At 40.7% G+C, this 57671-nt stretch carries 44 protein-coding genes (1 of these 44 only partly in view); 8 read left to right on the top strand and 36 right to left on the bottom strand.

Going from position 1 to position 57671, the window contains the following annotated elements; translation table 11 throughout:
- The first annotated feature begins 82 nt into the window (after positions 1–82).
- The gene (locus DW640_RS03525; protein WP_008760542.1) at positions 83–841 is read left to right on the top strand and encodes a 1-acyl-sn-glycerol-3-phosphate acyltransferase; all 759 of its coding nucleotides are present in this window, start codon (positions 83–85) and stop codon (positions 839–841) included.
- Positions 842–919: 78 nt separating this feature from the next.
- On the opposite strand, the gene DW640_RS03530 is transcribed toward DW640_RS03525, so the two are convergent.
- From DW640_RS03530 to DW640_RS03545, 4 genes are all read right to left on the bottom strand, one after another.
- Positions 920–1396 carry a polysaccharide deacetylase gene (locus tag DW640_RS03530; RefSeq protein WP_008766207.1) on the bottom strand — a complete coding sequence of 159 codons (477 nt, stop codon included), beginning with the start codon at positions 1394–1396 and terminating at the stop codon, positions 920–922.
- Between the two features lie 29 nt (positions 1397–1425).
- Positions 1426–1809: a DUF3244 domain-containing protein gene (locus DW640_RS03535; protein WP_117577371.1), complete on the bottom strand. Its 384-nt coding sequence runs from the start codon at positions 1807–1809 to the stop codon at positions 1426–1428.
- Positions 1810–1974: 165 nt separating this feature from the next.
- Entirely contained in the window at positions 1975–3726 is a 1752-nt protein-coding gene (locus DW640_RS03540; RefSeq protein WP_117577406.1) for a tetratricopeptide repeat protein, read from the bottom strand.
- A 43-nt stretch (positions 3727–3769) separates the two neighbouring features.
- Positions 3770–4504, bottom strand: coding sequence for a DUF4369 domain-containing protein (locus tag DW640_RS03545; RefSeq protein WP_016267953.1), 735 nt, complete (start codon positions 4502–4504; stop codon positions 3770–3772).
- A 157-nt stretch (positions 4505–4661) separates the two neighbouring features.
- Here DW640_RS03545 and DW640_RS03550 point away from each other — a divergent pair, with 157 nt between their 5' ends.
- The 3 genes from DW640_RS03550 to DW640_RS03560 are packed head-to-tail and all read left to right on the top strand — an operon-like array spanning position 4662 to position 10254.
- Positions 4662–5906: an anaerobic sulfatase-maturation protein gene (locus tag DW640_RS03550; protein ID WP_016267954.1), complete on the top strand. Its 1245-nt coding sequence runs from the start codon at positions 4662–4664 to the stop codon at positions 5904–5906.
- 31 nt (positions 5907–5937) lie between these two features.
- Complete coding sequence (locus tag DW640_RS03555; RefSeq protein WP_199610210.1) at positions 5938–8097, top strand: S46 family peptidase; 2160 nt, start codon at positions 5938–5940, stop codon at positions 8095–8097.
- Positions 8098–10254, top strand: a complete 2157-nt coding sequence (locus tag DW640_RS03560) for a S46 family peptidase (protein WP_117577375.1) — start codon at positions 8098–8100, stop codon at positions 10252–10254.
- A gap of 67 nt (positions 10255–10321) precedes the next feature.
- Here the strand turns inward: DW640_RS03560 and DW640_RS03565 are convergent, their stop codons facing one another.
- Together DW640_RS03565 and DW640_RS03570 are read right to left on the bottom strand one after the other, a co-directional pair.
- On the bottom strand, positions 10322–10504 hold the full coding sequence (locus DW640_RS03565; RefSeq protein ID WP_008760535.1) for a type II toxin-antitoxin system HicB family antitoxin: 183 nt from the start codon (positions 10502–10504) through the stop codon (positions 10322–10324).
- Positions 10501–11628: a glycosyltransferase family protein gene (locus DW640_RS03570; protein WP_016267958.1), complete on the bottom strand. Its 1128-nt coding sequence runs from the start codon at positions 11626–11628 to the stop codon at positions 10501–10503. Before DW640_RS03570 ends, DW640_RS03565 begins: the two co-directional genes overlap by 4 nt.
- A gap of 195 nt (positions 11629–11823) precedes the next feature.
- Between DW640_RS03570 and trxA the strand changes: the two genes are divergently transcribed.
- Together trxA and DW640_RS03580 are read left to right on the top strand one after the other, a co-directional pair.
- On the top strand, positions 11824–12123 hold the full coding sequence (gene trxA / locus DW640_RS03575) for a thioredoxin (protein WP_074858643.1): 300 nt from the start codon (positions 11824–11826) through the stop codon (positions 12121–12123).
- Positions 12124–12137: 14 nt separating this feature from the next.
- A complete protein-coding gene (locus DW640_RS03580; RefSeq protein ID WP_008766216.1) occupies positions 12138–12602 on the top strand; it encodes a co-chaperone YbbN in 465 nt (154 codons plus the stop codon).
- A 111-nt stretch (positions 12603–12713) separates the two neighbouring features.
- On the opposite strand, the gene DW640_RS03585 is transcribed toward DW640_RS03580, so the two are convergent.
- The 12 genes from DW640_RS03585 to DW640_RS03640 all read right to left on the bottom strand — a co-directional run bounded on the left by DW640_RS03585 (position 12714) and on the right by DW640_RS03640 (position 29873).
- Positions 12714–13349 (bottom strand): SagB/ThcOx family dehydrogenase, encoded by a 636-nt coding sequence (locus DW640_RS03585; RefSeq protein WP_008760532.1) that lies wholly within the window; start codon positions 13347–13349, stop codon positions 12714–12716.
- A 98-nt stretch (positions 13350–13447) separates the two neighbouring features.
- On the bottom strand, positions 13448–14008 hold the full coding sequence (locus DW640_RS03590) for an NADH peroxidase (RefSeq protein ID WP_008760531.1): 561 nt from the start codon (positions 14006–14008) through the stop codon (positions 13448–13450).
- Between the two features lie 22 nt (positions 14009–14030).
- Positions 14031–14459, bottom strand: coding sequence for a Fur family transcriptional regulator (locus tag DW640_RS03595; RefSeq protein ID WP_008760530.1), 429 nt, complete (start codon positions 14457–14459; stop codon positions 14031–14033).
- Between the two features lie 186 nt (positions 14460–14645).
- Positions 14646–15122 carry a lipocalin family protein gene (locus DW640_RS03600; protein WP_074858645.1) on the bottom strand — a complete coding sequence of 159 codons (477 nt, stop codon included), beginning with the start codon at positions 15120–15122 and terminating at the stop codon, positions 14646–14648.
- A 21-nt stretch (positions 15123–15143) separates the two neighbouring features.
- Positions 15144–15959 (bottom strand): DUF1573 domain-containing protein, encoded by an 816-nt coding sequence (locus DW640_RS03605; RefSeq protein ID WP_074858648.1) that lies wholly within the window; start codon positions 15957–15959, stop codon positions 15144–15146.
- A gap of 12 nt (positions 15960–15971) precedes the next feature.
- Positions 15972–18059: a subtilase family N-terminal domain-containing protein gene (locus tag DW640_RS03610; protein ID WP_074858651.1), complete on the bottom strand. Its 2088-nt coding sequence runs from the start codon at positions 18057–18059 to the stop codon at positions 15972–15974.
- 52 nt (positions 18060–18111) lie between these two features.
- Positions 18112–20094: a BACON domain-containing protein gene (locus DW640_RS03615; protein WP_048697163.1), complete on the bottom strand. Its 1983-nt coding sequence runs from the start codon at positions 20092–20094 to the stop codon at positions 18112–18114.
- 17 nt (positions 20095–20111) lie between these two features.
- Positions 20112–22826 carry a DUF4458 domain-containing protein gene (locus DW640_RS03620; protein WP_074858655.1) on the bottom strand — a complete coding sequence of 905 codons (2715 nt, stop codon included), beginning with the start codon at positions 22824–22826 and terminating at the stop codon, positions 20112–20114.
- Positions 22827–22847: 21 nt separating this feature from the next.
- The gene (locus DW640_RS03625; RefSeq protein ID WP_016267965.1) at positions 22848–24437 is read right to left on the bottom strand and encodes a DUF5003 domain-containing protein; all 1590 of its coding nucleotides are present in this window, start codon (positions 24435–24437) and stop codon (positions 22848–22850) included.
- Between the two features lie 15 nt (positions 24438–24452).
- Positions 24453–25358, bottom strand: coding sequence for a DUF4984 domain-containing protein (locus DW640_RS03630; RefSeq protein WP_048692568.1), 906 nt, complete (start codon positions 25356–25358; stop codon positions 24453–24455).
- An 18-nt stretch (positions 25359–25376) separates the two neighbouring features.
- On the bottom strand, positions 25377–26912 hold the full coding sequence (locus DW640_RS03635; protein WP_074858658.1) for a RagB/SusD family nutrient uptake outer membrane protein: 1536 nt from the start codon (positions 26910–26912) through the stop codon (positions 25377–25379).
- Positions 26913–26930: 18 nt separating this feature from the next.
- On the bottom strand, positions 26931–29873 hold the full coding sequence (locus tag DW640_RS03640; protein WP_055228975.1) for a TonB-dependent receptor: 2943 nt from the start codon (positions 29871–29873) through the stop codon (positions 26931–26933).
- Between the two features lie 658 nt (positions 29874–30531).
- On the opposite strand from DW640_RS03640, the gene DW640_RS03645 reads away from it, so the two are divergent.
- Entirely contained in the window at positions 30532–32457 is a 1926-nt protein-coding gene (locus tag DW640_RS03645; protein WP_008766228.1) for an NAD(+) synthase, read from the top strand.
- Between the two features lie 428 nt (positions 32458–32885).
- On the opposite strand, the gene DW640_RS03650 is transcribed toward DW640_RS03645, so the two are convergent.
- From DW640_RS03650 to DW640_RS03730, 17 genes are all read right to left on the bottom strand, one after another.
- Positions 32886–33446, bottom strand: a complete 561-nt coding sequence (locus DW640_RS03650; RefSeq protein ID WP_165360476.1) for a dual specificity protein phosphatase family protein — start codon at positions 33444–33446, stop codon at positions 32886–32888.
- A 39-nt stretch (positions 33447–33485) separates the two neighbouring features.
- Positions 33486–34610 (bottom strand): bifunctional histidinol-phosphatase/imidazoleglycerol-phosphate dehydratase HisB, encoded by a 1125-nt coding sequence (gene hisB, locus DW640_RS03655; RefSeq protein WP_074858665.1) that lies wholly within the window; start codon positions 34608–34610, stop codon positions 33486–33488.
- Between the two features lie 3 nt (positions 34611–34613).
- Positions 34614–35654 (bottom strand): histidinol-phosphate transaminase, encoded by a 1041-nt coding sequence (hisC, locus tag DW640_RS03660; protein ID WP_008760517.1) that lies wholly within the window; start codon positions 35652–35654, stop codon positions 34614–34616.
- A complete protein-coding gene (hisD, locus tag DW640_RS03665; RefSeq protein ID WP_165360478.1) occupies positions 35651–36934 on the bottom strand; it encodes a histidinol dehydrogenase in 1284 nt (427 codons plus the stop codon). Before hisD ends, hisC begins: the two co-directional genes overlap by 4 nt.
- 12 nt (positions 36935–36946) lie before the next feature.
- The gene (gene hisG, locus DW640_RS03670) at positions 36947–37798 is read right to left on the bottom strand and encodes an ATP phosphoribosyltransferase (protein WP_008760516.1); all 852 of its coding nucleotides are present in this window, start codon (positions 37796–37798) and stop codon (positions 36947–36949) included.
- A gap of 253 nt (positions 37799–38051) precedes the next feature.
- Positions 38052–38543, bottom strand: coding sequence for a PaaI family thioesterase (locus tag DW640_RS03675; RefSeq protein ID WP_008766233.1), 492 nt, complete (start codon positions 38541–38543; stop codon positions 38052–38054).
- A gap of 75 nt (positions 38544–38618) precedes the next feature.
- Positions 38619–40523: a fimbrillin family protein gene (locus DW640_RS03680; protein WP_008760514.1), complete on the bottom strand. Its 1905-nt coding sequence runs from the start codon at positions 40521–40523 to the stop codon at positions 38619–38621.
- Between the two features lie 309 nt (positions 40524–40832).
- Positions 40833–41486, bottom strand: a complete 654-nt coding sequence (locus DW640_RS03685) for a DUF2490 domain-containing protein (RefSeq protein WP_185981490.1) — start codon at positions 41484–41486, stop codon at positions 40833–40835.
- A gap of 204 nt (positions 41487–41690) precedes the next feature.
- On the bottom strand, positions 41691–43037 hold the full coding sequence (locus DW640_RS03690) for an MFS transporter (protein ID WP_117577378.1): 1347 nt from the start codon (positions 43035–43037) through the stop codon (positions 41691–41693).
- 12 nt (positions 43038–43049) lie between these two features.
- Positions 43050–43949 carry a glycerophosphodiester phosphodiesterase family protein gene (locus DW640_RS03695; RefSeq protein ID WP_117577380.1) on the bottom strand — a complete coding sequence of 300 codons (900 nt, stop codon included), beginning with the start codon at positions 43947–43949 and terminating at the stop codon, positions 43050–43052.
- A 20-nt stretch (positions 43950–43969) separates the two neighbouring features.
- On the bottom strand, positions 43970–45028 hold the full coding sequence (locus tag DW640_RS03700) for an MBL fold metallo-hydrolase (protein ID WP_008766236.1): 1059 nt from the start codon (positions 45026–45028) through the stop codon (positions 43970–43972).
- A gap of 1 nt (position 45029) precedes the next feature.
- Positions 45030–45911, bottom strand: coding sequence for a sugar phosphate isomerase/epimerase (locus DW640_RS03705; RefSeq protein ID WP_008766237.1), 882 nt, complete (start codon positions 45909–45911; stop codon positions 45030–45032).
- A gap of 6 nt (positions 45912–45917) precedes the next feature.
- On the bottom strand, positions 45918–47885 hold the full coding sequence (locus DW640_RS03710) for a PQQ-binding-like beta-propeller repeat protein (RefSeq protein ID WP_008766238.1): 1968 nt from the start codon (positions 47883–47885) through the stop codon (positions 45918–45920).
- 27 nt (positions 47886–47912) lie between these two features.
- Positions 47913–49304, bottom strand: coding sequence for a RagB/SusD family nutrient uptake outer membrane protein (locus tag DW640_RS03715; protein WP_008760507.1), 1392 nt, complete (start codon positions 49302–49304; stop codon positions 47913–47915).
- A gap of 23 nt (positions 49305–49327) precedes the next feature.
- Positions 49328–52768 carry a TonB-dependent receptor gene (locus DW640_RS03720; RefSeq protein ID WP_117577381.1) on the bottom strand — a complete coding sequence of 1147 codons (3441 nt, stop codon included), beginning with the start codon at positions 52766–52768 and terminating at the stop codon, positions 49328–49330.
- Between the two features lie 212 nt (positions 52769–52980).
- Positions 52981–53967: a FecR family protein gene (locus DW640_RS03725; RefSeq protein WP_008760505.1), complete on the bottom strand. Its 987-nt coding sequence runs from the start codon at positions 53965–53967 to the stop codon at positions 52981–52983.
- A gap of 84 nt (positions 53968–54051) precedes the next feature.
- Positions 54052–54654, bottom strand: a complete 603-nt coding sequence (locus tag DW640_RS03730; protein WP_008766239.1) for an RNA polymerase sigma-70 factor — start codon at positions 54652–54654, stop codon at positions 54052–54054.
- A 192-nt stretch (positions 54655–54846) separates the two neighbouring features.
- On the opposite strand from DW640_RS03730, the gene DW640_RS03735 reads away from it, so the two are divergent.
- A complete protein-coding gene (locus DW640_RS03735) occupies positions 54847–55551 on the top strand; it encodes a pirin family protein (RefSeq protein WP_055299588.1) in 705 nt (234 codons plus the stop codon).
- A gap of 95 nt (positions 55552–55646) precedes the next feature.
- On the opposite strand, the gene DW640_RS03740 is transcribed toward DW640_RS03735, so the two are convergent.
- Positions 55647–57671, bottom strand: partial view of a cytochrome c biogenesis protein CcdA gene (locus tag DW640_RS03740; RefSeq protein ID WP_016267980.1) — the 3' portion only. 30 nt of this gene lie beyond the right edge of the window; 2025 of the gene's 2055 nt are visible here — the last part of the coding sequence; its start codon lies off the right edge, out of view; its stop codon occupies positions 55647–55649.

The raw sequence follows: 57671 nt of genomic DNA on the forward strand, positions 1-57671 counted from the left end.
AATCGCAAAGATTATGTTGTATCCTACTGCTTTTTTTACCAATAATCATGTATCTTTGCATATATATAAAAATAAACTCCCCATGAAGATACTATATTATATTTATCAAATTTGTATTGCTTTACCTATCCTATTGGTATTGACTATTCTTACAGCGATTGTCACCATTGTAGGCTCTTTACTAGGAGGAGCTCATTTCTGGGGATACTATCCGGGCAAAATATGGTCACAACTCATCTGTCTTTTTCTGTTGATTCCTGTAAAGATTCACGGTCGTGAAAAATTACACGGGAAGACCTCTTATATCTTTGTGCCGAATCATCAGGGATCCTTCGATATTTTTCTTATTTATGGATTCATCGGAAGAAATTTCAAGTGGATGATGAAAAAAAGCCTGCGTAAGATACCATTTGTAGGAAAAGCATGTGAAAGTGCAGGACACATTTTTGTAGACCGGTCCGGTCCCAAAAAAGTACTGGAGACCATTCGGCAAGCAAAAGATTCGCTGAAAGACGGGGTATCCTTAGTCGTTTTTCCCGAAGGAGCACGTACTTTCACCGGACACATGGGATATTTCAAAAAAGGGGCGTTTCAATTGGCAGATGACTTGCAGCTGGCAGTTGTTCCCGTTACAATCGACGGTTCTTTTGAAATCCTGCCACGTACAGGCAAATGGATACATCGCCATCGCATGATTCTGACCATTCATGACCCTATTCCTCCTAAAGGAAAAGGTATGGAAAACATAAAAGCTACTATGGCAGAGGCTTATGCTGCTGTTGAGAGTGCACTTCCTGAAAAGCATAAAGGAATGATCACAAACGAAGACCAGGATCGGTAAGAAACGAAATGCGGGGATACTCACGCACCCCCGCATACCTAACCAGTCTTTATGCATTAATCTATTAAATCAAAAAGTCTATATATTATGTAGAAATCTTATTGTCTGGTTAGACATCATTTGCAATTCCTGGAATGTCAAAGCAAATCCTCTTCTTATTTCTTCTTCTAATCGCTCTAAAGAGAAGTACTCTGCTTTTATTCCATTGATTTTGCCTCTAAAATAATTATTGTATTGTTCATGCAATGTATCTGGAGTAACTAAACCTCCAAAACCATATTCCCCCACTACAATAACCGGTTTTCGTTGTAATACCCCTTCATAGGCTATACCCCTTGCGCCAATGATAAGCCCAGCCTCATTTACAGCTTCACTTATCTCCTCGTCAGAAAAGATATATCTCACCTGATACTCTTGTATTGTATCTAATAGAATACTTACTCTCAATTTTGCACGGGGACAATCAATCCCGACTGCAATAGAAGAATTATATTCAATAGATTGCTGTTTGTCACCTTCCCAAGTGCCAATAGCAACTGTATGATGACTATTCATTATATAAAAGTTAAGGTCTAGTTCCTTATTTACTCTATTACTAGTTCTCCGTATACGTATCCGCCTCCGGCGACTTTAAATTCTAGTTTATAAACGCCCGGAGCCCATCCTTCTATAGAGAAAGAAGTTGTTTGTCCAGGAGCCGTTACCTGACAGACTTCCTGTACTTGTCCATCCACTAGTATTTTCACTTCGCCCAAAGGAACTGTGAAAATGATTTCTACAATATTATCATCTGTAGAAACAGACGCACTAATAGGTATTACAGGAATAGAACGATGAGTAGTAGTTGGGACTTCTCCCTTTAACACAACAGGCAATTTTCTCTCTACCCGATCCGTACTCTCAATAGCAATCATATTTCCTGCAATAAATAATGCAGCTAAAAAAGATAAAATAAAACGTACTTTCATAACTATATTGCTTTTTTGTTTCGCCAAAAGTACGGTATGTATTCGAAAAAACAAAAAAATCAACCCGGACAAATTACGAGAGAGAATAATCAAATAACCACCTATTAATCAAATTATTAAGAAGATATCATTTAACATTTACCCGGACAATCCATTTTTTATTTCTCAGAATTCTTTCAAAAAAGTGTCTAAATCATCTTGTGGAGAAACACCTAATCGACCTTTTAACCGACCTTTTGCCCTAGTTACAGAATCAGAAGTAGTATGAAAAATGCAACTCAACTCTTCATGAGTCAAACCGAATTTAAGAAAACAGCAAATCTCAAGATCATGTTTTGTTAAAGTTGGAGCTCTTTCCAATAACCTAGTAACATAATTCCAATACATCAGATCAAATAGGCTGAATAGTTTTTGCCTCTCTTCATTTGATAGTTTACCTCTTAATGTACCTTCTTTTATAGCTAATAAAAGCCGAAAAGCATGGATAAATGAGCTAGAAGATGTTCCAACATTTAATTCACCTCCCAATTCTTTCAAATGTTCCGACAATGTTTTATTCTGCATTGTCAATAGTATAATCTTCCCATTAAGTTCTCCTACTTTTGTGCGGTTTTCTTCTAACATCAAATTCTCCTTTAATACTTGATCTTTTGATATTTGAATATCTTCAATTTCCTGTTGATATCGTTCTATTTCTTCTTCATTCTCTCGAATCTGCGATTCAATCTCAGCTATTTTCTTTTTATTATTCCGATTTTTATAATAATAATAGCACATACAAGCAACAACAATCAAGAAAGCAATCATCCCCCATAACATAAAATTCGTATATCGTACCTTCATTTGTAAATTGTCATTCTGTAGTTTTTCATTCTCATATTTCTTCTGTAGACTTGCTATTAAATCTCGAGAATTAAGTTCTTCCATAGCATTAGTTATAGAATCGGCTAATTCATGGTAGACTATTGCCTCTTCAAAATTATCAATATCTTTTTCTAGAAAATACAAACAATCAAATGCACTAATTTGCGTATATGCCTTAGAAGATTTAGCACTCATCTTTAAATATTTTCTAGCATCTTCGGTCTGTCCCATTTGCATATACAAATATCCCAAAGACAAGCATTCCATATATTTTTTCTCTTCATCAGTTTCTTTTTCATAAGCAGCTAAAAAATAACGTTCCGCTTCCGATAATTCTTGCATAGAACGATATAAAATACCCAATTCATGCAAAATTGAAATTTCAGACAAATTCTTTTTTACGGCTATTTCCAAAGCATTATTGTAATAATAAGAACAGCTATCCCACTGAGATTTAAACAAATAAACTCTAGCAATATTTTGACTAACACTAATAATCCCAAGAGAATCCTTCAGCCGTATATGGGTATCCAATGCTCCTCGAAAATTGGATAAAGCATCATCAAATAGCTCCTGCCTTCGGTTAATCATGCCTATTTCTTCAAGAATCAATGCCAACATCTTATGATCCTTAGTTCTCTCATAAACATCTTTAGCCGCAAGAAAAGATTTCAAGGCTTCTTCCTCCTTATCCAATTCAAGCATAACTCTTCCATGATAAAATAGAGCCTTTGCATACATTACTGGGGAGGTCTGAGTTTTTGTATAGTAATTCAAAGCTAATGCAATCAACGAATCCGAACTAAACTTCATATAATTCTTATCCATTGCCTGCGTCATCAGAAGAGCATAAGTCGCCTGTGACTCGCCCCACAATTTTTCAGGTTCAGGAATACCTTTTAATAGATTTAGAGCACTATCCGGACAGAGATCCATACACTTTTCCACTTTTGAAAAAGTCATGTTGAGAGCGTCCATATCTCTATGACAGGAAACTATCAAAAAAGAAAGAATAAAGAAAAAAGCAATACGAATAGAAAAGGACGTTTTCATCTTATCTTGAGTTTTATGCAAAAATACGCAAAAAACTCAAGATTTATTTCTTCGGACCTACATTTTGTTGCATCCGTTGATGTTCTTCTATCAACTGCATGTTCTCTTTGGCCTTCGTCAAGAACTCTCGCACCATCTTATTACTCTTAAAAGAATAGGGAGCATCCTTTATTATATCATCTATTTGTGGAGTCATAATAGGATATGGCAAAGAGCTGCAAAGCATTATAAAGACATTAGGTCCTAATACATTTTCATAATTATCCGAGATGAAAGTCTTGACATATTGATTCATCGCTTTCATCAGTGAATCTCCTTCTGCAAGTAACTGTTCATGAACTTCTTCCAGATCAGCACCATCCATCACCATACGGGTTTCTTTTCTTTCCAGTTCACCGATACTTTCTTCCATTGCATTCTTCTTTGCAATAAAGTCATACAATGCTGTGTTCAAAGGAGTTCCAACCGCTTTGAGATCGGTATTGCTAATAGTAATAACGATCTTGCCACTTTCCAACACAACCGGCATGACACTTTCGTCATCCATATAAAGTGTTGTCATTTGTACAGAATCGATTTTCCCTTTCATTGAAAATGATCCATGTACTACCTCAGCCGAGTCCAGTTTTGTCCATTCTCCATCCCTCAAAGTCTTCAGATATAACATTTTTCCATCCAGACCATTTACTGAAGATGTTCCTTCTATCTTATACTTATGAGTACACGAAGCTAGAAAGGGAAGCAAAAGCACAAAAGGCAAAATCTTATTCACGTTCATTGTTTCATTAAATTCTGGGTACAAAGGTACAACTGATTCGGACTTAAAAGAAACATTTTATCAATATTTAAAACTTGTAAGACTCTTTTCTTTAATAATCCTTATAAACAGAGGTGGGAGATCATTTTTTTCATTTAGTTTATCTAAATTTGCAGTCATGAAAGCAACAACTTATGCACCTTTTGCCAAACCGCTTTATGTCATGGTAAAGCCCGTGGGAGCCGTATGTAATCTCGCATGCGAATACTGCTATTATTTGGAAAAGGCGAACCTATACAAAGAAAACCCCAAACATGTAATGAGCGATGAACTACTGGAAAAGTTTATCGACGAGTATATCAGTTCTCAAACAATGCCTCAAGTGCTTTTTACCTGGCACGGTGGAGAAACGCTGATGCGTCCGCTTTCTTTTTATAAAAAGGCGATGGAACTGCAAAAGAAATACGCCCGCGGACGTACGATTGACAATTGTATCCAGACGAATGGGACCTTACTCACAGACGAATGGTGCGAGTTCTTCCGTGAAAACAACTGGCTGGTAGGGGTTTCTATTGATGGCCCGCAAGAGTTTCATGACGAATACCGCAAGAACAAAATGGGCAAACCTTCTTTCGTCAAAGTGATGCAAGGGATTAATCTCCTGAAAAAACATGGAGTAGAATGGAACGCTATGGCTGTTGTGAACGATTTCAATGCCGAATATCCATTAGACTTTTATAATTTCTTCAAAGAAATAGATTGCCATTATATCCAGTTCGCCCCGATTGTTGAACGCATTGTTTCACATCAGGACGGTCGTCATCTTGCCTCTCTGGCAGAAGGTAAAGAAGGAGCATTGGCTGATTTCTCCATAAGTCCGGAACAATGGGGCAACTTTCTCTGTACAATTTTTGATGAATGGGTAAAAGAAGATGTGGGCAAATTCTTCATACAGATATTCGATTCTACATTGGCTAACTGGATGGGTGAGCAACCGGGCGTATGTACAATGGCGAAGCATTGCGGACATGCCGGCGTTATGGAATTCAACGGAGACGTATACTCTTGTGACCACTTCGTATTCCCGGAATATAAATTGGGAAATATCTATAGCCAGACTTTGGTGGAAATGATGCATAGTGAACGACAGCATAACTTCGGGACAATGAAATACCAATCACTCCCAACACAATGCAAGGAGTGCGACTTTCTATTTGCCTGCAACGGAGAATGTCCAAAGAACCGCTTCAGTCGGACAGCGGACGGCGAACCCGGTCTGAACTATTTGTGCAAAGGATATTACCAATACTTTCAGCATGTAGCTCCCTATATGGATTTCATGAAAAAAGAATTAATGAATCAACAGGCTCCTGCCAACATCATGAAAGCACTAAAAGACGGAAGTTTAAAAATAGAATATTAACATCATAATTTATAATTGTTATCATAAAGTAATGAACAGACTAAGACTTTATTTATTAGCGCTGACAGCGCTGCTGGTATGTACCGTAAAAGCGGACGAAGGTATGTGGTTATTGCAACTAATGCAACAGCAACATTCCATAGATATGATGAAGAAGCAAGGATTAAAACTGGAAGCCCAGGATTTATATAATCCCAATGGTGTCTCTTTGAAAGATGCAGTCGGTATATTCGGAGGAGGATGTACGGGAGAAATCATTTCACCGGAAGGCTTGATCCTAACTAACCATCACTGCGGTTATTCTTCTATCCAGCAACACAGTAGTGTAGAACACGATTATCTGACAGATGGTTTTTGGGCTACATCCAGAGATCAGGAACTTCCTACTCCGGGATTAAAGTTCACCTTCATCGAACGTATCGAAGATATAACAGATGTTGTGAATGCTAAAATCGCTGCCAAAGAGATTACAGAATCTCAGTCATTCACCGGTGCTTTCCTTGAAGGACTGGCTAAAGAACTCTATGAGAAAAGTGACCTGAAAGATAAGAAAGGAATTGTACCGCAAGCCCTTCCTTTCTACGCAGGAAACAAATTCTACCTGTTCTACAAGAAAATATATCCGGATGTACGTATGGTTGCCGCTCCTCCTTCTTCTGTAGGTAAATTCGGTGGCGAAACAGACAACTGGATGTGGCCCCGTCATACCGGTGACTTCTCCATGTTCCGTATCTATGCAGATGCCAACGGAGAGCCGGCTGAATACAGCGCAAGCAATACTCCGCTGAAAACGAAGAAACATCTGTCAATCTCCATCAAAGGTTTAAAAGAAGGAGACTATGCAATGATCATGGGATTCCCCGGAAGAACCAGCCGTTATCTGACTGTGTCAGAAGTAAAAGAACGAATGGAATCAACCAATGAACCGCGTATCCGCATTCGTGGTGCACGCCTGGCTGTTTTGAAAGAAGTGATGAACGCCAGCGATAAAATCCGTATTCAGTATGCAAACAAATATGCAGGCTCCAGTAACTACTGGAAAAACTCTATCGGAATGAACAAAGCGATCATTGACAATGACGTATTGGGCACTAAAGCAGAACAGGAAGCTAAATTTGCTGAATTTGCAAAGGCACAAAACAATACCGAATATGCCAATGTTGTGAAAAAGATCGATGATCTGGTAGCACAAACAGCCCCTCTCAATTATCAACTGACTTGCCTGACTGAAGTTTTCTTCGGAGCTATCGAATTTGGTAACTCAATGTTAACTAAAACACGGGAAGCTTTGGTTGATAAAAACGACTCTCTGATCAAAGTTCGTCTGGAAGGTCTGAAAGAAAACTTCAAAAGCATCCATAACAAAGACTATGATCATGAAGTAGACCGCAAAGTAGCTAAAGTACTGCTTCCTCTCTATGCAGAAATGATTCCGGCAAACCAACGCCCTGCTATCTATAAAGTGATTGAACAGAAATATAAAGGAGACTACAATAAGTTCGTAGACGACATGTACGACAAGTCTATTTTTGCTAATCAGACTAACTTTGATAAATTCCTCAAAAAGCCGACAGTAAAAGCTATTGATGAGGATCTGGCTTTGCAATATGCCCAATCCAAATACGATCAATACGGTAATCTCCTTGATCAGCTAAAAGAGCTGGACAAAGAACTTGCTCTGCTCCACAAAACTTACATCCGCGGTTTAGGCGAAATGAAATTACCTGTTCCTTCATATCCGGACGCAAACTTCACCATTCGCCTAACCTATGGTAACGTAAAACCATATGATCCGAAAGATGGTGTACACTATAACTATTACACAACAACAAAAGGTATTCTTGAAAAAGAAAATCCGGAAGACCGCGAATTTGTGGTACCAGCCAAGTTGAAAGAACTTATAGAAAAGAAAGACTACGGTCGTTATGCATTACCTAACGGTGATATGCCTGTCTGCTTCCTGTCAACCAATGACATTACCGGTGGTAACTCCGGTAGTCCGGTATTGAACGAAAACGGAGAATTGATCGGCTGTGCATTCGATGGCAACTGGGAATCTCTGAGTGGTGATATTAACTTTGATAACAACCTGCAACGCTGTATCAATCTTGATATCCGCTACGTCCTGTTTATCCTTGAGAAATTAGGAAACTGCGGCCATCTGATTAATGAAATGACTATCGTAGAATAAATGAGAAAACAAATTATATTTGCTATTTTTTCACTGGCAACTCTTAGCATCCACGCCGATGAAGGTATGTGGATGCTAACTGACCTGAAAGCACAAAATGCAGTTGCCATGCGGGAACTCGGTCTGGAGATTCCTGTTGAAGAGGTATACAATGCCAATGGCCTCTCTCTGAAAGATGCTGTTGTACACTTCGGTGGCGGATGTACCGGAGAAGTCATTTCTTCTGAAGGACTGGTACTCACCAATCATCATTGTGGTTACGGAGCTATCCAACAACATAGTAACGTAGAGCATGATTACCTGACAGAAGGATTCTGGGCTATGAACCGTGATGCAGAACTTCCCACACCGGGATTGACCGTCACTTTTATTGACCGTATCCTTGATGTAACCAGTTACGTAACCGATCAGTTGAAGAAAGATGAAGATCCGAACGGTACTAATTATCTGTCGCCAAGCTACCTGAGCAAAGTAGCAGAACGCTTCGCCAAAGATGAAAATATAGAAGTCACTCCTGCAACCAAACTTGAACTTAAAGCTTTTTACGGAGGAAATAAATATTATATGTTTGTAAAGACCGTATACAGCGATATCCGCATGGTAGGTGCTCCTCCCTCTTCTATCGGTAAATTCGGAGCCGACACAGACAACTGGATGTGGCCCCGCCATACCGGAGATTTTTCCCTCTTCCGTATCTATGCTGATAAAAATGGGAAACCTGCCGCATATTCTAAAGACAATGTTCCTTTGCAGGTAAAAAAACATTTGAAAATCAGCATTGCCGGAGTACAGGAAGGTGACTTCACCTTTGTTATGGGATTCCCGGGACGCAACTGGCGATATATGATTTCTGACGAAGTGGAAGAGCGTATGCAGACTACCAACTTTATGCGTCAACATGTACGTGGGGCCCGTCAGAAAGTTCTGATGGAGCAGATGCTGAAAGATCCTGCCGTACGAATCCATTATGCAAGTAAGTATGCATCTTCAGCCAATTACTGGAAAAATGCAATTGGTATGAACGAAGGATTAGTACGTCTCAAAGTACTGGATACCAAGCGTAAGCAACAAGAAGAACTCTTGGCCCGTGGCCGCGAAAAAGGTGATGATTCTTATCAGAAGGCATTTGATGAAATACGTTCTATCGTTGCTCATCGACGGGATGCACTCTATCACCAGCAAGCCCTTAACGAAGCACTTGTCACAGCACTTGACTTTATGCGCCTCCCTTCTACAACAGAAATGGTCACTGCCCTTAAGTCAAAAAACAAAGAACAAATAAAAACAGCTACCGAAAATCTGAAACAAGCCGGTGAAAAATACTTTGCCTCCATTCCCTTCCCGGAAGTAGAGCGAATGGTTGCCAAAACCATGCTGCAAACTTATGCCAATTACATTCCGGAGGAACAACGAATCAATATTTTCGAGATCATAAACTCACGTTTCAAAGGAAATATAGATTCATTTGTAGATGCTTGTTTTGAATATTCGATTTTTGGTAATCCCAAAAACTTTGAAAAGTTTATTAAAAAGCCAAGCTTATATAAGATAGGTCATGACTGGATGGTACTTTTCAAATACTCCATCACAGATGGAATATTGAAAACTGCCATTGCCATGAAAGAGGCCAATCAGAACTACGACGCTGCTCATAAGGTATGGGTAAAAGGAATGATGGACATGAGACAGGAAAAAGGAATGCCTATCTATCCGGACGCCAACTCAACCTTACGACTGACTTACGGACAGGTACTTCCTTACGAACCTGCCGACGGAGTAGTTTATGATGCTCATACTACACTCAAAGGAGTTATGGAGAAAGAAGATCCAGGAAACTGGGAATTTGTAGTTCCGCAGAAGTTGAAGGAACTATATAAAGCCAGAGACTATGGACGCTATGGTAAAGACGGTGAAATGCCTGTCTGCTTTATTGTTAATACTGATAATACAGGAGGAAACTCCGGCAGTCCGGTATTCAATATCAAAGGACAACTAGTGGGCACAGCTTTCGACCGCAACTATGAAGGTCTGACCGGAGACATCGCTTTCCGCCCCTCCTCACAACGTGCCGCCTGTGTAGATATCCGCTATACCTTATTTATTATCGATAAATATGCAGGAGCCTCCCACATTATTGATGAACTGAGTATTGAATAAATGGATAATGAAAAATGGATAATGGAAAGTCCCTATGTAGGGTGACATTTCCATTATCCATTTTCCATTAAATAAACTCTTCTACCATATACATCTCATCTATCATTTCATTCATTGTTTCCTGCAAATTCAACACAGCTTCTTCAGGAGACTCTCCGTAAGCATTACATTGCATATTCACAGTCAACCAGGCATAATATCCGCCATCTGACGCCCGCTCAAGTACATAATCTGTTTTATTCAGTTTCATATCGGTAAATAATTAGTAAATGTTGGTATTGAAGTAATTGCTGATTGTGGAGCAGCCAGTTTTTCCAGTTCCAGAATAATACGTCGTTCACCACTACGTACCCAACGAACGAATGTACGATTAGGAGAATACGTTCCGGCAAAACGGAGTAAAGGCTTCAAATCAAAAGAATCACTGATAATCCCTGCTCCTGCCCTCATTGCATCATGGGCATTACAATCCTGCTCAATATGCGCCGGAACCATCAATACAGGTTTTCCCAGATACATTGCTTCACAGATAGATTCGAACCCGGCAGTGGTAGCATAAGCACGACAACCGGCCATCCCATTAAGAAACTTCACATCATCTATCTGATAGAAACTTAGTGTTTCGTCAATCCTGGTCACCTCATCTGCATCTGCTTTGTCCCAGAAAAACCTCAAAGGAACTTCCGGATATATCGTATGAAACTCCTCCACACTATCTGCAAAACCGGAATTTACCATATATCCATGAATATAATTTCCTTCTTCCGGTTGAATAGCAGTTACTTCCTGCCGAATTAAAGGAGGAACTACCACCACTTGTTCTACCCTGTCCGGTTCCATATCATTGAAAGATAAAGCAAGTTTCTTCGAAGATCTTACAGCTGTCATCTTGGTGAAGAAACGCAGCATCCGTAATTGAAAAGAGTTTTTATCCGGAAATTCAAAATTCTGATGTAAAAACAAGTATTGGTGTCCGACGCAGACATATGGAACGGAGGGACGAAAGAGTGTGTAGGTAAGTCCTGTCAAAAGCTCGTAGAAGTTGATCACTACTTCCGCCCCTGTATCCTTAATCCGCTGGTTAATATAGCACATACTGCGAAAATATTCCGGAATACGCAGTAAATTATAAATAAAACTTTTCTTTAGATTCGCTCGTTTATTATCTGCCGCAGGCAAGAAATTAGGGCTGATAAAACGTTTGACCGGTGCCTGTATATTCCGGTTAAAAAATCCGGGCAAGATACGTGATGAACTCTCACCGACTAATACTTCCACTACTTCATGTCCATTACGCAACAACATTTCTTCAAGGGTAATAGCTTGTGTCAAGTGTCCCCTACCCTCGCCTTGTACAATAAATAAAAATTTCATGAGGCTATCATTATTAGTTTATTTCTTATTTATTTGTTTTTCGTTATGCAAAGTTCCCTTTTCCAGATTACAATAAGATGACTCTACAATTACTATTTTATGAACAAAAACAGCTTTTTCCCGTTATATTAATAAAATAGAAATTATATTTGCAGTCTTCAAAGACTGATATTTAAATTTAAGAAAGGAAAGATTATGGAAAAGTTTGAAGATTTAATACAGTCACCGATACCCGTTTTAGTTGATTTCTTTGCAGAATGGTGTGGACCCTGCAAAGCAATGAAACCCGTTTTAGAAGAATTGAAAACAATGGTAGGAGATAAAGCCCGTATTGTGAAGATAGATGTTGACCAACATGAAGATTTGGCTACTAAATATCGCATACAGGCAGTGCCGACTTTTATTTTATTCAAAAATGGAGAAGCCGTATGGAGACATTCCGGAGTTATCCACAGTAGTGAATTAAAAGGAATCATCGAACAAAATTGCATATAAAAGGAAAATAGCGAATGAAGAAAGTATTAGCAATGGTAGCTTTTGTCATGCTGAGCGTTATCGTATACGCCTTCAATGACAAACCGGATGCCAATCAAGGTAAAAAAGAGGTAACAGGTAACGGTGAAGTCGTCGTAATGGACAAAGAAATGTTTCTGAAAGACGTCTTCGATTATGAAAAATCAAAAGAGTGGAAATACAAAGGTGACAAACCTGCCATCATCGACTTATATGCAGACTGGTGTGGTCCTTGTCGCCAGACAGCCCCAATCATGAAAGAATTGGCAAAGGAATATGCAGGGAAAATAACAATCTACAAAGTCAATGTAGACAAACAGAAAGAACTTGCTGCCTTGTTTAACGCAACAAGCATTCCATTGTTTGTATTCATTCCTATGAAAGGAGATCCGCAGCTTTTCCGTGGAGCGGCTGACAAAGCAACTTACAAGAAAGCTATCGATGAATTTCTACTGAAATAAAGAGCCCTAATTATAGTGACACTATCCGGTCAGGATAATGACATTATAATATAAAAATGGTGACACTATCCGGTGTGGATAGTGTCACCATTTTTATATGCAGAATAAAGATCATTTAAAGTATCCCACGGGATGATTCATCATAGGAATCTGACTATCTTTCAGTTTCAATACTTTCTTCAGCTGAGCGGCATCCATCGAAGCACGTGGCACTGTAGCCAGTTTAGCCGCAGAACAGAAAATAGAAATATTCTGAGAAACAATACCGGCATCCATGGCTCCCATTAGTTGATTCTGTATCTTCTGAGCATCACCAAAACGGGAAACATCACTGATTAATACTAAAGATACCGGAGCCGTTTTTACAAAAGCCTGGCCACCCGCTACCGCTCCACGGTAATCTCCTTCAGCAATCAGATTTAACTGATGATTCTTTGCGTCATACAAGTAACTTCCTTCCGATAATATCACATATACGTCTACATCCTGCTTATTCATAGCGGAAGGAGCCGTTCGTTTTCCAGCATCCGAACGATTGATTCCGTTGGCCGCCCATAATAAGTCTGACAAATCAGCAAGAGTTAACGCTTTCGAAGCATACTCACGCGTAGATTGACGTTCAGACAATGCCTTCATCACCGTACCAGTACGATTTAAATTAGGTTTTGGTAACTTAACAACCTTATCAGCAGCAAAAGCAGCCGCTGAAAGCATTAAACAAACGAACAATAGTTGTACCTTTCTCATAATTGTGGTATTTATAAAGTTGATAGGCAAATATAAACAAAAAAGGTCTGCATTCACTATAGAACACAGACCTTTTAAAAGTTATTTATAAGGCTTTATTATTTCTTATCTCCGAAATAACGGTTGTAAAGTCCTTCAAAACCTTTACCATGACGAGCTTCGTCCTTGCACATTTCGTGTACAGTATCGTGAATAGCGTCCAGATTCAAAGCTTTAGCACGAGTAGCGATACGTTTTTTGTCTTCGCATGCACCTTGTTCAGCATCTTTACGCTTTTGCAGGTTAGTTTTTGTATCCCAAACACAGTCACCCAGCAATTCTGCAAATTTAGAAGCATGTTCAGCTTCTTCCCAAGCATAGCGTTTGAAAGCTTCAGCTACTTCAGGATAACCTTCACGGTCAGCCTGACGGCTCATAGCCAAATACATACCTACTTCAGTACATTCACCCATAAAGTGATTATTCAGATCCTTGATCATTTCTTCGTCACAACCTTTTGCAACACCAATCACGTGTTCGTCAGCAAAAGACAATGCACCACCTTCTACTTCAACAACTTCTACGAATTTGCTGGCAGGAGCTTTACACAAAGGACATTTCTCAGGAGCTGCGTCACCTTCATAAACGTAACCGCATACAGTACATCTAAATTTTTTCATTTTCTTCTCAATTTTAAATTAATTAGTCAATACGTGTTTCTTTATCTTTTCTTAAGCAATTCTTGCATATACCTTTATAATAATAATGAACTTCCGTCACTTGATGCCCATCCATTTCCAGACTTTCAACTTTCTTCACGGCTTCCGGAGATTTTAAGTCGTAAATATGTCCGCAATACCTGCATAAGAAATGAGAGTGAACAGAAGTATCCGCATCAAAATTTGTATTCTTCTCATCAATCGTGAGCATCAATGCAGCTCCCTGTTCCGAAAACAATCTCAAAGTGTTGTATACCGTCGTTTTCGAAAGTGTCGGCATAGAAGGAGATAACGCTGTATAGATATCATCAGCCGAGGGATGAATGGGATGATTCATCAAATATTCCATGATCGCTATGCGCTGCATGGAAGGCTTTATATTATGCTCTAACAATCGTTCGTATGGTTTCATAAGTTCTCCCTCTTTTCAAAGTTGTATTCATTACAATTATAAATCTGATGCAAATATAGAAAGTCCCAATATCATTTCCAAATAAATTCAATCTTTTTTTGCAGAGAAGTATTACAAAATCCATTCAAACGAAAAGGCCACCTTTTGAAAGATGACCTTTTTGCGTTAATATACCTCGCTTCTGCCTTAGTCTTTGTCCACCTTGGCTTCTTCTATGATCGATGCAGGTACTTTTTCACAACGAACATATTTACTCACATCGTTGTCATCGTCTTTTGCAGTCCAGATCATGGAACCCGATTCCAACAAATCGGTTACGATATAATCATTATTCCAATCACCATTACCGAAATCATATTCTCCGCTGATAATATATCCTAAATAAGGATCATTTTCAAGGCTGAAATGACCAGTGATATGGCGCGCGTACATACTGTCGAACTTCTGGTACATTTCAAAAGTCAATTCTTTACGGTTAAAGGTTATGTAGCAATATGTACCTTCTGACATAGGCTGTCCATTCCATTCAGAAAGTTGCCATGTTCCGTTCAGGTTAGCAGCAGTAACCGGCAATGTAGGGATCTCTGCCTTCTCATCTTCATCACAAGATATGAAACAAAGCAGGAAGGCGAATAAAGCCATTAATTTAAGAATATTCTTCATGTCTTCTTTTTATTTTTATCGTTACTTAATACAGTTTACTTTAATACTCAATGTCCGGTCAGCCTGTTGTCCGCTTACTCCTTCTATTATAACAGGAAAGATAAACGAATCGCCCTTTTCCACAGGAATCAGGGAAGCATCTATCGTGATTATTATATCGGCTTCACTGCCCGGACTGATTACTTCCGGTTCTGTGCGAAAAGTAACAAAACAGGGAAGGTTCAGAACTGTCAAACGCAATGATTGCTCCCCGCTGTTACCGCAAAGTATTCGTTCCGAAGCACGCTTTCCTGACATCACCTCCCGAAATTCCATCCGGTTTTGTTTTAGCCTCAGTTTGCCCATCGCATAAGGATAGCGTCCCCATTCATCTGCTCCGGGCAATACATTACCCGTCAATGTGAGGCGTGCCACAGGCATCCGGTCCGACAGAGACAGATAAACGAAAGCATTCGTATCTATCGTCCCCGGGTGGTTTTTCGGATTATAGGTCAATGCAATAACACTCGCTTCACCGGGAGGTATTTCTCCGGTACGAACATCCGCCACTGCACATCCGCAGTTAGTCCTTACACGAGTCAGATTTATCGTTTTATTACTTATATTAGTACATGTGAAACGATAGGTCTTTGGAGCATCATCCTCCGTCATTGTTCCAACATTCAACACAGTACTGTCGAAGCGCAGAATTTGTTCCCCATGCTTCATTAGCGGCGGATTTATCAGCGTATCTGTTTTTTCCTGCGGAATGAAACGAATCCCCTTGGCTTCAACCGCCCGGAATGATCCGATGACCACACAGAGTAAAAATAACCGTATCCAAGTAATTGGTTTCATTGAATATTAAAATTACATCCAACCGTTATCATTAGCCTTTTTACGGACGGTAACGGCAATGGACTGTTCGCTTCCGTTGCTTACTTTCACTGTAATACGAGCTGTACCGGTTTTTATACCAGATACGGTCATAAGCGTATTACTTACGCTCACTGCAGCGGTAGCCGGGTCGCTCGATGTGCAAGTATAAGTCAGTGTTTCACCATTTACAAAGTAGTAAGCCAAATTAAGAGTCGATGTTGTACTTTCTGCCACATAGACATTTGGCACTACCATATCCGAACCACTCCCTTCAATACTGTTAAGCAAACTTCCGGCATTTACTAAGCCTGTACCCATCTTGCCGACATACTTCGACAGTTCTACTTTTGTAGGAGAAGCACCGGCAGAAAGATGATTGCGATAATAAGTTTTCACTTTTCCACCAGTATACCAGCCGTCCAATGGTTTTGCAGAATTCTTCAGCAGTTCAATGAACTCAGTTGCTTTAAAATGACGGCGTTGTTTTACAGCATAGGACAAGCCTAATGCCGCTACTCCCGATACATGCGGACAAGCCATAGATGTACCATCCATAAAACCATAAGTAGCAGTACCGTTCTGTATCCAAGTAGAAAGAATAGAACCGGAGTATATACCTTCTGCCCAAGCTTCAGGATCTTCTTTACCTACCGGATTATAGTACTCCGTATCACCACCCGGAGCAGAAACTGTCGCTTCCACACCGTAGTTAGTATAAGAAGCCGGGGTAAAATCGGCAGCCACCGCACTCACTGCTATACATTTGGAATAAGCAGCGGGGAATGCCGGCATTCCTGCATATTCGTTACCGGATGCAAAAATAGCCAAACCACCATCAATCACTCCATTGGGAGAACCGGCGTTATTGATAAAATAATCTAATGCTTCTTTTTCCAATGGATAAATACTCTCCCACTCTTTTTCCGTTCCCGGCCCTGGAGTATATCCTTCGATCATATTAGCTAAAGAAGAGTTGTATCCCCAGCTACACTGCAAAATAACAGCGCCATTATCGGCAGCATATTTGATGGCTCTGGCCTCAGCATCCAAGCTGACACCGTAGTCTCCGGAAAACACTTGGCATGACATAATCTTCACACCCGAATTTTTCGTCCCATCACCACCGGCAATACCACAAACACCGATACCATTATTATTCATAGCAGCAATAGTACCGGCGACGTGTGTTCCGTGTCCCGTATCGCTTGTTTCCATCCATGAGATAACACCTGTATTACTTACGAAATTGTAACCATATTTATCATCCTTATATCCGTTACCATCGGCATCGGCATCAGCATAAAGTTCTTCTCCTTCATTAATCCAGATATTACCAACCAGATCAGGATGTGTATTCATTACACCTTCATCCAGTACAGCGACTATAATAGACGGATCGCCCTTACATTTCTGCCAGGCTTCCGTACAACCGACATCACACCCTGCTTCCGAACCATTACCTAAATCATTTTGATTATCAAATTCATTCTCTCCAGTATTATTATAATGCCATTGATAAGACAATCCTGGATCGGAGAACGAGCTTCTTGCTGATACAGCACGTGTAGCAGCCTTTTGCCGCAAAGCGCTCTCGTTGATATAACTCCGATATCCTTCGGTTTTGTAAGCACGTTTAATACGGCTATTGCCTTGTACTTTTGATATTTCACCTAATTTACCAAGACGGCTGGCCGCTTCCTTCAGGTCCGTATTTTCATTAAACTTCACTCGATACCACAAATGTAGTCCGGCACTACGGGTGCGTTCTTCATTTTTAGCATCGACCGGAAATATACGTTCAAACTGGTATGCACCCAAAATAGCCAATACTTCATCAGTAGATGGAATCCCGGAACGGGTCATGGCTCCTCCACTTCTTGTCGCAACCTTGAGGGCTTGGTCAAGAATTTCGGTCATTGCAGGATCGAATTTAATCAGCAATTCACCGGAAGTGACATCAGTCGGAAACTGAACTTCCGTCCCCCCTGCAGGGGTAGACGGTTGTTCAATAAATTCTTGTTCCGAGCATGAAGCCAGCAGCAGGGCAAACAGTGCTGTATATAAGATTTTTTTCTTCATTGTTCCTTTTTAAAAAGTTATTCTTGTTAATGATATTTACTCCACAGTTATCTTAGTCTGTTGTCCCCGATAATACAAATTTTCTGTAATATAGCGGATAGGCTACACCTTTAACAACCTGACTTGCTTCCGGGTCTTTATCCCCATAGTAGTAAGAATAATCGTAATTCACAACATCCACATTGCTAAATCCAACTGCCTTTCCTTCTGAATTTATACCTCCTTCTTGCTGATTGAATACCATAGTTTCCGGATACCAATATACAAAGTAAGGATGGAACAGAAGCCAGTTCGGTATTGCACCAGTCAAGAAGTTCAAATTAATATGAACTGTACGGGCAAATGGTAGTACACGTGGAATATCCTGTCCTGTTACCGGAGACTGCTTCTGATAAGTAACCTGATTGTCACCCGTCAGCAACCATTGACAAGTATCCTTTGATATCTTATCAAGGAATAATGATGGTGTAGCAGTCAATTCCTCTTTAGTAAAGAAATCATCATGTTGATAAGTTAATGGTTTTCTGGCAGCAGCCAATGCACTTTTAACTTCTGCGTCAGTAGGTAATTCTCCCTCAAGGAAGTTATAAGACAGGAACAGTGCATTCAGTTTATCCCAAGTCAGCAATTTCAGGAATGCTGCTCTTTCCGGCTGTCCTTGTGAAATATTAACATGCAACCCAACATCCTTACCATTATATTGATTGTTTCCATCAATCTGAGTTAAGTCTTTCAGTGTTTCTGTAGCACGACATCCGGTCAATGATAATGATCTTAAATGTGGGAAATTTTCTTCGTTTACCACATCTGTAATCACAGATAACTTCTGGAAATTATTACTTGACAAGTCAAGACTTACCATCTTTTTACCCAGTTTAACAAAATTCTTAGGGAGATCATTCATACCGAAAGAGAACATCTTCAAATCTTTCAGATATTCCAATTCACAGATTTCTTCACCTAAATGGATCGTACGTATCTGTCTGTTGGCATTACTCATGACAGCAAATGATTCCAGATATTTCAGATGACGAATTTCCTTCGGCAATGTTTCACCGTCTTGCAGATCGATCATAGCAAAATGTACAGAACGTACACGCCCCACAGCTTCTTCCGGAAGTTCTCCATCTTTTATTTCCTTATCCGTAGCTTCCCAAAGTGTCACGAAATCCCAGTTCATCATACTTTCACTGGTATCAAAGCTCATCATACTCTGGAGTTTGTTATTAATGGTGATAATAGCTAATGAGTCACCTGCACGATTGTCTTCGATTCTCATGGCAGCTTCCTGTGTAACAGTCAGCACAACTGCATCTATTTTATTACCATTGTCGTCCACCAGTTGATCATCCGAATTTACCGGAATCAGATGAATCTTTGCCACACGAGTATATGGAGCCACGTTCATTCCCCATCGAAAATCAACTTTCAAAGTACGGGGACGTGCTCCTCTGTCTAAATTCACTTCCAGGTCTTTATCTTTCGGCAATGTCACCCAGTTGCTACGTTCTCCTTCCACTTCCTTTTTCTCTTCATCGGTCATGGTTGCTTCTTCTGCAAAAGAATAATCCACGCTTCCGATTTTGAAATTCACATTCGTGGAAATAGTAGACTCGAAATGACGATCTTTATAAACATCCGAACTAGGGATTTTCACTTCCGGTTCTCTCACTAAGATTTGCTTACCGAAACCAAACTGTGTAACTGTAACCAATCGAGGTTCCCGACCGTCCATAGTGAAACGTACCTGCGCCGTACGCGCAACATTTGTCAGTGTAGAGTCTATAGCAAGATCACATACTGCCGAGCCCAGCCCATTTGCCGGTGAAACGGCAATCCAAGGTTGTGACACACGTGCCACCCATTGATCATTGGACGAAACGGCAATCTTCTCAGTTCCTCCTTCGGCACCGATAGTAATTTCTTCCTTATCTATCGTAATGCCATCGATTCCCACTTCATCATCATCCTTGCACGAGGATACGAACCCCGCACAAAGAATCAGTCCTAATGTTATTTTACTAAAATATTTCATTAATAGAATCTTTTATATTATCGTTCAATACCTAAAGCATCACAACCACGAATATCCTGCGTAGTATCATAGAACAGCGCATACATACCTGCCTCAATATAAGGACATACTTTGGTCACATCAATAGAGATATTCGGATTGTCTGCGATATCCAATATATAAAGCTGCGGTGTCAGAGTTTCATCTACTTTACGGATGTCATTTGAACCGATTTGCAACTGGATCAAGCTCGGACAGGTAGTGATACCTGTCGGCCATTGGCGCAAGATACGGTTACCTTCCGCATCACGTTGGTGACGAATACCAAAAGCCTTCAATTGACTACTGTTCAACGGCTGTGTCGGGAACGTAGAGAAACAGTTGTAACTAACATCCATATTACTCAAATAAGGCAAGGTTGTCGCCCGGAAGTCATCAGACAAGCTTGTTAATTTATTGAAGCGCAAATCTATAATGGTCAGCATGTACGTATTCTTATAGTTTCCTTCTTTGGGTTTCAGCGAATTTTCCGGAATCGATGTCATCAGATTATTACTCAAGTCAATAGTCGATATCGGTGAACCTGATGCAAACAGTTCTGTAGGGAATTTCGTTATTTTATTATACGATAAAGTCACTGTACTGGCATTGATACCCTTGAATTGGGCCATCGGACAATCGATATTGCTTCCTTCCGAACCTATTTCATTATACGAGAAATCGACAGAACCCATAACATATACCGATTTAGCATTAAAAATATTCGGTATATATTTCAACTTATTATGAGAAAAGCCCAAGCCTTCTACCTGATCGGTAAATGCACAAAAGTTATCCGGGATTTCTTCAATCTGGTTATAATCCAGCTTAAGGTCTGTCAGTTTAACATTTGTACCGAAAGCTTCCAATTGTTTTACATTATTGTGTACACAATCTAATAAGCCAAGTTTTACCATTTTCTGTAAGGATGCAGATTCGGGGAATCTTTCCAGATTGTTATAACCCATATATAAGATTTGAATTTTTGGCCCTGTATCTTCATCGTCAGCCAGCCTTTGCCAGTCAGCAGTCAGTTGATCCCCACTGATACCTTTATTACAAGCTATATTTAATAACTGTAACTCCGGCAAATCATATATAAATTCCGGTATTTGTGTCAGATTTGGACAATTATATAATTCCAGATCCGTCAGTTTTGTCAGATTACTCCAACTTAACTCTTCATCCGCATACTGCTTAGCATATTCTGAATCGGCATCTTCCCAATCGGCAGCGATATTATCATAAGTAAACGGCGAATTGGCAAAATAGATTGTCTGTAAATTAGTCAATCGCTGAATAGCCTTTGAAATAAATGTTATTCGATTAGTAAGGATACCTATTTGAGTATCCTTTAATGAAATGCGGTTATTCTTCTTTATCGGTTGCAGGTCAGGATGTCTGTTAATACCGTCTTGCAAAAGTTCCGACATATTCAGACGCGGATCGCGATCAAGAAATGTTCTTTTGTAATGCATACGTATTCTTTGCTTCTGTTCCTCGCTCATATCTGGGGTCAGTTCATCTTCACCAAAGAGTCTGCCGCTCAATATTTCACTATGCGTACCAAAAGAAAGAGTTTTTAGTTCAGTTAACTGTCCGATAGCATCAGGCACTCTGCCTTTAGCACCAAAGCCAGCAAGTGAAAGCCCTATAACACGTCCATTGTTATCGAGATCAACTCCAGGCTGATCCCCCCACATATCCAGTTCTTTATTAAAGTTCCAGTTTGAACTGCTGACAGTATTATTCACAGTACCGCCATTGTACTTCCAGTTCTTTCCGTCCAAGGCTTCCCAAATAATTTTCAGCGCTTTGTAGTCCTTAATGTATTCTGCAGTCTCTTTCAATTGGATAGGCACATTAGCATCTTCTGTCAATTCATTGTCTTTCACTGTAAAAGGTTCTCCTCTTACGGACTGTGTTTCCAATACCGGTCGCGTACCACCACTTTGTGTATAGGTGGTATATGCCACTACTTGAAAAGTACCGGCAGGAAGCCATACGGCAGAATCACATGTTGCCACACCTATGTCCATATACTTGTCATTAGCATTATCAGGGTTCTGGTTTTCCTTAGAGCCTTCTTCATAAGTAACTTTCATCCCTTTCATCTCTGTTGTGACACGAGTAAAGGTGTTCATTACAGTAACATCGACATAGCGAATATTGCTAAATAAATATTCACCGACCGCACGTGTGCTAAGACCTTCTTTCGTTAGCTTAAAAGTAACAGTTCCACGTGCTACAGCATCTACAGCCAACGCTTTTTCCTGAAGTCCTTGACCGACAACGGTAAATTCGCTGTCATCTCCACCAGGTCCTGCCAACAGAACCTCATCAAGTTTATCATACAGGTAGTAACCGATAATCTTATAAGTACCGGCCAATAACTGCAATTTATCACTACGCAGACCATATTCCGCATTGTTCGCATTGTATGCGTTCAAGGGTACAGTCTGTGAAACGGTCGTTCCGTTGTGCGTCATCACAACCTTTATCTTCTGTGCACTAGACAACGTTTCCAGTTTGTCTGTTGCACGGGTGGTTGTTCCTTTCTCAAAAGAGGTGCTCTTATAGAGCTTGAACTGCACATAGCCGTATTGGCTTTGCAGTACCTCGTCACCGTCATCAGAGCAACCAGTTACCACCATCGTTAGTAAGCTGACGATGAGGGGTAAGAAGAATATTGAGTATAATTTATGTAGATTCATTTAATATACTATCTAAATTAATTAATTGGCAGGGGTAATCACCAAAGCCTTCTTAAAGAGCATATCTGTTCCCTTAAAAACAATGATTAAATCTTCCTTAAAAACGTCAGGTACAGTGACCCCCAAAATCATATTTCCAGTCTCATCCATTGATGCCTCAAGAGTTACAGTAACATCCTCATCATCAGCATTAATTGCATAAGCTTCACCTATCCATTCACTTTCGGATAATAACGGATTAACCGCATAATATTCGCCTGCATTAGCAGATATTGAATAAACATCATCAATAAAATAGTTTCCTTGGAGGAGTTCTAAAATAGAAGTATTTGTTGTTTTAGTAGGTGAAACTTCTTCCCATCCGGCTTTTTTTATAATGAAGCTCTGATTACCGGGTTCTTCTTTCACTTCTTTCTGAGTAAAGCCAATTAAAAGATTTCTCTGTTCATACTTATAAGCTATCTCTCCATTTTCAACAATAGTTTCTTCCAAATTATCTTTGATACTTTCATACTCAGCCTGTGAGAACGCAAGAACATAACCAGTTCTAGATTCAGGCTCTCCCCAACTAACATTAGGAGTATATTCATCAACTGTGAGATTTATTTTACCTTTTTCACCTTCACAATGCATCCATATCATATCAGGGTCTATTGTTGAAATATTCTTATTTCCCAGCATATCTTCCCATTCCTCCATATATACAAATACATATTTATCACTTAAAGTTTTAATAGTGAATGGCATTCTTTTGTGTAAAGTAATATCACCAGTACTACCACCCGTACTTTTTTGTGTAAATGTCTTTCCATCCATTGAAACAACCCAATTGGTAGGATAAGTTGACGGAAGCGTCAATTCCATAACCCCAGGTGTCATGCCATCATAAGAAACTTTAAAAGAATAGAATGCTTTACCTTCTTCGTCAGAGAATGTAATCACGTTTTTATCGCTTGCTTCAACCGGATATTTTTCACGATTCTCATCTTTTATTATCTTCAAGCCACCAGTCACTTCTTGATTAACTGCACCTACAAGAGAGCCGCCTTCCAGTTCTACCCAACCCGGCAGGTTTGTAGCGGCAAAACGGAAATTAGCTTTAACGCTAAATTTAGAGAAGTCCTGATAGCCCACTTTAAGTTCTTTGACCACCTCGCCTGCTTCATCATATACTTCCAATTCATATCCCTTAGCCGAACGAGTTACCTCTCCAATCACAATAGTCTGACCACCCATTGTCAATTCCAATTTAGCCACACTAATGTTATCCACTTTCTGATTGTCATCAGTAGCTAAGATTGTTACAGTTTGTGTACCGGCTGTTCCGGACACAACAAATTCTTCCATATCATTGGACTGAAACTTACACCAAATGGCGGAAGATGCCAAACTCCAATTCGTATTAGCCGTAAAAGTAAACTCTTTTGTCTCACCTGCATTGCAAACAATGTTCTGCTTTTCCGGAAATATCGGAGCCACTGCATCGTCATCATCGTCCGAACACGCTGCCAGACAGAAAGTCATGAGTAAGCCAATGAAGAACCAACTCTTGCACGACATCTTCATACAAGAATCTCCTAGTGGTTTTAAACTAAACTTTTTCATATCCATTTATATTCTTATTTTTTAATATCCTTGTTCTTTTAATTTTTCTGCTTCCGCTTCACTTATCCATTCTATGACATTGGCAAATGTTCCTACTACACCATATAATGAGCCATCTCTATTATTCACACTCATTGTGACATATTGGAAGACAAAGTTCTCATTAGTACTATAAAAAGAAGTATAAGCGGTAGGTTGATTAAGCCGCAATTTGTCGTCACCGTGAATGGTGTTGAAAGCCTCACCTGTCGTTCCACAAATTTGCTCTTCCATTTCGACGATCGGTTGCAGGATATCATCCCGATTGAAGGTGATTTCCATATCGTAGCCGTCAAAGTAGAGGTCATGTATAACAACTGTATTTTCTTTACCCTCTACCACATCAGAAGTTACCAAACGCAAGTCTACATTCTTCGGATAGTAATCCGATGATAAATAGGTAGAAGTCACCTTGCAATATCCTGTAAAGTTTTTGATATCAAACGGACAAACCTTCTGCATCACAACTTTTGCCTCAGTTCCATACATACTCCATTGCTCAGTTTCAGGAATTACGAGCCGCAAAGCAAAGCCCAGCGAGTCGCTAATACCAATATTCTTATAAATACCTTCCACCTCCACGTTAGTGCTCATTTCGCCCGCTTTAATGGTAACGGTATTCGACAAAATTCTGTAATGCTTACCTTCCACGGCATTGCTTTCTTTGTCTATCACTTCGACAGCCAGCGTGCGGTCGTAGTCAACAGACTTAGTAGCAGAGACAGGAACATTAAATATCTCATTCGTTTCTTGCACGGCATAAGTATAAAGCGTGTCAGAAAACATAAGATAACTGGATCCGTTGTATAACACCTTGTCCTGATCGCATCCGGAAAGAGCTATCAGAGCAGCAATGGCTGCCATACATCCTATTAATAATTTCTTCATTATCGTATGCTTTTAATCTTATTTGTTACTTTCATTCGGTTGGACTTGTGAGCCCGGAGCGTCCAATTCGTGCTGCGGTATAGGCCACACGAACAAAGGATCGTCAGCTTCTACTTTCAAGCTACTACCATTTGCCAATGACTGGTCTTGTGGTTTACGCTCGAAACCTTTGTGCCAGCGTTTCAAATCATGAAGACGGAAACCTTCCATATAAAGTTCTTTCACGCGTTCTGCCTCAATAACATCCATTGCATTGGAAGCCGTCAAAGAAGTAGAACCACCATAACTGGAATAACGTGCTGTACGAAGAGTAGTGATATCTTTTCCGGCACGACCATAATCAGGCTTCTCCTGTTGTACATAAGCCTCAGCACGTATCAGATACTGTTCCGACAAACGAAGTACTTTCGGCATACAGACGTGAAGTATCTTAGTTTCCAGGAATGCTTCGTTACCAAAATACTTTATCAGCAAAGGCCAAGAAAGATGGTGACTATAGCCAGTAGTATATGATTGGAAAAAAGTAGATACACGTAAGTCGTTATTATCATATGAGTTGAGAACCCATGTTGCCGGCACATAATCAGGACGATAATTACTGTAGTCGTAATTAAAGAAAATCTGTCCCAAGCGACCTCCATAAGAATTTACGGTAAAACCAACTTTCCAAATAATTTCAGTAGAGAGGTCATTCGTCCACATATACTTGTAATAACTCACTCCGGAAGAAATATTCTGAGTACAGCTAGACAAGACAAAGTAATCACTGTCTATTACTTTACTAGAATACTTAATAGCTTCATCCCACTTTCTCATATAGAGAGCTACGCGTGCACGCAAAGCATATACAGTGTATTCATTGAAATAAGTAGCGTTATTGAACAAAGCACCATCAGTAGCCGGATTGTAATCCTCATCCAATGCCAGCAATTCAGCTGCACGATCGAGATCACTAAGGATAAACTGATAAGAATCTTTCAGTGAAGCACGCTTCATTTCTTCGTCTCCTGCATAATGCTCGGTCAGGATAACACCCAACTGATTGGCTGCGTCTTCATCACTTTCATAAGCCTTACAGAAAAGTTTTACCAATTCCGAATAAGCAAGCGCACGGGCAAAATAGGCTTCACCACAACATTGGTCTATTTTATCCAAATCGTTATCATTAGTAGTTTTATTTCTTACTCCATCCACACGGTCGAGCAGAAAGTTACAACGATTGATTACATTATATAATGCAGCATAAACACCTTCAATATTTGTATTGGTTGCCAAAATGTCTTTCCAACGCCAAATATCTCCATAAGTATTCGTATTTCCGTTTACTCCATACACAAAGTCAGTCTGCAAATCGGGTAATAACGTAAGACTTCCGGAGTACAAGGCACTACTTTTAAAAGTATCATAAATACCTATAACTGCCAGATTTACATCATCTACCGTCTGGATAGACTTATCGAAAGGGATTGCATCCTCAGGCATCTTATCCAAACAGGAAGTGTAGGAAAATGCCACGGCAGCCAACAAGATATATAATTTAAATTTCTTAATCATCTTTCTTTAATATACTATTTAGAATGAAACTTCAACACCCAAAGTAAATTGGCGTGATGCCGGGTATTGTGCTCTATAAATATTGCTTGCAACTTCCGGGTCAAGTCCGGTAAAACCAGTCCAAGTCAGCAAATTCTGTCCTTGCAGGTAAACGCGTGCTGCTGTGAAGAAATTACTTTTCTTCAACAACGATTGCGGAAGTGAATAAGCCAATGTCAGATTCTTCAAACGAAGGAATGAAGTATTTTCAAGAAAGCGGTCGTCAAGTTGTGCCACCACATCGTAGCGGGGAATATCCGTAATATCACCGGGCTTTTTCCAACGATCATACAACAGTCGCTTAGACTGGTTATATGCGCTATACAGTCCGTTACTTTCTTCAAAGAAGCGGTCATTATTCATCACGTAGCGTTTCGCCATCCAGCTGAACTGCGCCGACAATGAAAGCCCTTTCCACACGAGGGTAGTTCCAAAACCACCTGCCCATGGAGAATCGAAAGTCTTGCCAGTCATAACTTTATCTTCCTGACGAAATTCAGTTGTTAACTCTCCGTCGGCTGTGTACCACAAAGCGTCCCCATTAGCGGGGTTCACACCTGCATAACGATTCAGGAAGAACTCAGTTGTAGGATGTCCGACCATATACTTTAAGCCAGTCGTAGAATTTACATACTCTTCTACCCCATTGTAAAGTTCCAACAACTTATTCTTATTATAAGAGAAATTAGCACTAAGATTCCAAGTGAAATCCTTTGTATGGATGACATTACCATCTACTGCCACTTCAACACCCCGGTTCATCATAGCACCGATATTCTCCCAACGATACCCCTCACCAGTTATGGCATAAGATGTGGGTACATACATCAATATATTAGTAGTCTTCTTATGATAAAAATCAACGTTTACATTAACACGATTAAAGAGCCCCAAAGTAAAACCAACATTGTTAGCCCAAGTCTGCTCCCAGCCTAATTTTTCATTTCCACTCTGTAAAGGAAAGATACCCGCTTCATCGTTATAGTTGGCATTCCCGGAAACAAGTGCAAGATGATCGTAGTCAGGGATACTCGAGTTACCCGAAGTACCGGTACTCAACTTTATCTGCGCATTAGTCAACCATTCCACATCTTTCAGGAAAGCCTCGTTCTTTATGTTCCACATAAAGCCCAATGACCAGAAAGCTCCCCAACGATGATCTTTACCAAAACGGGAAGAAGCATCCATACGCCCGGCAACTTCCGCATAATACAAATCCTTATAGTTGTACTCGCCACGGAAGAAAAGCGATAAATAAGAATAGCTACTATTGACATCTTGCCATGAAGAGGCCCGCGTACCGGAAGTTACATTTGTCAACCGGTCTATTGTCTGCCCTCTCGTAACAACCTGAAACCCAGTTGAACGATAATCTATACCTTCTTGTCCCAACAAGAAATTGAATGAATGTTCGTCATTCAATGCCCATCGGTAATTTGCCGTAAGAGTTTCACTCAGACTCAAAATATCCGCCGAACTACGTCCGGCACTTCCTGATTTATTATTAATTATATAACTAGGAAAAGATTGCATAAATGACGTAGAATGAGAATAATCAGCACCAAACTGAGCCCGGACAGTCAAGTTCTTAACAGGAGTAATATCTGCAAAAACAGTTGACAACAACTTATATTTTTTATGTTCTACAGGGTTATTTGCCATCCACTCAATAGGGTTCTGTCCTGTCCCTTTCCAAGTTCCGTCATTTTCAGAAGCCAAAGAGCCATCAGCATTATAAGGATTCCAGTAAGGCAACATAAAGCGTGAACCGGAAATAGGAGTATAAAGTGCCATATCCCCTTCTTCAGCCTGCGCTATTTCCTCATAAGCCATCATCGTATTGGTACCTATTTTCAACCAGTTGCTGGCTTTTACCTCCGCATTGGCACGCATGTTATAACGACGGAAAGTTGAACTTTGGGCAATACCGTCCTGATCGTAAAATCCTCCTGAGACATAGTAGTTCAAACGATCGGTAGCACGGTTAACAGACAGTTCATAACTCTGCAATGGAGCGCGATCATTAAATACTTTATCCAGCCAATTAATATCTGTACGAGAAAGCAAATTATAATCCTTACCTGTGTCCAAGCCAATTTCTTTTTCAAATTGGATACGCTCCGGTGTATTCATCATCATCCAGTTATCATCCGACGCCAATTGTGAGAATCCCCACTGTCCACGCAATGTTACTTTTGCTTTATCCATTGCCAACCCACGTTTGGAAGTGATTACAACCACACCATTCGCTGCACGGGCACCATAAATAGAGGTTGAAGAAGCGTCTTTCAACACAGAGATGGACTCTATATCTCCCGGACTGATCGTATTAAAGTCAGCACTGGAAATAGGCACACCATCCAAAATAAACAACGGTGCCGTACCCGAATTAATTGAATTCGTACCGCGAATCTGGAAAACAGCCGCCTTACTAGGTTCTCCCGAGTTAGAGATTACAGATAATCCCGGTGTCTGTCCCTGCAGTGACTGATCAAAACCTGCAGCAGGCACATTTTCTAATTTTTCCGCTTTAACAGTGGATACGGCACCAGCAATCGTCCCTTTTTTACGAGTTCCATACGCTACTACCACTACCTCATCTATTAAAGCAGCATCTGAAACCAGACGAACATTCAGTGTTCCGGTTTTGGCACTAACCGCATGTGCCTGTGATTGCATACCGATATAAGAGAACAGCAAAGTAGCACTTGCCGTACCCTTAATCTCAAGAGTGTAATTACCATCAATGTCGGTAATTACACCATTTGTAGTACCCTTCTCTAAAATAGACACACCAACCATCGGCTCATTATCTTCTGCCGAAACAACATGTCCTTTTACCTTATATCCACTCTGTGCAAAAAGCATAAGAGGAATATTCAGTAGAGCAAAGAGTACAAACAAGAGAATTGATTTTCTCATCTTTGATACTTGAATTTAAATTAATGAATTGATTTATTTTTTACAGATTTATCTACAAAACGAAAACTTAGCATATTACGCTTCACGCATGAAACAGCAATATACTTCTCCCCTTGGAGCGACTTTGAAAAGTATACTTTTATCATCGTTCCAGGACAGACTATTAAATAGTCTATACAATATATAGAATAGGGAAATTAGCTTGGCTGGTTTTTAATATTACGCCATATGTCTAAATAAATGTCTTGTGTCGCTGCAATACTAATAAAGTGTATGTCCATCTCTCTAAAATTATAGATATTAATAAGTGCTTATCGTTTGTTTAGGTGTAAATTGCCTATAAAATTCTTTAATTTGGCTACAAATATAATTATAATAGTTAAATAGAAAAAACAAAAAGTCTCATTTTTTATACCAAATTTCCTCAAATGTCTTTTTATTGCATAATTAACAAAATATTAATAAACAAATAGATATATCCCATATAAACCGTCAAAAATAAGACCATCTTACTTTCCATTTGACATTCTTATTAGTTGCTTATGCAATAGTCATTAAAACGACATAAGACACCTCATTTTGAGGATTCAGAGTCAAAAGGGCAAAAATCCAAAACTATTTCCTATTTTTGTACCCACTATATATAAAAAGGTACAAGATGAACTACGGATTCGTAAAAGTAGCTGCAGCCGTGCCACACGTTAAAGTGGCCGACTGTAAATTCAATGTAGAGAGAATAGAAAGCCAAATCGCAATAGCTGAAGGTAAGGGTGTGCAAATCATAGTATTCCCGGAAATGAGTATTACCGGATATACTTGCGGTGACTTATTCGGACAGCAGATTTTGCTGGAAGAAGCAGAGATGGGGCTAATGCAGATACTCAATAATACCCGCCAACTGGACATCATCTCTATTGTCGGCATGCCGGTAGTAGTCAATTCAACCGTGATCAATGCCGCCGTAGTGATTCAAAAAGGAAAAGTACTAGGTGTTGCTGCCAAAACTTACCTCCCCAATTATAAGGAGTTCTACGAACAGCGCTGGTTTACTTCTGCCCTTCAACTGACAGAAGATACCGTACGCCTATGCGGACAAATCGTTCCCATAGGTGCCAACCTGCTGTTTGAAACTTCCGATACGACTTTTGGGATCGAAATTTGCGAAGACCTTTGGGCTACCATACCTCCCAGTTCCTCATTGGCTTTACAAGGAGCAGAAATTATTTTCAATATGTCTGCCGATAATGAAGGAATCGGAAAGCATCATTATCTCTGTTCTCTTATCAGCCAACAATCAGCACGTTGCATTGCAGGATACGTATTTTCTTCCTGTGGTTTCGGGGAGTCTACTACGGATGTAGTATTTGCGGGAAACGGATTGATTTACGAAAACGGCTCATTACTGGCACGTAGCAAACGTTTCTGCATGGAGGAGCAACTGATCATTAGCGAAATCGATGTGGAACGCATACGGGCAGAACGTAGAATCAACACCACTTTTGCTGCCAGCCAGGGAAATCCAGGAGATAAAAAAGCAATCTCCGTCGCAACGGAGTTTATTAATAGCAAAGAGCTTACTTTGACCCGAGACTTCAATTCACATCCTTTTGTCCCCCAAGGAGCAGAACTGGATGAGCATTGTGAAGAAGTATTCTCTATCCAAATAGCCGGCTTGGCACAACGACTGGTTCATACCAAAGCTAAAACAGCTGTAGTCGGTATTTCCGGAGGATTGGATTCAACATTGGCATTATTAGTCTGCGTGAAGACCTTCGACAAACTCGGTTTACCCCGCAAAGATATTCTGGGAGTTACAATGCCAGGCTTTGGAACGACTGACCGTACTTATAACAATGCCATTGATTTAATGAAATCATTGGGCATTTCTATCCGGGAAATCAGTATTCAAGATGCCTGTATCCAGCATTTCAAAGATATCGATCATGATATCAATGTACATGATGTCACCTATGAGAACTCTCAGGCACGCGAACGCACACAGATATTAATGGATATCGCTAACCAAACTTGGGGAATGGTAGTGGGTACGGGTGACTTGTCAGAACTTGCACTCGGATGGGCTACGTACAATGGAGATCACATGTCTATGTACGGTGTCAATGGAAGTATTCCCAAAACACTTGTGAAGTATCTAGTGCAATGGGTAGCGGAAAATGATATGGATGAGGACGCTAAAGCGACTTTACTGGATATTGTAGATACTCCTATCAGTCCCGAATTAATTCCAGCAGACGAAAACGGGGAAATCAAACAGAAGACCGAAGACTTGGTAGGGCCTTATGAACTGCATGACTTTTTCCTCTATTACTTCCTGCGTTTTGGTTTCCGCCCTTCCAAGATTTACTATCTGGCTAATATAGCTTTCAAGGATGTATATGACAAAGAAACAATAAAGAAATGGTTATCTACTTTCTTCCGACGTTTCTTTAATCAGCAGTTCAAGCGCTCCTGTCTGCCCGATGGTCCGAAGGTAGGTAGTATTTCCATCAGTCCCAGAGGTGACTGGCGAATGCCAAGTGATGCAAGTTCAACTATCTGGCTCAAAGAAATAGAAGATTTATAATCTCTTTGATCTTTCTTCTGTGACATTTTTGTATTTATCTTAAGTATTATACGGGGTAAAACAAAAATGTCACAGAACTGTATATCAATCATTTAGTTCACAAAACACCCCATATTCAAGAGAAGTTTACAAAAAAACATGCGGTTGTTTTTGACTTTTGGAGAAGAAAAACTGCATTTTCTTTATAACAGTAAGTTCTTCAGCCAATTAGCTACAAATGCGAATAATTAGCCAAATACACTTAAACAACCATTCAGCTACACTTGTGTATCCTCTTGATTACACAAGTGTAGTTTATTAGTTACTCAAGTCTAACAGATTAAATCATTTAGAAGAATAAAGTAATAGATCAGGAGAAAATACCAGTTCATGCAGAAGAAAACATTAATCCTTCCGCATGAGTTATATAGAACATACGGTCAATTGCACTATTGTAATACTTCTCTTTTAATACGTTCTATATCAGCCTTCTCAATAGTGCGAATGATATTTTTATAAATACGATGAAAACCGAAACCTCCTTCGGTCATTTCCTGAATAGCTTTTTGCTTTGACACTCCTTGAAATACAATACGATACATAGCACATACTGCGCCTGTCCTATCAGAACCGTGATGACAATGAAAGACGATTGGCCCTTTGCGGTTCTTGATAATGCGCAATGCATTGATCAATTGACCTTCACTGACTGAATGCGCTTTCATTTTTAGCCGATAAAGCTTAATCTTTGTTCCTGCCGCCTCATCATCGTCACTATGCCTGTTGCGAAGATTCAGCACTTCACGGATACCGTATTTCTCCAAAGCCTTAAAGTCAGCATCCGATGGTTGCTCCGAACGATATGCACCTGAGTCTATCTGATACAAATTAGTCAGTTTACTATCGGGAACAGTTATCTTTTCAGCGTTTATGTTTTGACCATAAACCGAAAAAGACATCACTATCCCGATAAATAAACCAAGCCAAATTCGTTTGTTATTGATTATCATATAGCAATCCTATGAGATTATATAATATGATGAGGCAAATTATAGTACTCCTTTGCTCGAAGGAAGCTCAAAATGATAGATATCTCTTTTCAATGCCATTTTCAGAGCACGTGCAAGCGCTTTAAAGATACCTTCTATCTTGTGATGCTCATTCTGTCCTTCAGCCTTGATGTTCAGATTCATTTTTGCAGCATCACTCAATGATTTAAAGAAATGCAGGAACATCTCCGTCGGCATCTCTCCTATTTTCTCACGATTGAACTCTGCATCCCATACTAACCAAGGACGACCTCCGAAATCAAGGCAAACCTGACAAAGGCAATCATCCATAGGCAAAGCATAACCATAACGTTCGATTCCACGCTTACTGCCCAAAGCCTGATAAATACATTCTCCCAAAGCGATGGCAGTATCCTCAATGGTGTGATGTTCATCCACTTCCAGGTCGCCTTTTACCCGAATGGTCAGATCCATTCCGGAATGCTTACCTATTTGTTCAAGCATATGATCGAAGAAGCCAAGACCGGTAGAAATATCACAGCTTCCATTTCCATCGAGATTGAGAGACACATAAATATCAGTCTCCTTCGTTGTACGGCGAACTTCTGCTTTCCGCTCACCGGCAAAAAGAAACTCTGCCACCTGATCCCAGTCTGTTGTTGCAAGTGCGCAAACATCTTCCAGACCTTTCTCTTTCAAATCATCCGTTGCTTCTTGCAGATAAATAGCACGGCAACCAAGATTCTTTGCCAGCTCCACATCAGTAGGACGATCACCGATTACAAAGCTTTCCGCAAGATCATATTCCGGATTATCAATATACTTCGTCAACATTCCTGTACGCGGTTTGCGAGTCGGCGCATTATCTTCCGGAAAACTACGGTCGATCAGAATATCATCAAAGGTAATGCCTTCTCCGGCCAATGTTTTCAGCATCAAGTTGTGAGCAGGCCAGAAAGTGTCTTCCGGAAACGAAGATGTACCCAGCCCGTCCTGATTGGTAACCATCACAAATTCAAAATCAAGCTTGCTACGGATAAAGCCCAAATTACGGAAGACTCTCGGATAAAATTCCAGCTTTTCCAGTGAATCAAGCTGATAATCAATGGGAGGTTCAATGACCAATGTCCCGTCCCTATCTATAAACAATATTTTCTTCTTCATATACTATCCTTGATATTTTTTGAGGGCAGCAAGTAACGTATTATTCTCCACTCTGGTACCCACCGTCACACGCAGACAGTTGCAACAAAGCGAAATGGAATGACGGTTGCGCACTATGATCCCTTCACCTACCAAATAATTGTAAATCTTCACCGCATCCGTTACTTTCGCCAAGAAGAAGTTGGAATCGGACGGGTACATTCGGACTGTACAAGATAATTTCGCAAATTCTTCTTCCAGATAGTCGCGTTCTTCCTTCAATGTTTTTATCCAGCGTTCTATTTCATAATATTTATGCAGCATAGCAATAGCCTGCTGCTGTGTCAGCTGATTCACATTATAAGGATACTTGATTTTACTCAGGATTCCGATAATTGCTTCGGATGCAAAAGCCATACCCAAACGGATAGCAGCACATCCCCAAGCTTTGGAGAAAGTCTGAAAAACAACCAGATTCGGATATTTATCCAGCTCTTCGAGGAAAGAAGGTGCTTCGGAGAAATCATTATACGCTTCATCCAATATGACCAATCCTTCAAATTCGCGGAGTATTTTTTCTATTTCAGAACGCAGCAGGTCGTTTCCCGTCGGGTTATTAGGTGAACACAGGAAAATGAGTTTCGTACGCTCATCTGCAGCTGCAAGAAGCTTTTCTGCTGAGAACTGGAAGTTTTCGTCCAACAAAACTTTCCGGTACTCCACATTATTCACATCGGCACAAACCTGATACATACCGTAAGTCGGATCAATAGCAACTACGTTATCTTTTTCCGGTTCGCAGAATGCACGAAACACCAGATCAATCGCCTCATCACTGCCGTTTCCTAAAAAGATATGCTGGGGAGAAACCTTTTTAATTTTAGACAACAGTGTTTTCAGTTCCCACTGCATGGGGTCCGGATAGCGGTTGTGAGGCAGGTTATAAGGATTCTCATTCGCATCCAGAAAAACGGAAGCCACAGCGCCTTTATATTCATCACGAGCCGAAGAATAAGGCTTTAGTTTCCATATATTCGGCCGGGTAAGTTCTTGTAATGTTTTCATTTCAATGTATTTAATCGTACTGTAACTGAATTCTTATGAGCATCCAGAAGTTCGTTGGCTGCCATTTCTTCAATAGCCGGCCCGATAACTTTCATGCCTTGAGGAAGAATTTCCTGAAACGTGATTTTCCGGATAAAGCTGTCCAGGCTCACGCCGCTGTATGCTTTCGCATAACCATTAGTCGGCAGCGTATGGTTGGTTCCGGAAGCATAATCCCCTGCACTTTCCGGCGTCAATGAGCCAAGGAAGACGGAACCGGCATTTATTACACGTTCAGCAACTTCCAGATAATTTTCAGTCTCTACAATCAGATGTTCGGGTGCGTATGCATTCGTCAACTCTAACGCTTCATCCATGTCCTTCACCAAAATCAGTTTACTGTTTTCCAGAGATTTCGCAGCAATTTCCCGTCGAGGAAGCTTTGCCAGTTGGCGGTCTACTTCTTCCATTACTTCTGCCTGAAGCTTTTCAGAGGTTGTTATCAACATCGCCTGACTGTCCACTCCGTGTTCTGCCTGCGACAGTAAATCTGCCGCAACAAACACCGGATTAGCAGATGCATCAGCCAGCACTTCCACTTCGGAAGGACCTGCCGGCATGTCGATGGCTACATCCCGAAGACTTACCAACTGCTTGGCAGCCGTCACATATTGATTTCCAGGGCCAAAGATTTTGTAGACTTTAGGAACACTCTCGGTTCCATATGCCATAGCAGCGATAGCTTGCACTCCTCCCGCTTTGAATATCTTACTGACACCTGCCAGTTGAGCGGCAAAGAGAATAGCCGGATGAATATTTCCGTTTTTATCGGGAGGGGTACAAAGCACAATTTCCCTGCATCCCGCAATTTTTGCGGGAACAGCCAACATCAATACCGTAGAGAAAAGCGGAGCCGTTCCACCGGGAATATAAAGCCCCACCTTTTCGATACCTACCGCCTTTTGCCAGCAAGTTACTCCTTCCATTGTTTCTACCTTCTTGCCAACGAAGCGTTGGGAAGAGTGGAAAGTTTCAATATTCCGTTTAGCCAGCGTAATGGCAGATTTCAACTCGTCGCTGATCAGTCCTTCGGCTTTCTGTATTTCTTCGGAAGTCACAGTGAGAGCAGACAAAGTCACCTTATCAAAAGCCGCCTCATATTCCAAAACAGCTTTATCACCTTCCGCTCTTACCTTATTTATAATAGTACGAACTGTATCGAACAAGCTCTCCGTATTCAAAGCCGGACGCTTCAGAAGTTCTGCCCATTGTTCTTTGGAGGGATATTTGATTAGTTTCATCATTCAAACTTATTAGACTATCATTTTTTCAATCGGCAACACCAAAATACCTTCAGCACCCAGTCCCTTCAATTTGCCAATGATTTCCCAAAAACGCTTTTCATCTAGTACAGTATGAACAGAGCACCAGCCTTCTTGTGCCAATGGCATAATAGTAGGGCTCTTCATACCAGGTAACACGGCAATTATTTCTTCCAGTTTATCCTTCGGAGCATTCATCAGCACGTATTTCTTGTCTTCGGCAGTCTTTACTGCATTCATTCGGAACAAAAGTTCTTCCAGTACTTCTTTCTTCTCATCGCTCATGTTTTTGTTGCCAATCAACAGCGCTTCGGATTTCATCACTACCTCCACTTCCTTCAAGCGGTTGCTTACCAAAGTAGATCCTGAACTTACGATATCAAAGATAGCATCTGCCAGTCCAATGCCCGGAGATACTTCTACCGAACCGGTAATGACATGTATCTCTGCATTTACTCCGTTCTTCTTTAGGAAGTTTCTCAAAATGACCGGATAAGAAGTAGCTATTTTCTTCCCATTGAACCATGACAATCCCGGATATTCAATGTCTTTCGGCATTGCCAAAGACAAACGACATTTGCTGAATCCCAATCGTTTGATGATTTCAGCATCTTCCTCTTTTTCCATAAATTCATTCTCACCGACAATTCCCAAATCAGCTACACCGGTAGCTACTGTTTGCGGGATATCATCGTCACGAAGAAATAAAACTTCGATAGGAAAATTGGAAGACTGCACCAACAAAGTACGCTTCGTTGTACTGATTTTAATATCCGACTCTCCTAAAAGTGCCATTGTCTCTTCGAAGAGACGTCCTTTGGCTTGTACTGCGATTCTTAACATGATTTTATTTATTATTTTATGATTTACAATTCGAACAATTCAGAAATAAAAAAAGGCTTACCGTATTCGGTAAGCCTTCGTTATCTTTATAGAGTTATACACACTATCAATCACGCCCACCGAGTTATTCGTTAGGAAAATGATGATGATGATGTGCAACTGTATATTTCATATTTCTTTTATTTAATGCGACAAAAGTAAAGCATTTGTTTGATACTTCCAAACATTTATCACAAAAAGTTCAGTTTTTATTTCAAATTAAAGGCAATATCTCTTCTGGCTCTACATCACACTTATCAAAGTGCATTTCATCTTTCGACTTTTCGTGCGAGAACGTAAAGTACGTACAAACCGCTTCGGTACATACTTCGCCATCCTTATTATATAACTTAGCTTCAATAATTACAATATTTCGCTTGACTTCCTTAATAGAAGCACGCAACACAATATGGGAATCAGTAGTACTGACCGGCTTGCGGTAACGAGTCTCCATTTTTGAAGTTACTCCCGTTGTCTGTAATTTACGAAGTATCACCCAAGCGCAAATTTCATCCATGAGAACAGCCTGAATACCACCGTGCAAGGTATTGATCCATCCCTGATATTCAGGACGGGGTTTCCAGATACTTACCACTTCGTCGCCATCTTCATAAAACTCCATCTTTATTCCGGCTTCATTATTAGGGGCGCAACCAAAGCAATTGTACCCTTCCAGACCTTTCCAGGGATTTATTATTTTCTTCATAATCTATGACTTCTATTTAAGTTTCACTTCCCAAATATAAGCAAAATATAAAAAAGAAGAACAATTTTCCACGATTTACTTTCGGATGCAACGAATGGCGTAAGCTTTGTCTAACCCGGTGTTTCCCTCTGCTATTTCGTTTTTATCACTTCTCAACAAGAATATTTTCTCATCCGCATCTGTCCCTGCTTCATTCAAAGTCCAATAAGAAAGATATTTTCCTTCATAGGCAGACTGAAACTTGCCGGCATACATTCCTACCGGATATCCATCAAAACCCGTGAGATTGGTAGCAGTTCCTACTATTGCACCGGCACCGGTACTTATTGCTTTCCATGTCCCGGTTTTCAACAAAGAGGCATCATTGCTCAAATAAGTTTTCAGCATATTCCAATCATTCCAATCAGGCATATTCCACCCCACAGGAAGCAGCTTATTACTGACAATTGTTCCAAAACTATAAAAATAATAACTCTTATCTGTTTGAGACAATAGATAACCTGTCGCTCCGGCATTCATAATCTCCAGTTTCGGAATTTCTTCTCCATCTATATATAATGATGTTTTCAGATTACTTCCCATCCAATACTGCGTACCAATTTTCACTATCGGGTAATTGTGAATACTACTCCCACGCACATCACGCATTATATCTTTCATGGCCAATACGGGCAACATTTCTTCAGGCATAGACAATGCAATTTGTCCGTCAGGCAAAATATACACCTTACTTCGGGCAGCCTGATTTCCAGGAGTATATTTCAATGAATGTTCTTTCAAATCCCACGCTACAGTTCCGCCGTGCACTTTATCTGCATGTCCGACCAATTGTACTACCGTTCCCTTGGATAAGTCAACCGCATGGTTATCTTTCATCGGATAAACGACAATTGCCTGTGAAGAAAAATCAGGCGTCACTAGATATTCTTTACATATTTCTGCTACCTGCTGCCCAGCACTCAACACTTTATACACCTTCGAATCGTCAAATACCAATTTTGACACATCCACATAATTGTGGAAAACTTCGGACCCGGACTGCCCTGTATTTCCATCTTCCCAACTATTGATTTCTCCTTCGACTTTACTTATCAAAACATCTTCGGTCGGGATGAAGGAAATCGCCAGCTCACTCTGTTTACCACTCTGCAACTGCAATGAAGAGGGCAATGGGCTGGTATATATCTTACCTCCAACATCCAATACAATATATTGATAGCCCAAAGTGGTTTCTTGCGGAATAAGGATCACTTCTTTTCCGCTCAACCGATCTCCCTGTATCTCCCATTTTCCGGCAGGAGTAATGCTTTTCTCATTAGAAAAAGCGGAATAAGTTTCTTTTTGGAAATCATAAATCGCCTTAGTATAAAAACCACAAACAGAAAGTTTTGGGTCAGCATCCAGTATACCCTGCAATTCTTCACCTTCCTTTCCTACCAAAGCGATTTTTAATTTGAAAAATTTGTGATCATAGTGCAGGGCGATGGCTCCTTTAGGAGCTGATTGCAGATTTTGAGAAGCAACCAGAAAATCAGAGCAGAAATAGCCGGCAGAAAGATTTTGATCTGTTTCTACCGCCACCGACATCGTACTTTCTCCCATATTCACTCCCTCTTCCTGATAAGGATAATAACTGATCAAACGTAATGTTACCTCATCATCAGGATAATAAATCGGCTCACTGGACTCAAAAACTTTTTCGGAAGTACGAAAGAAACGCAAATTATCCGCATAACGTTCTTCCTTCATGGTGGAGGACCCTACAAGGGCAAATACTCCCACTTCATCATTCTCTTCAAAGCCATTGCCAGCAACACGTGTATATGTCACTTCATGAATATCAGCAGTAAATTTCAATGGAATATCTCCATTGCTGACTGCAGCCTTCTCTCCCGGAATATGATTTACACATGCTAATACAAAAAAAGAAGAAAAAAGGCACACAGCGATTCCTTTTTCCATTCTAAACAAAATATTCATGTCCTCTTTATTTAAATATAAATAATAAGAAATCTTTGATTGGGCAGAAAGAAGGACATAAGAGGAAGTATTCACTTTCAGTTATGAGATTCCACACAACACGTCTGTTGCGACTGGAGAATCATCAACTCCAACATTTCATTCTGAAATGCCAAAAGCAAAAGTATAAATCATAAATCAACCAATACTTCATTTTCTTAAATAATATTTATATTTATTCATAAGTATCAAATTAGTAGCACTTTATGAATCAGGGATATTTCAAAACCAAATAGGCTTACACATTATTATATTAGCAATCTAACATTTTCAAAAAGAATAGCCTATTTCTACCCCGGCAATATGTTTACCTTTTGGAGACTCATACTGATAACAATAAAAAACATCTAACGCCCATCGTTTAGCCAAAGCTATCTCTACTCCAGGCCGATAACGCATACGATCTGCTCTCCAAAAAGGAGCATCATCCAAACTTTGATAAATTTCAATTGAAAAGTAGGGGGAAACGATTCCTTTTTCGGGCGCATAAGCGAATTTTAAGCGGGAACGAAGGCGAGCTTTTGAATCTCCACGGTCAAAAGTTTGCTGAAACCTTTCTCTCAAAGCAATTTTCAACCACTGATATTGAAAACTTGCAGTTGCTCCAAAGTTATAACGGTGTCTGAATTTCCATTCCGAATCTCCCAAATTCCGGAAATGAGTTTCATATCCGGCTTCCAGTTTCAAAAATGAATAAGCCCGATACTCGCCTCCAATGGCCAATCCCAAACGGTCCATTCTACTTACGTCATCCTTTGTCCGAAACTCCAGATTGCTTAAAAGTGAAAATCGGGGATCGATCTTATAGTTCACTTTGAATTTAGTCCATGTAGTGAAATCATCGCTTTGCGCAAATACAGTGGAAGTCATTCCAGCCAATAGCACAAACAGCAGTATTTTAGTAATTGCAAATATTCTACTCATCGATTACCGGGTTAAAAGTACAAAGATAATAAATCTCCCGCAAAGAAAAATTATGATACTGAAATAATTCTGAAATATCAAGGCTCATTCCTTTAAAAGAAACACCCCGTTGGTTTTAAAGGAACAGGTCGTTGGTTTTAAACCAAGAGCCCGTTCCTTTAAAAGAAAAAGTACCTATTTTATACTCCACTGATAATCAATGATTTATTTTTGCTTCGCATTCCACACCCATAAAGCGAAAAATACCGACAATATAGCCGATCCGATCCAAAACCAATTGATATAAGTAAAGTCGTAAACCTCTACCCCACTCCGGATCGTTTTATGTCCTTCAATCAAAACTCCGCTCATGACATCTTGCAGCCCAGCTCCGATATAACTGGCAATTCCAACAACTCCCAAAGCAGCTCCCGAAGCATTGCGAGGAGCAATATCAACAGCCATCAGCCCACCTAAGAAACAAATCAGTACTCCGATGCCCAGTCCAAAGAGGATCATTGCCACAGCATCGAGCCAAAAGTGTACCCCTGGCACTAATAAGAACAAACATAATGCTAAAACATTCGTCAGTCCGAAAATCAAAGCCGGAACATTACGCCGGCCACCAAACAGTTTATCAGAAATTACACCGGAAAACATGGTGCCGATAATACCACAAACAGAACTAATGGAAATAATGAAACTGGCATCCAAAGTGGAATATCCTTTCTGTGCTTCCAGATAAAAAACTCCCCAACTGTTTACCGCATATCGGCTGATATACATAAATGCACTTGATAAAGCAAGGATCCAGATAGCAGGCATTGTCAGAACCTGCCGTTGAGCTTTATTAAAATCTGTCGTTTCGGAAGCACTCATCGTTTTCTTTTCTTTCGGGACATTGACCGGAGGAAAGCCCTTGCTTTCGGGACTGTCATGAAAAAAACGCCATACAATTAATGCCCCCAGCAATCCTACCATACCCGCCCCAAAGAAACCATAACGCCAGCCGCAAACACTAACAATAGATGCTACAATTATAAATGTCAGTGCTTCACCAATATTATGACTGGCGGACCAAAAGCCATAATAAGAGCCACGTTCTTTATCCGTGAACCAACGGGAAAGTCCGACTACACACGAAGCAGCCCCCATAGACTGAAACCAGCCGCTGACTCCCCAAAGAACAGCAAACAAAATAAATGAATGGGAGAAACCGAGACAAAGATTAATCAATGCGGTAACAAGCAGGCCGGTAGTCATAAAACGATTTATATTACTTCGATCTGCCAGAAATCCATTCGTAAATTTACCCACCGCATACGTAAAGAACAGCACCGAACCGATTATTCCGAGTTCCGTTTCAGAAAAGATTCCCTCGTCTACAATCGGTTTCTTTACTACATTCAAGCTCAACCGGCAGACATAATACATACCGTACCCGAAAGTTGCCGAAAGAAAGGTAGACCATTGCAGATATTTCAACCGACGCTTGCCGGATGAAGACATAACGTCTTCGTTACAAGGCCCCGGTGAAGAGACCTTGTAAAAATTTATAAGATGTTTCAGCATGAAGGAATATCTTTAGTCGTGCAGTTTCTTTTTACGCAAATATTCGAGTAATAATGCCGGGCGGTCTGTTTGAATCAGTTTAGCCCCCTGATTCAAAATCCATCCCCAGCTTTCATCCGGTTGGTGTAGTTCTACCGCGCGATCGTCATCGTGACCTCCACAAAGTTCAGGCCACAAAGAATTAATGAAAAGCTTGGCACCACTATCACGTACTTTCCTGATCAAGCGAAGCATTTCTTCATTATCATCATTAAATACCAGTTCATAAGCAGCCGGTTTCATGTGTGACTGATAATCATTGATTATCTTTTCCGCTCCTTCTTTGTGCAGATTCACAATAGGCATAAAAATAACCTTATCAAGTACATCACCATTTTCTGCTTTCACTAGTTCATAGGGGAGTCCTGCTTTAATTACGCAATGGTCAATTGTTCCTGTTTTTTCAAGTACAGCATAAGCTTCCTGAAAATAATCGTAACCTTTATCGATATTCACCATTATCTTCCCTTTGCAAAGTAACATAACTTCTTCGAGAGTAGGAATCTGATGTCTGGTTTTACAGCCTGCTCCATTTTTAAGTCGCATTGCTTTCAGTTCTGCCAGTGTATAATCCTCAGCGTTTCCTTTTCCTGTCATTGTACGGTTAATTGTCTTATCATGCATGACGACCAAGTGACCATCTTTGGTCTTCTTCAAATCTATTTCTACCATATCCACTCCCATATCAATGCAATTCCGTATTCCTTGCAATGAATTTTCGGGAGCATTTCGCCAATCGGCACGATGAGAAACGACCAACACTCTATCGGAATAATTTCCTAACAGGTTTTCTCTGATTTCCGCAATCCGATTTTGGGCAACAGCCAGTTGCACCAGGCATACAAGCAATATAAAGTTATAAATTCGTTTCATAAATTCAAATATTAAAATTATTAGTTCAGCTTACCGTTCTTCCAGACCATCTTTTCTCCCCACATAGGCACATAGGTCTGGTCACAGTTAATCTTGGACGCCCGTTCTAGTGCCATGTCCAATGACCATCTGGATGCATCAACACCTGCATGAGCCATTTCCAAAATATGGGATAACAGAACATAATCCGGCTGTACCTGTCCCGCTCCGGTACCTAAAATATTATTCTCAGTCAGCGCATTAGGAGCATAGCGGGGAATCAAGACATTAACATGTGGCGCAATGTTTGTATATTGTTCCGTTTTAAAATTGGAATCACCGACATGCATAAAGACGAAATTTCCAGTATCGTCCCCACAGTCTATCTGGAAAATAGTTACGAAATTTGATAATCCGGAATTATTATGATCGGTAATACAAGTACGGATTTTAAATTTACCTATTTCATAATCTTTATCCCCCTTTGCCGTGTAGGGATAAGTGGTGTCTTTCAAATAATTGGATAATACCGGCTTATCCAAATCAAACATTGCCTGAATCAAATCTGTATTATAATGATCAGAATGCTTATGCGTCACACAAAGGAAGTCGATATAGGGTGCAAGTTCCTTCGCCCAGCGATGAGAAATATCAATAGCAAAACATCCGGAAGGAGTCTTAACTATATATCCCATGTTATAAAGCAACCAGATTTCTGCTGTGCCATTCTCTACTTTGGAGTTTTCAATTCCGTCCATCACCCGGTCAAAAGCACTCCGGTAATAGTATAAGATCGGTTCACTCTTCTCCATACTCATACTTGCCTGATCAAAACCATTCAGAAAACTGATAAAATAGTCATCCAGACATTTATCGGCATATCCCTGAATAGTGCTCAAAGCATCGGCACGTTCAGTATTTACAATTGATGGAGAAGTTCCCCATAACTGTTGGGTAGTGGCATCTACCTCTGCTGCCAGTTCCGTAAGAATTCCTTCGTACCCGGTCTTCTTATCATTATTATCATCGTCACTACAACTTGCAAGTCCTATTGCCAGCAGGCAAAACAGGAAATATTGTATTCTTCTTATATTATTCATATTATTTCAGTGTTTTATAGTCATCAGTTATTTTATCGAAGGTCTCTGCAATCCGTTCAAGAGCAGGTCTCACATTATTATTTTCGTGATCCTTCGTCGCTTCATACATGAAAACGCCTTTATATCCGGTCTTCTCCAAATCTTGCATCAACTTTCCCCATTTTATATTTCCCTGTGTAGGAAGCCAGTGGCATTCGTTCACCAAATCAAAATCTGAAGCATGTATAGTGCCGATACGGCTACCTACTATTGCCACAAAGTGCTCTGTCGTGCCTTTGGTATAGTGATTTGTATCAAAGCACACTTTTACGTCCGGGATATCTCCGACAATCCTCATAAGTTCCTCCGGAGTATTTCCCAAACAGGTTCTGGGCAGATTCTCTATACAAAGTTGAGCGCCAATCCTATCAGCATATTTCTTCAAATAAGCAATAGACTCCGAAGCATTGGCAATCCGTTGCGCCCGAATACTATCGGCTATCGGTTCCGAACTTGGATGCAAAACCAGGCAAGTCGGTTGGAACATGGCACACAATTCTATCATCTCTGCCATAAAATCTACATTTTCCTTCCTTAACCGATCATCCAGAACTGAGATATCCAGCGTTCGGGAGAAAGGAAGATGAATAGACCAGACTTCAATATCCGCACTGTCTATCTTCGCTTTCATTTCCTTTATACGTGGAATCACTTCATCGACAGGAACTCCCCTATAACATTGATTAAAGGCTACTTCGACATACTTCACACCAATCGCTTTTGCATGAAGGAAGTCGGCAGCAGCAGGTGCTTTCCACACTGCTGTCGTAGTACCTACTTCATATTTCTGTGCATATCCACAAACAGACATCACCATAAATGCGATAAATATCAATTTTCTCATCACCGTTTATTTTTGTCGGTTTGTACCTTGAATATCTCCACCCCGTATACTCCAGGAGTCTGTTTCCAACGTTTTATTAATGTCAAACGCTTTTATAGAACCTATATTGCTCGCTCCAATAGTACCACAATAAAGACGCTTGTCCGGACCAATCGAAACGGATGCCATTACCTGTTGACCCACAGATTCCTCATAAACAGTACTTCCATCTGCCGTATTAAGTCCGAAAATCTTATTATTTGACTGCGTTCCGATATAAAGAACACCATCTGTACTCAACGCAGCACCACTGTAGTTCAGGTTATTATTTACCTTCTTCACCCATACTTTTGAACCGTCAGCGTCTACAGCGTAAACTGTTTGCGAACCTTTCTCTGTAAAATAAACAACACCTTTCTTATCTACGATAGGGAAATAAGCATCACCGCCTGTTGTCGGATAGGTCCATTTTTTGGTTCCGTTCGTGATATCAACAGCAACAAGTCCAGCCTTTGACTTCAAAGTTGCGTAAAGCGTGTTGCCATTCAAAGCAAAAGTTCCCTGCTCTGTCACATTAACACCACTGAGTTTCCAAAGTTCTTCCTTATTTGCGCTGAAAGCATAAATAGCTTCACTGGTACCTGCATAGATATGTCCGTTTCTATCAATAGCCACCGCACTTCCTGTTGTTCCATCAAGAGATTGTTGCCATTTAATCGCACCATTCGCAACATCGAGTGCATATAACGTACTTTTATTAGTCAAACAATAGAGTACACCATCAGCAGACAAAGCAGGGAACGCACCTATCGGTCCGTCTAATTGCAATGACCATTTCTGAGTACCATTCGGATTTATGGCATACACATTCTTGATAGAAGCATCTCTCACGCACTGATAGATAGTACCGTCAGACCCCACTAATGCACCGCCGCCATAAGTTATTTTATCAATGGCAAATACCCATTTGAATTCGCCGCTGACTACATCTAAGGCAAACAAATGCCCGGCAGGCGTTGAAGTCGGAATATACATCGTCTTTCCATCCGGGGAGAATACAGGATTGGACGTCTTGACATATCCTGTTAATCCGTTAAAATTTAGATTCAGACTATCCCATTTATATTCGACAACATTAATTTCCACACTTCCTGACTCCGTCGTATTATTCGTATATGTTACTGTAATAGTAACTGTATAAGTTCCAGTAGCAGCAAAAGCATGCGATGGAGTCGTTTCAGCAGAAGCAGTACCATCACCAAAATCCCAGCTGACGGATTTAACATTGCCACCAGTAAAATACATATCGTTATAAGCAAAGACAGCAGACTCCCAGACAACCAATTCCGTATTGACTGCTACCGGATAAATAATTCCCGGAGTAGCCACCGCTTCCGCCGAAACAGAATTCCCCATCGGATAAATGCAAACAACATCAAACTTATACTCCTGATCATTAGTCAACCCTTCAACCATATATTCTTCCAATGTTGTGTCATCCAATTTGATAACCTGATTGCCGGGACTTACGGTAATCTGATAATTCGTAAACCGTTCGCTGGCAGGCTTCGTCCATCTCAGCCGGACTTTCTTGTCTCCCGCTGACGCAGTCAGACCAGTCACCGGATATCTTGCATTCTTTGGCGTACAAGAAGTAGATCGCTTACTCGCCAATCCTCCGGTATAGCGAGGTTGTACGGAGAATGTATAAGCAACATCATTGACAAGATCACTGACAGTTGCACCGGAAGCCTCAGCCTCCACAGTCATTTGCCCTCCTTCCGCTCCCGAAGAGCCCGAAGTCCAGCTAATAAGATATTCATCAGGACGGGCGTCCGGATATGCTTCCCAGGAAAGTGCCACATTCATATCTCCGGCCGTTGCCGTAAGCGTCTTTAATTCATATAAATCAAAACTTGCTTTTGGCAGTTCTTCGTCACAAGCTGCACAAACTGCCGTAATGACAAACAACAAGCTATATATTATTTTTTTCATCGTCTGAATTCTTTAAGTTTAACCATATTAATACCCCGGATTCTGCCACAACAACTCGGTATTGTTGATTCTTTCCAATTCCGTTTTAGGAATAGGATACAGAAACTGGAAATCCTGAATTGTATGTCCCTCCGCTTTCATAGCTTCCTTGGCACCTCCCATGCGAACAAGGTCAAACCAACGGTGTCCCTCATAAGGAAATTCCTGTTGGCGTTCCAGCATAATGGCTTTACGGAAACTATCCTGATCTGCCAGTTCCGTAATCTGAACCGGAGATAATCCGGCACGGGTATGTACCGCATTCAAAGCAACCATTGCATCAGAAGTCTGAGAGTTGCTATAGCTGATTTCGTTCAGTGCTTCGGCATACATTAACAGTACATCGGCATAACGAAGAATAATCTGATCGTTACCGACGGTATTGTATGTCGCACTTTTCAAATCCTTGAATTTATTCATTACGCAAACTTTATCTTCTACTTTCACATAAGTGATCAGGTCTTTGCGTTTATCACCGTCTTTATAGCACTCCTTCAAAGCCTTTGTCTGGTTAGTATCATCTGTCAGGTTGATAATTGAAAACCAATAACCATGTCCTTCACCCTCAACGTCCTTATTAAAGCGCACTGCGAAAATGATTTCATCGTTCATTTTATTATCGACATCAAATACTTTATCCGGTGTAGGCATCAAAGAATATCTGCCTATCAGTTGCGAAAGTACATTGCGTGCCTCTGTCCACTTATGGAAAGTCAGATAAATCTTTCCCAGCAATGCCATTGCAGCACCGGAGGTCGCACGTCCCGTATCAGTACCCGTATAAGAAGAAGGCAGCATATTCTCATTGATAACCTGATTCAAATCGCCGGTAAGAAAATCAAAGACCTGCTGCTCTGAGCTTCTTCCGATTTTAAGAGCTTCAGCCACCGTCACCACTTTATCAGTCATCGGAATTCCACCCCACAAGCGATACATATTAAAATAAGTAAGAGCACGCACGAAAAGCGCTTCCCCTTTATATTGTTTCTTCAACGTAGCATCAAAGTCAGCTGCGTCTATTTTGTCCAATACCAAATTACAGCGATATACTCCGTTATTAAAATTCGCCCAGGCGGATTCCAATATTCCATTAGAGGCTTTATCCGCAAACTGATCTATATCATAACGGTCTTGTGTTCCGGCAGTAGGAGCACTCAACGACAGGTTGTCACTCCGATATTCGCAGCATTCCGTGAAGTAGGAAACCTGTCCCTGCAATTTAGAATAACAGCCGATCACTGCTACATTAAAATCGTCTGCTGTCTTGTATACTTTATCTGTAGGCACACTGCTACTTGGCTCCAAGTCGAAAAAGCTATCTGTACAGGCCACTGATACAAAAGCAGTTGCCAAGAATAGGATTTGTCTATATATTTTCATACACCGTATATTTTTAAGGATGACTAAAGTGTTATATTTAATCCAAACAAGAAGGTTTTCGCCAGCGGATATGTTCCGTAATCTTCACCCGGCGAAAGTGAATTGCTCGGACGTGCATTTACTTCCGGATTGTATCCACCGTAGTTGGTAGATGTCCAAAGGTTCTGTCCGGAGACATAGACTCTCAACTTCTCCACAAAGAAACGACGTGTCAGATTCTGAGGCAAAGTATATCCTAACGTTACATTCTGCAATCTCAAATAAGAACCATCTTCCAGATGCCAGGTTGAAGTACGGCCATTATAACCTTTCGATTTGCGGTTGGCACGGTTCACCTGACCATTTCCGGGGTTATCCGCACTTTTCCAGCGATTCAGGGCAATCGTGGTACCATTGGTGTTTCCTTCCAAATTATCAATATAGCGACGATTCAGATTCAGAATCTCATTACCGTAAACTCCCTGGAAGTTAAAGTCAAGATCAATGCCTTTATACCATACTTTACCACCAAATCCATAGGTGAAGTCGGGCATATAGTTACCTACTATCGTACGGTCTTTGTCCAAGTCCATCACACCGTCTCCATCCACATCTACAAAACGGAAGTCTCCCGGCTGAGTATTGCTGAAATGAGGATATTTCTTCAATTCTTCTTCGTTGGAAAAGATACCGTCCTGCACCAGCAAATAGTAACATCCGATCGGTTCGCCTACTTTTGTGATATAATAAGCATGATCTACGCTTCCGGTAGAGATAATGGGAGCATTTCCCGGACCAAGAGCTTTTACTTCATTGGTATTCGTAGCATAGTTGGCATTAAAAGAATACCCAAAGTCTTTGGTGAAATTTTTCTGAGATGTCAAGGCTATTTCCCAACCACGGTTATTTACTTTTCCAATATTCATCAGGGCAGTGCTGTATCCGGTCAGATGAGGAACAGGAACATTCAGCAACATATTGGAGGTATTGGTATTATAGTAATCAACTGTTATCCCCAATAATCCTTTGAACATTTGCAGGTCCACACCGACATTGACCATTGCATTCTTTTCCCAGCTTAAATCATCATTCTTAATTGTATTGGGCTTATAACCTTGTACCAGTTGCCCGTTACCCGTACCCAGTATATAATTATCAAGAGCCATCAATGATAGATGATCGTAGTTGCCTATCTGAAAGTTACCTGTAACACCATAACTGGTTCTGATTTTCAAGTCATCTACAAAGGAGAGAAATTTCGCCTTCGTGAAGAAATCCTCCCCGCTAACTCTCCATGCCAATGATGCGGACGGGAAATATCCCCAGCGGTTATTTTTTCCGAAACGGGAAGAACCATCCGCACGAATAGCTCCGGAAGCCATATATTTACCTTTATAACTATATTGCACACGAGCCAGATAGGAAGCAATCGACCATTGGGTCTTATCAGACGCCCCCTTTATAACTGTTCCACCGGAGATCGTCTGTATATAATCATTCGGAAAATCGGTAGCCGTCACATTATCTCCTTTATAAGTTTCTTTTTGTGCAGATTGCACCAGAACCGCATTAATCGAATGATCTTCATTAATCACTGTATTATAATTAATCTTATTCTCAATCAGCCAATTAAAATAAAAACCGGAGGAGCTGTATGCAGTAGGGTTCGACTTGATATCATAATATTTCTGGCCCAGTAAGGGTAGTTCTGACGAACGATACTGATCATTATGAGAACCATAATAATCACCACCGAAAGAAATATTATAAGTAAGTCCCTTGAAAAGTTCCAGTTCGGCAAAGACTTTCCCTACAATTGCCATACGGTCTACTACGTCCGATTGTAGATTGGCCATTGCCACAGGGTTTAATACCGCATTGTGCTGATAGTCATTGCCAATTCTCCAATAGCCATTTCCCTGATAGTTATAACTACCGTCGGAATTATATACCGGCCACACAGGAGGCATCATCAAGGCCGACTGAACAATACCATTCGATCCGGAAGCATCCACCCGATTGGAAGTCGAATAAGAAGGAGAGAAATTAAGACCGAATTTCAGTCTTTTATATTTTCCGTCCAGATTCATACGCATGCTATATTTCTTGAAATCAGAATTGATGATAATACCTTCTTTATCATAATAATTGGCAGAAATAAAATAACCAACGGTCTTTCCTCTGCCGGAGATAGAAACATTATGGCTGGTTGTAGCCGCACTACGGAAAATTGCATCCTGCCAGTCTGTGTCCGTTAATCCCTGATCGCCGTTCAGATAAGGAAAAAGTTCTGTAGGAATCCGTTCCCATGAATTCGGACGCATACCATTAGGGTCATTAGGTGAACCACCGGGATTAGCATCCAGATAAGAATTATCATGCCCGTCTTTGGCAAACTCCGCAAACTGATAAGCATTCAACATCGGAAGTTTTTTCGAAATACTCTGGATACCATAATATCCATCATATTGTACTTTCATTTTTTCCGACTGCCCTTGTTTGGTAGTGATAATAATTACACCATTTGATCCGCGGCTACCATAAATCGCAGCAGACGAAGCATCTTTAAGTACCTCTACCGACTCGACATCATTATTATTCAGATTGGCAAAGCCACGCTCCACAGGTACACCGTCAATGATATAGAGAGGATCACTCCCCGCATTGACTGTACTGATACCACGAACACGGATACTGACACTTCCTTCCGGGTCACCGCTCGGCTGAGTCACTTGCACTCCCGGCATCTTTCCAGCTAATGCCTGACGAAAGTCGGAAGCAGAAACCTCCGCAATCTGCTCGGCTTTCACGGAAGAGATGGAAGTAGACACATCCCGTTTCCGCTGTACACCATATCCTACCACTACTACTTCATCGATCATCTTGCTGTCTTCGGTCAACGTAATCTTAGCCGTATTCTTATCTTTTGCAGAAAGGCTGACGGTCTTATAGCCAATATAGGAAATTGTCAATGTAGCCGATTCCGGTACATTCATCAACGAATATCGTCCGTCCATATCGGTAATCGTACCACTGCCCTCTCCTTTGATCTGGACACTGGCACCAATAACTGGCTCTCCCTTATCATCTACAACCACTCCCTGAACGGTACGTGTACGTTGAGCGCTTTCTTCTTTAAGCGGCTGTTTACTGACAGCAATTGTATTATCGGTCCTATTGAAATAAAGTTTTGACTGAGTAGTTATCACTCCCAGAATTTGTTTAAGCGTAGCGTTTTTTACATCAAAAGAAACATGCGGAGCGTTATTTACCGTTTCCTGATCGTAGATAAATTTAAAGTTGGTCTGTTCACTGATTTTATTGAAAACATTTTCTACCGGCTCGTTTTGTACACGGAGCGTAATGTTGTTCTCTTTCAATGTCTGAGCAGCAGTCGGAGCAACAAAAAGGAAGGTGAATAGTAAAAAAGCTAAAAACGAGCAGCTATTTCTACTTTTTCCTTTACAAATAAGAAGATTATTCATAAATTTGTGCGTTTTAGTAATTGACTAAAGTTATTAAAAACAAGCAACGTGCGATACGTTATTCATTTGGGTCGAAGCGAATGAATATCCGTCCGGGTTGCGGATAGAAGCATTCCTTAGGAGTGCTTCTATCTTTTTAGGGAGTTTCTATGAGGGTGATGCTTTCATTCTGTCCTTATTAACGGGTTAAACATTGATCTATTTTTTAATTCTCATTTTTTATAAAGAAGTATATTCCTGCCTTCTTTCTTATAATTGATATCACTGATAAATTCGATGGATTTAAGTACGGACTCCAGACTCTTATTGTCATGTTCACCGGTAATCAGATTATCAAATTCCTGTCCGGAAGCAAAGGTTATCTGACAATTATAAACACGTTCCAGTTCTTTTGCCACATCCCGGATCGGAGTACTGTTAAAACGCAGGCTTCCCTTGATCCAGACTGCTACCCCACGTTCTTCCTTCTTCTTACTATATTCACCGGAAACGGTATTTATCAGAACTTGTTCTTTTGCAGTCAATCGCATCATTGCTTCCGGCAGATCAACCTGTACTTTGCCACTCTCTACACTTACCGATACGATTTCATCCGTAGAGTAAGATTTTACATCAAACCGGGTTCCCAAAACACGAACATCCAGTCGCTTCGTCTGTACAATAAACGGCATATCTTCATTATGGGCAACCCTGAAATATCCTTCTCCTTCCAGTTCCACTTTCCGGATATCCCCTTGAAAAGAATCAGGATAACGTACTTGTGAACAAGAGTTCAACACTAATATAGTTCCGTCCGGTAATTCCACCCGTTTCTTCTCTCCAAAAGAGGTTGAGATTTCAGCGAAAGTTATCTGCTGCTCACTCATATACCGGAAATAACTGATACTTCCTGTCACGATGGCTATTACAGCCGCCACACTGGCTGCAATCGTCATTACCCGACGGAACCAGGTACGTTTCTTATGTTCAATATGTTTCAGCAACTGGCGAGCCTCCTTTTTATACTTCTCACGCTCCAAGTCAGTAACAGGCTGCTGGCTGACGGATTCCTCCCAGACTTCGGCAGACAACTCATCCAATATATCTTTATGGTCAGCATCTCTCATACTTTCCAGTAACTGCGATGCTTCCTCCCGGATGTACATATCATCCAGATAGCGACGTAATTTGTTTTTTTCTGTCTTCGTATCTTTCATCATATATTCAAATAAGGGTGCTGATTTTTCCCCTTCGTATTAGTAATACACAAAGGCAGGAAACAGCTAGGGTATGATTAACATTTATTATAAATTCAGACAAAGTAGAATCAGCAATATGTCAGCAGAAGTACCCGAATATTTAGTCAAGTAGGCACGAATCACTTTCAACGAAACAGAAATATGCTCCTGTACGGTATTGACAGAGACTCCCAGCGCTTCCGCAATTTCTTTATGGGACATCTGTAAATCTCGGCTCATATTAAAGACTTCACGCTGACGGGGAGTCAATTGTTCCAATGCACGGCTAAGGACATCCTTCAAATCATCGAACAATATTTTATTATTCGTTTCATTGGCCGAATCAACCGCATGAGAAAGGATATGCTCTTTCAACTTATCTTCATTCGCCATATCCCGTATCTGATTAAGGATACGATTGCGTACAATCGTATATAAATAGGATGAGAAAGACGCATCCGGATTGATAAAACGCCTGCTTTGCCATACAACCGTAAACGCGTCCTGAAAAATATCTTCGGCAAACTCACGAGATTTGACGAACTTCATCGCAAAATACAGCAAGCGATTCTTATAGGCGGCATAGAGTTCGCAAAAGGCATCCTCATCGCCGTCTATCAGACGGAGAACTAACTCCCGTTCGTCCATAAGCGTGTCTGTTGCGTACATATTTTCTTTACTTTTGGGCACAAAGGTATTGTTATGATGTTACAAACGTATGTATTTTTTCTGAAATAAAAAAATAACCTTCTTTCTTATTGAGTTTCCGGCCGAGAACTTTGTGTACTCTTTAATTGTTGTCCTATTATAAAAGTGCGAACAAAGCACACAACAAAGTTCTATAAAAAAGAAAGGAAGATTATGAAAAAAGTAATCGACAGAGCTTCATCAAGAGGCTATTTTAATCATGGCTGGCTCAAAACCCACCACACATTCAGTTTTGCTAACTATTACAATCCGGAAAGAATCCATTTCGGAGCCTTGCGAGTGCTGAATGATGACAGTGTAGACCCGTCGATGGGATTTGATACTCATCCACATAAAAATATGGAAGTAATTTCCATTCCGTTGAAAGGGTATCTGAGACATGGCGACAGTGTACAAAATACGAAAACGATTACTCCCGGTGATATCCAAGTGATGAGTACGGGCAGTGGTATCTATCATAGTGAGTATAACGACAGCAAGGAAAAACAATTGGAATTCCTGCAAATATGGGTATTCCCCCGAATCGAGAATACGAAACCCGAATATAACAATTTCGATATACGTCCGCTGCTGAAACCGAACGAGTTATCTCTGATCATTTCACCGAACGGCAAGACACCGGCCTCCATCAAACAGGATGCCTGGTTCTCTATGGGAGACTTCGATACGGAAAGAACCATCGAATATTGTATGCATCAGGAAGGTAACGGAGCTTATCTGTTTGTGATAGAAGGAGAGATCAGCGTGGCCGATGAACATCTGGCCAAACGTGACGGCATCGGAATATGGGATACCAAAAGCTTCTCTATCCGTGCTACTAAAGGGACCAAACTTCTGGTAATGGAAGTACCCATGTAAAAAACATTATTTCTAGTTTTATTCTATTCTATTTAAATGAAGCGGTCCCACTCTACAGAGTGAGACCGCTTCTCATTGATAGTTATATCTTCGGATTATTTTTCCTTCCGATAATTCTCCAGTCCAGTTTGCAGGAATTCAATATATTTGGGAATGTCTTCATCGTAAGCATAAGACTTATTCAAAGGACTTCCCTGATTATCCAGCAATACATAGAAAGGCTGTGCATTAGCACCAAACTTCACACGTTGCAGATAGCTCCACTTATCACCGACTGTACGCAAAGTACGTTCCTTACCGTTCTCTACGATTTTCACAGGTTCGGTCAACGGAGTTTTATTATCCACATACAGAGTAATCAGCACATAATCATTATTAATCAGATCACTCACTTTCGGGTCCGTCCATACAGCGGCTTCCATCTTACGACAGTTCACGCATCCATAGCCTGTAAAGTCAAGCATCACTGGTTTGCCATTCAGACGTGCATACTCCATACCCAGATCGTAGTCATCAAATTTCGCATGTACTTCATTCTTATACAGATTAAAGTCTTGCGTATGCATAGGAGGAGCAAAAGCACTTACGGCTTTTAACGGAGCTCCCCACAAACCGGGAACCATATATACGGCAAACGCCAGAGAAATAAGTGCCATAAAGAAACGAGTCACTCCCACCTTATTGTCATCATCGTCATGCGGAAACTTGATTTTACCAAGCAAATAGAAACCCAGCAATGCAAAAATGACAATCCACAGAGCGAGGAAGGTTTCACGGTCGAGTAATCTCCAGCCATAAGCCAGATCGGCAACCGACAGGAATTTAAGCGCAAATGCCAGTTCCAGAAATCCTAACGTCACTTTGATCACATTCATCCATCCGCCCGACTTCGGCATAGACTTCAGCCATGACGGGAACAGAGCAAAGAGTGTGAACGGCAATGCCAATGCAATGGCAAAACCCAACATACCGATAGCCGGGGCCACCACGCTTCCTGTAGTAGAAACCTGTACAAGCAGGAATCCGATAATCGGACCTGTACAAGAGAAAGATACCAGTGAAAGTGTAAATGCCATCAGGAAGATACTCAGCAGACCGGTAGTCGATTCCGCTTTACTATCTACCGCATTGCCCCACTTTGACGGTAATCTAATCTCAAACGCTCCAAAAAATGAAGCGGCAAAGATTACCAGCATCAGGAAGAAAAGGATATTAAAGACAGCATTCGTCGATAAAGCATTGAGCGCACTGGCACCAAATATCAGTGTGATAGCCAATCCTAATGCCACATAAATAACGACAATGGAAGCACCATAAGTCCACGCATCACGAATACCTTTCTTCTTATCTTTGCTACGTTTCAGAAAGAAACTGACTGTCATCGGGATAATAGGCCATACACAAGGAGTGAACAGAGCCAGCAATCCACCCAGGAAACCTGTCACGAAAATATAAATCCAGGACATATCTCCCTGAGTATGTTCCTCGCCCAGTGCCTGCAATTCACTGATTACCGGACGCCAAAGGTCACCGGAAGCTACAGCTGGTTGAATATCGGCATTTGCATCCGTAGCAGAAGCAGGAACCAGTTCCATCATTGCAGCAGAGTCTTTGGACGCAGCAGGAGCAGTTACTTCTTCCGCCTCTTTTGTCTCCGGCTTATCAGCTTTGGCTACAGGAGCAGCCGTAGTTCCGGCCTTTGCTTCACCCGAAAACTTAAAAGGAACTTCTGTCGGAGGCAGACAACTCTCATCGTCGCAGGCTCCATATTCCAGATAACCTTCTATCGCATAAGCTCCACCAGTCAGCTTCACTTTCTGCACGAATTTGGCAGTATTCTCGAAATAGCGCACTTTCATTTCGAACAGTTTGTCGAAAGTAGCTATTTCCTTGCCGACAGGCTTCAATTTACCTACCAGTTCTACACCAGACTTCTTCTCCACATTAAATGTGGCAGAAATAGGTCCTCCGTCTCCAAGATCGGTAGAATAAACATGCCACCCTTTGTCAATGGCAGCCGTAAACACGATCTCCGCTTCTGTATCAGAAAGAGAGTTCAGTTCTGTTTTAAACTTTACCGGATCTTTAATCTGCGCCTGCAATGTATAGGCTACAAAGCT

Source organism: Bacteroides sp. AM23-12, from assembly GCF_003434395.1.
GTDB classification, from domain to species: Bacteria; Bacteroidota; Bacteroidia; order Bacteroidales; family Bacteroidaceae; genus Bacteroides; species Bacteroides thetaiotaomicron.

Excerpts from the sequence above, each read along its gene's own strand:
- DW640_RS03600 (WP_074858645.1), bottom strand. The coding sequence starts at position 15,122 with ATGAAGAATATTCTTAAATTAATGGCTTTATTCGCCTTCCTGCTTTGT.
- DW640_RS03680 (WP_008760514.1), bottom strand. The coding sequence starts at position 40,523 with ATGAATATTTTGTTTAGAATGGAAAAAGGAATCGCTGTGTGCCTTTTT.
- DW640_RS03695 (WP_117577380.1), bottom strand. The coding sequence starts at position 43,949 with ATGAAACGAATTTATAACTTTATATTGCTTGTATGCCTGGTGCAACTG.
- DW640_RS03585 (WP_008760532.1), bottom strand. The coding sequence starts at position 13,349 with ATGAGAAAGGTACAACTATTGTTCGTTTGTTTAATGCTTTCAGCGGCT.
- DW640_RS03710 (WP_008766238.1), bottom strand. The coding sequence starts at position 47,885 with ATGAAAAAAATAATATATAGCTTGTTGTTTGTCATTACGGCAGTTTGT.
- hisD (WP_165360478.1), bottom strand. The coding sequence starts at position 36,934 with ATGAAACTAATCAAATATCCCTCCAAAGAACAATGGGCAGAACTTCTG.
- DW640_RS03580 (WP_008766216.1), top strand. The coding sequence starts at position 12,138 with ATGAAGAAAGTATTAGCAATGGTAGCTTTTGTCATGCTGAGCGTTATC.
- DW640_RS03615 (WP_048697163.1), bottom strand. The coding sequence starts at position 20,094 with ATGAAATATTTTAGTAAAATAACATTAGGACTGATTCTTTGTGCGGGG.
- DW640_RS03635 (WP_074858658.1), bottom strand. The coding sequence starts at position 26,912 with ATGATTAAGAAATTTAAATTATATATCTTGTTGGCTGCCGTGGCATTT.
- DW640_RS03645 (WP_008766228.1), top strand. The coding sequence starts at position 30,532 with ATGAACTACGGATTCGTAAAAGTAGCTGCAGCCGTGCCACACGTTAAA.
- DW640_RS03690 (WP_117577378.1), bottom strand. The coding sequence starts at position 43,037 with ATGCTGAAACATCTTATAAATTTTTACAAGGTCTCTTCACCGGGGCCT.
- DW640_RS03675 (WP_008766233.1), bottom strand. The coding sequence starts at position 38,543 with ATGAAGAAAATAATAAATCCCTGGAAAGGTCTGGAAGGGTACAATTGC.
- DW640_RS03715 (WP_008760507.1), bottom strand. The coding sequence starts at position 49,304 with ATGAAAATATATAGACAAATCCTATTCTTGGCAACTGCTTTTGTATCA.
- DW640_RS03550 (WP_016267954.1), top strand. The coding sequence starts at position 4,662 with ATGAAAGCAACAACTTATGCACCTTTTGCCAAACCGCTTTATGTCATG.
- DW640_RS03555 (WP_199610210.1), top strand. The coding sequence starts at position 5,938 with ATGAACAGACTAAGACTTTATTTATTAGCGCTGACAGCGCTGCTGGTA.
- DW640_RS03610 (WP_074858651.1), bottom strand. The coding sequence starts at position 18,059 with ATGAAGAAAAAAATCTTATATACAGCACTGTTTGCCCTGCTGCTGGCT.
- DW640_RS03705 (WP_008766237.1), bottom strand. The coding sequence starts at position 45,911 with ATGAGAAAATTGATATTTATCGCATTTATGGTGATGTCTGTTTGTGGA.
- DW640_RS03530 (WP_008766207.1), bottom strand. The coding sequence starts at position 1,396 with ATGAATAGTCATCATACAGTTGCTATTGGCACTTGGGAAGGTGACAAA.
- DW640_RS03545 (WP_016267953.1), bottom strand. The coding sequence starts at position 4,504 with ATGAACGTGAATAAGATTTTGCCTTTTGTGCTTTTGCTTCCCTTTCTA.
- DW640_RS03605 (WP_074858648.1), bottom strand. The coding sequence starts at position 15,959 with ATGAAACCAATTACTTGGATACGGTTATTTTTACTCTGTGTGGTCATC.
- DW640_RS03560 (WP_117577375.1), top strand. The coding sequence starts at position 8,098 with ATGAGAAAACAAATTATATTTGCTATTTTTTCACTGGCAACTCTTAGC.
- DW640_RS03650 (WP_165360476.1), bottom strand. The coding sequence starts at position 33,446 with ATGATAATCAATAACAAACGAATTTGGCTTGGTTTATTTATCGGGATA.
- DW640_RS03535 (WP_117577371.1), bottom strand. The coding sequence starts at position 1,809 with ATGAAAGTACGTTTTATTTTATCTTTTTTAGCTGCATTATTTATTGCA.
- DW640_RS03640 (WP_055228975.1), bottom strand. The coding sequence starts at position 29,873 with ATGAGAAAATCAATTCTCTTGTTTGTACTCTTTGCTCTACTGAATATT.
- DW640_RS03625 (WP_016267965.1), bottom strand. The coding sequence starts at position 24,437 with ATGGATATGAAAAAGTTTAGTTTAAAACCACTAGGAGATTCTTGTATG.
- DW640_RS03725 (WP_008760505.1), bottom strand. The coding sequence starts at position 53,967 with ATGATGAAAGATACGAAGACAGAAAAAAACAAATTACGTCGCTATCTG.
- DW640_RS03730 (WP_008766239.1), bottom strand. The coding sequence starts at position 54,654 with ATGTACGCAACAGACACGCTTATGGACGAACGGGAGTTAGTTCTCCGT.
- DW640_RS03540 (WP_117577406.1), bottom strand. The coding sequence starts at position 3,726 with ATGAAAACGTCCTTTTCTATTCGTATTGCTTTTTTCTTTATTCTTTCT.
- trxA (WP_074858643.1), top strand. The coding sequence starts at position 11,824 with ATGGAAAAGTTTGAAGATTTAATACAGTCACCGATACCCGTTTTAGTT.
- DW640_RS03700 (WP_008766236.1), bottom strand. The coding sequence starts at position 45,028 with ATGAATAATATAAGAAGAATACAATATTTCCTGTTTTGCCTGCTGGCA.
- DW640_RS03525 (WP_008760542.1), top strand. The coding sequence starts at position 83 with ATGAAGATACTATATTATATTTATCAAATTTGTATTGCTTTACCTATC.
- hisC (WP_008760517.1), bottom strand. The coding sequence starts at position 35,654 with ATGAAAACATTACAAGAACTTACCCGGCCGAATATATGGAAACTAAAG.
- hisB (WP_074858665.1), bottom strand. The coding sequence starts at position 34,610 with ATGAAGAAGAAAATATTGTTTATAGATAGGGACGGGACATTGGTCATT.
- DW640_RS03620 (WP_074858655.1), bottom strand. The coding sequence starts at position 22,826 with ATGAATCTACATAAATTATACTCAATATTCTTCTTACCCCTCATCGTC.
- hisG (WP_008760516.1), bottom strand. The coding sequence starts at position 37,798 with ATGTTAAGAATCGCAGTACAAGCCAAAGGACGTCTCTTCGAAGAGACA.
- DW640_RS03570 (WP_016267958.1), bottom strand. The coding sequence starts at position 11,628 with ATGAAATTTTTATTTATTGTACAAGGCGAGGGTAGGGGACACTTGACA.
- DW640_RS03630 (WP_048692568.1), bottom strand. The coding sequence starts at position 25,358 with ATGAAGAAATTATTAATAGGATGTATGGCAGCCATTGCTGCTCTGATA.
- DW640_RS03685 (WP_185981490.1), bottom strand. The coding sequence starts at position 41,486 with ATGAGTAGAATATTTGCAATTACTAAAATACTGCTGTTTGTGCTATTG.
- DW640_RS03595 (WP_008760530.1), bottom strand. The coding sequence starts at position 14,459 with ATGAAACCATACGAACGATTGTTAGAGCATAATATAAAGCCTTCCATG.
- DW640_RS03735 (WP_055299588.1), top strand. The coding sequence starts at position 54,847 with ATGAAAAAAGTAATCGACAGAGCTTCATCAAGAGGCTATTTTAATCAT.
- DW640_RS03565 (WP_008760535.1), bottom strand. The coding sequence starts at position 10,504 with ATGAAACTGAATAAAACAGATTATGTACTTGAGCGGGCGTCAGATGGC.
- DW640_RS03720 (WP_117577381.1), bottom strand. The coding sequence starts at position 52,768 with ATGAATAATCTTCTTATTTGTAAAGGAAAAAGTAGAAATAGCTGCTCG.
- DW640_RS03590 (WP_008760531.1), bottom strand. The coding sequence starts at position 14,008 with ATGAAAAAATTTAGATGTACTGTATGCGGTTACGTTTATGAAGGTGAC.